The organism is Paenibacillus sp. MER TA 81-3, from assembly GCF_023713585.1.
GTDB classification, from domain to species: domain Bacteria; phylum Bacillota; class Bacilli; order Paenibacillales; family Paenibacillaceae; genus Paenibacillus_B; species Paenibacillus_B profundus.
In genome coordinates this window covers 115,343-173,013 of sequence record NZ_JAMAWB010000012.1, presented here as the reverse complement: position 1 = coordinate 173,013, position 57,671 = coordinate 115,343, and the positions used below count along the sequence as shown (strand labels likewise).

44 protein-coding genes and 2 pseudogenes (1 of these 46 cut by a window edge) are annotated in these 57,671 nt (G+C 45.5%); 14 read left to right on the top strand and 32 right to left on the bottom strand.

The window, feature by feature from the left end; translation table 11 throughout:
- Window positions 1–26: 26 nt before the first annotated feature.
- The 8 genes and pseudogenes from M3650_RS18745 to M3650_RS18710 form a co-directional block, all read right to left on the bottom strand.
- Window positions 27–206, bottom strand: a pseudogene (locus tag M3650_RS18745) (transposase); the annotation flags it as partial.
- Window positions 169–351: a transposase gene (locus M3650_RS18740; RefSeq protein WP_251576899.1), complete on the bottom strand. Its 183-nt coding sequence runs from the start codon at window positions 349–351 to the stop codon at window positions 169–171. The gene M3650_RS18740 and the pseudogene M3650_RS18745, both read right to left, overlap by 38 nt.
- Window positions 352–413: 62 nt before the next feature.
- Window positions 414–653 (bottom strand): PEP/pyruvate-binding domain-containing protein, encoded by a 240-nt coding sequence (locus M3650_RS18735; protein ID WP_251576898.1) that lies wholly within the window; start codon window positions 651–653, stop codon window positions 414–416.
- Window positions 654–939: 286 nt separating this feature from the next.
- Window positions 940–1,692, bottom strand: coding sequence for a CsxC family protein (locus tag M3650_RS18730; RefSeq protein ID WP_251576897.1), 753 nt, complete (start codon window positions 1,690–1,692; stop codon window positions 940–942).
- 419 nt (window positions 1,693–2,111) lie between these two features.
- Window positions 2,112–3,182 (bottom strand): chondroitinase-B domain-containing protein, encoded by a 1,071-nt coding sequence (locus tag M3650_RS18725; RefSeq protein ID WP_251576896.1) that lies wholly within the window; start codon window positions 3,180–3,182, stop codon window positions 2,112–2,114.
- Between the two features lie 201 nt (window positions 3,183–3,383).
- Window positions 3,384–4,187, bottom strand: a complete 804-nt coding sequence (locus tag M3650_RS18720; RefSeq protein ID WP_483311762.1) for a cytochrome c oxidase assembly protein — start codon at window positions 4,185–4,187, stop codon at window positions 3,384–3,386.
- The gene (locus M3650_RS18715; protein WP_251576895.1) at window positions 4,177–4,677 is read right to left on the bottom strand and encodes a DUF2243 domain-containing protein; all 501 of its coding nucleotides are present in this window, start codon (window positions 4,675–4,677) and stop codon (window positions 4,177–4,179) included. The genes M3650_RS18720 and M3650_RS18715 overlap by 11 nt, the downstream gene beginning before the upstream one ends.
- A 306-nt stretch (window positions 4,678–4,983) precedes the next feature.
- Window positions 4,984–7,512, bottom strand: coding sequence for a DUF4855 domain-containing protein (locus tag M3650_RS18710; RefSeq protein ID WP_251576894.1), 2,529 nt, complete (start codon window positions 7,510–7,512; stop codon window positions 4,984–4,986).
- Window positions 7,513–8,113: 601 nt separating this feature from the next.
- Between M3650_RS18710 and M3650_RS18705 the strand changes: the two genes are divergently transcribed.
- Window positions 8,114–8,269 carry a hypothetical protein gene (locus M3650_RS18705; RefSeq protein WP_251576893.1) on the top strand — a complete coding sequence of 52 codons (156 nt, stop codon included), beginning with the start codon at window positions 8,114–8,116 and terminating at the stop codon, window positions 8,267–8,269.
- 284 nt (window positions 8,270–8,553) lie between these two features.
- Here the strand turns inward: M3650_RS18705 and M3650_RS18700 are convergent, their stop codons facing one another.
- Together M3650_RS18700 and M3650_RS18695 are read right to left on the bottom strand one after the other, a co-directional pair.
- Entirely contained in the window at window positions 8,554–8,841 is a 288-nt protein-coding gene (locus tag M3650_RS18700) for a hypothetical protein (protein WP_251576892.1), read from the bottom strand.
- A complete protein-coding gene (locus M3650_RS18695) occupies window positions 8,841–9,140 on the bottom strand; it encodes a DUF2089 family protein (protein WP_251576891.1) in 300 nt (99 codons plus the stop codon). The genes M3650_RS18700 and M3650_RS18695 overlap by 1 nt, the downstream gene beginning before the upstream one ends.
- A gap of 387 nt (window positions 9,141–9,527) precedes the next feature.
- On the opposite strand from M3650_RS18695, the gene M3650_RS18690 reads away from it, so the two are divergent.
- The 4 genes from M3650_RS18690 (at window position 9,528) to M3650_RS18675 (ending at window position 14,645) form a co-directional block, all read left to right on the top strand.
- Window positions 9,528–10,595: a sulfate ABC transporter substrate-binding protein gene (locus tag M3650_RS18690; protein ID WP_251576890.1), complete on the top strand. Its 1,068-nt coding sequence runs from the start codon at window positions 9,528–9,530 to the stop codon at window positions 10,593–10,595.
- A gap of 32 nt (window positions 10,596–10,627) precedes the next feature.
- Window positions 10,628–11,491 carry a sulfate ABC transporter permease subunit CysT gene (gene cysT / locus M3650_RS18685; protein ID WP_251576889.1) on the top strand — a complete coding sequence of 288 codons (864 nt, stop codon included), beginning with the start codon at window positions 10,628–10,630 and terminating at the stop codon, window positions 11,489–11,491.
- Between the two features lie 77 nt (window positions 11,492–11,568).
- Complete coding sequence (gene cysW, locus M3650_RS18680) at window positions 11,569–12,453, top strand: sulfate ABC transporter permease subunit CysW (protein ID WP_251576888.1); 885 nt, start codon at window positions 11,569–11,571, stop codon at window positions 12,451–12,453.
- A gap of 374 nt (window positions 12,454–12,827) precedes the next feature.
- Window positions 12,828–14,645: a S41 family peptidase gene (locus M3650_RS18675; protein ID WP_251576887.1), complete on the top strand. Its 1,818-nt coding sequence runs from the start codon at window positions 12,828–12,830 to the stop codon at window positions 14,643–14,645.
- A 527-nt stretch (window positions 14,646–15,172) separates the two neighbouring features.
- On the opposite strand, the gene M3650_RS18670 is transcribed toward M3650_RS18675, so the two are convergent.
- Entirely contained in the window at window positions 15,173–17,239 is a 2,067-nt protein-coding gene (locus M3650_RS18670) for a serine hydrolase domain-containing protein (protein ID WP_251576886.1), read from the bottom strand.
- An 843-nt stretch (window positions 17,240–18,082) separates the two neighbouring features.
- Between M3650_RS18670 and M3650_RS18665 the strand changes: the two genes are divergently transcribed.
- Window positions 18,083–19,426, top strand: a complete 1,344-nt coding sequence (locus tag M3650_RS18665; protein ID WP_483311761.1) for a lytic polysaccharide monooxygenase — start codon at window positions 18,083–18,085, stop codon at window positions 19,424–19,426.
- A 517-nt stretch (window positions 19,427–19,943) separates the two neighbouring features.
- On the opposite strand, the gene M3650_RS18660 is transcribed toward M3650_RS18665, so the two are convergent.
- Entirely contained in the window at window positions 19,944–20,978 is a 1,035-nt protein-coding gene (locus M3650_RS18660; protein WP_251576885.1) for an LCP family protein, read from the bottom strand.
- Window positions 20,979–21,547: 569 nt separating this feature from the next.
- Entirely contained in the window at window positions 21,548–22,057 is a 510-nt protein-coding gene (locus M3650_RS18655) for an SRPBCC family protein (protein WP_251576884.1), read from the bottom strand.
- A gap of 362 nt (window positions 22,058–22,419) precedes the next feature.
- Between M3650_RS18655 and M3650_RS32000 the strand changes: the two genes are divergently transcribed.
- From M3650_RS32000 to M3650_RS18645, 3 genes are all read left to right on the top strand, one after another.
- The gene (locus M3650_RS32000; protein ID WP_285848535.1) at window positions 22,420–22,545 is read left to right on the top strand and encodes a hypothetical protein; all 126 of its coding nucleotides are present in this window, start codon (window positions 22,420–22,422) and stop codon (window positions 22,543–22,545) included.
- 14 nt (window positions 22,546–22,559) lie between these two features.
- Window positions 22,560–22,901: a hypothetical protein gene (locus M3650_RS18650; RefSeq protein ID WP_251576883.1), complete on the top strand. Its 342-nt coding sequence runs from the start codon at window positions 22,560–22,562 to the stop codon at window positions 22,899–22,901.
- Window positions 22,902–23,057: 156 nt separating this feature from the next.
- On the top strand, window positions 23,058–23,780 hold the full coding sequence (locus M3650_RS18645) for a CPBP family intramembrane glutamic endopeptidase (protein ID WP_251576882.1): 723 nt from the start codon (window positions 23,058–23,060) through the stop codon (window positions 23,778–23,780).
- 164 nt (window positions 23,781–23,944) lie between these two features.
- Here M3650_RS18645 and M3650_RS18640 read toward each other — a convergent pair whose 3' ends face one another.
- The 6 genes from M3650_RS18640 to M3650_RS18615 form a co-directional block, all read right to left on the bottom strand.
- Window positions 23,945–24,814: a cation diffusion facilitator family transporter gene (locus M3650_RS18640; protein WP_251576881.1), complete on the bottom strand. Its 870-nt coding sequence runs from the start codon at window positions 24,812–24,814 to the stop codon at window positions 23,945–23,947.
- A gap of 361 nt (window positions 24,815–25,175) precedes the next feature.
- Window positions 25,176–26,666 carry a serine hydrolase domain-containing protein gene (locus M3650_RS18635; protein WP_251576880.1) on the bottom strand — a complete coding sequence of 497 codons (1,491 nt, stop codon included), beginning with the start codon at window positions 26,664–26,666 and terminating at the stop codon, window positions 25,176–25,178.
- Between the two features lie 47 nt (window positions 26,667–26,713).
- Entirely contained in the window at window positions 26,714–28,081 is a 1,368-nt protein-coding gene (locus tag M3650_RS18630) for an FtsX-like permease family protein (protein ID WP_251576879.1), read from the bottom strand.
- A gap of 172 nt (window positions 28,082–28,253) precedes the next feature.
- Entirely contained in the window at window positions 28,254–29,357 is a 1,104-nt protein-coding gene (locus tag M3650_RS18625) for a sensor histidine kinase (protein ID WP_251576878.1), read from the bottom strand.
- Window positions 29,354–30,079 (bottom strand): response regulator transcription factor, encoded by a 726-nt coding sequence (locus M3650_RS18620; protein ID WP_251576877.1) that lies wholly within the window; start codon window positions 30,077–30,079, stop codon window positions 29,354–29,356. The genes M3650_RS18625 and M3650_RS18620 overlap by 4 nt, the downstream gene beginning before the upstream one ends.
- Before the next feature lie 323 nt (window positions 30,080–30,402).
- Window positions 30,403–30,921, bottom strand: a complete 519-nt coding sequence (locus tag M3650_RS18615) for an SMI1/KNR4 family protein (protein ID WP_251576876.1) — start codon at window positions 30,919–30,921, stop codon at window positions 30,403–30,405.
- Between the two features lie 39 nt (window positions 30,922–30,960).
- Between M3650_RS18615 and M3650_RS18610 the strand changes: the two genes are divergently transcribed.
- The 4 genes and pseudogenes from M3650_RS18610 to M3650_RS18595 all read left to right on the top strand — a co-directional run.
- Window positions 30,961–31,317 carry a DUF4303 domain-containing protein gene (locus tag M3650_RS18610; RefSeq protein WP_311295106.1) on the top strand — a complete coding sequence of 119 codons (357 nt, stop codon included), beginning with the start codon at window positions 30,961–30,963 and terminating at the stop codon, window positions 31,315–31,317.
- 523 nt (window positions 31,318–31,840) lie between these two features.
- Complete coding sequence (locus M3650_RS18605; protein WP_233699592.1) at window positions 31,841–32,191, top strand: hypothetical protein; 351 nt, start codon at window positions 31,841–31,843, stop codon at window positions 32,189–32,191.
- 17 nt (window positions 32,192–32,208) lie between these two features.
- Window positions 32,209–33,006 carry a GGDEF domain-containing protein gene (locus tag M3650_RS18600; RefSeq protein ID WP_251576875.1) on the top strand — a complete coding sequence of 266 codons (798 nt, stop codon included), beginning with the start codon at window positions 32,209–32,211 and terminating at the stop codon, window positions 33,004–33,006.
- Between the two features lie 476 nt (window positions 33,007–33,482).
- Window positions 33,483–33,798: pseudogene (locus tag M3650_RS18595) on the top strand (IS3 family transposase); the annotation flags it as partial.
- A 277-nt stretch (window positions 33,799–34,075) separates the two neighbouring features.
- Here M3650_RS18595 and M3650_RS18590 read toward each other — a convergent pair.
- The 8 genes from M3650_RS18590 to M3650_RS18555 all read right to left on the bottom strand — a co-directional run bounded on the left by M3650_RS18590 (window position 34,076) and on the right by M3650_RS18555 (window position 40,324).
- Window positions 34,076–34,579: a hypothetical protein gene (locus M3650_RS18590; protein WP_251576874.1), complete on the bottom strand. Its 504-nt coding sequence runs from the start codon at window positions 34,577–34,579 to the stop codon at window positions 34,076–34,078.
- 119 nt (window positions 34,580–34,698) lie between these two features.
- Window positions 34,699–34,980 carry a hypothetical protein gene (locus M3650_RS18585; protein ID WP_251576873.1) on the bottom strand — a complete coding sequence of 94 codons (282 nt, stop codon included), beginning with the start codon at window positions 34,978–34,980 and terminating at the stop codon, window positions 34,699–34,701.
- A 188-nt stretch (window positions 34,981–35,168) separates the two neighbouring features.
- Window positions 35,169–35,501, bottom strand: a complete 333-nt coding sequence (locus tag M3650_RS18580; protein ID WP_251576872.1) for a CPBP family glutamic-type intramembrane protease — start codon at window positions 35,499–35,501, stop codon at window positions 35,169–35,171.
- 123 nt (window positions 35,502–35,624) lie between these two features.
- The gene (locus tag M3650_RS18575) at window positions 35,625–35,765 is read right to left on the bottom strand and encodes an aspartyl-phosphate phosphatase Spo0E family protein (RefSeq protein WP_311295105.1); all 141 of its coding nucleotides are present in this window, start codon (window positions 35,763–35,765) and stop codon (window positions 35,625–35,627) included.
- 321 nt (window positions 35,766–36,086) lie between these two features.
- Window positions 36,087–37,379 carry a helix-turn-helix domain-containing protein gene (locus M3650_RS18570; protein WP_251576871.1) on the bottom strand — a complete coding sequence of 431 codons (1,293 nt, stop codon included), beginning with the start codon at window positions 37,377–37,379 and terminating at the stop codon, window positions 36,087–36,089.
- 165 nt (window positions 37,380–37,544) lie between these two features.
- Window positions 37,545–38,750: a cation:proton antiporter gene (locus tag M3650_RS18565; RefSeq protein WP_251576870.1), complete on the bottom strand. Its 1,206-nt coding sequence runs from the start codon at window positions 38,748–38,750 to the stop codon at window positions 37,545–37,547.
- A 1-nt stretch (window position 38,751) separates the two neighbouring features.
- Window positions 38,752–39,243 carry a cation:proton antiporter regulatory subunit gene (locus M3650_RS18560; RefSeq protein ID WP_019423094.1) on the bottom strand — a complete coding sequence of 164 codons (492 nt, stop codon included), beginning with the start codon at window positions 39,241–39,243 and terminating at the stop codon, window positions 38,752–38,754.
- A 184-nt stretch (window positions 39,244–39,427) separates the two neighbouring features.
- Complete coding sequence (locus M3650_RS18555) at window positions 39,428–40,324, bottom strand: LysR family transcriptional regulator (protein WP_251576869.1); 897 nt, start codon at window positions 40,322–40,324, stop codon at window positions 39,428–39,430.
- 148 nt (window positions 40,325–40,472) lie between these two features.
- Between M3650_RS18555 and M3650_RS18550 the strand changes: the two genes are divergently transcribed.
- Window positions 40,473–41,141, top strand: a complete 669-nt coding sequence (locus M3650_RS18550) for a DJ-1/PfpI family protein (protein WP_251576868.1) — start codon at window positions 40,473–40,475, stop codon at window positions 41,139–41,141.
- Between the two features lie 115 nt (window positions 41,142–41,256).
- Here M3650_RS18550 and M3650_RS32660 read toward each other — a convergent pair whose 3' ends face one another.
- The 5 genes from M3650_RS32660 to M3650_RS18530 all read right to left on the bottom strand — a co-directional run.
- The gene (locus M3650_RS32660; RefSeq protein ID WP_369011132.1) at window positions 41,257–41,463 is read right to left on the bottom strand and encodes an IS3 family transposase; all 207 of its coding nucleotides are present in this window, start codon (window positions 41,461–41,463) and stop codon (window positions 41,257–41,259) included.
- A 40-nt stretch (window positions 41,464–41,503) separates the two neighbouring features.
- Window positions 41,504–41,962, bottom strand: coding sequence for an IS3 family transposase (locus M3650_RS18545; RefSeq protein ID WP_251576867.1), 459 nt, complete (start codon window positions 41,960–41,962; stop codon window positions 41,504–41,506).
- 416 nt (window positions 41,963–42,378) lie between these two features.
- On the bottom strand, window positions 42,379–43,284 hold the full coding sequence (locus M3650_RS18540; protein WP_251576866.1) for a glycosyltransferase family 17 protein: 906 nt from the start codon (window positions 43,282–43,284) through the stop codon (window positions 42,379–42,381).
- Window positions 43,271–51,070, bottom strand: coding sequence for a non-ribosomal peptide synthetase (locus M3650_RS18535; protein WP_251576865.1), 7,800 nt, complete (start codon window positions 51,068–51,070; stop codon window positions 43,271–43,273). The genes M3650_RS18540 and M3650_RS18535 overlap by 14 nt, the downstream gene beginning before the upstream one ends.
- An 809-nt stretch (window positions 51,071–51,879) precedes the next feature.
- Window positions 51,880–57,671, bottom strand: the 3' portion of a protein-coding gene (locus M3650_RS18530; RefSeq protein ID WP_251576864.1) for a non-ribosomal peptide synthetase. 280 nt of this gene lie beyond the right edge of the window; the window shows 5,792 of its 6,072 coding nt (coding positions 281–6,072); the start codon falls outside the window, past its right edge; it ends in the stop codon at window positions 51,880–51,882.

Below are 57,671 nucleotides of genomic sequence, written 5' to 3'. Positions count from 1 at the left end.
AAAGACGGGGGTGTGATCTTGCCCCCGTCGATCATGTTCGTCGTATAGATAAGCTTGCGGATCTCTGTCGGGTACTTGGAAAACGTAGCGAGCTCGTCCCAGTTGGCGCGCCACGAACCGACGATGAGCGGATACTTGGCGCCCCATGTCTCTTCGAATCGATCCAGCTCAAGCAATGCCATTTCCTCTGTCGCAGCCTTGTAGATAGGGATGATCTTGAATCTCCCGTGTACTGACGCCCTTGGCGTAGAGCGCGATAATCTGGTCCTGGATGCCGATGATGCTCGTCTGATTCTTCCTCACCACGATGGGCTCGAACGCTCTGAGTTGCTCCTTTGTCCATAACCCCATGTGCGCTCCCAACCTTTCTGTTACTTTCATTTTAGTAGATTTGAGAGTTTACACAAAGTATTTTACAGACTCGGTAAATCTTCAGCATGATTTCTTAATAATTCGTCCAACTTACTGCCTATAACCGTTTGGTCGATCTGCCGTTTATAAGCTTGAGCCGACACGCTAAATGCCCGTGGAATCGGAAAGCCCGCCTGGAACATTTCCCCAAGATTAGCCCCTTTTCTACCTACAAGCGAAATATCTTCTTTGCCCGTGTGATCGAGCCATAGCACCAGATCATTTTTAAATGATTCGTTCATAAATACTAACCTCCTAGCACTCTCCTTGTTGCAGGAAATCACTTTTAATTATTTTATTTATTAAGTACTTAGTAAGTAAAATATAGTCCTAGTCATTTATGCTGTCAACAAACGAATATGAAACTCAAAATATCCATCGCAAGCTCCACTTCGTATGAAGCACTATACGTTGTAAGGAATCCCCTCCTATTTGAACCATTATTACGAGCGGTAAGCGGGTGAACTGGTATGCCTCAAACGTTAAGAAAGCTGCCGAGAATTTCTCGGCAGCTAAGCTGTATTGGCGCTACTTACAATCTTTTTTGTGGTCTTTGTGGTCTTTGCAATCATCTTCATCTTTATGGCCCCATGGCAATGGAACTTGCTGCTTTTGCAATACTTTTACGGTTACGTTCATAACGATTTTTTCGCGCAGTTTGCGGAACGTCTTCTCTCTACGAGGCAGATCATCATCGAAGTCGAAGTCTTCGCCAAGGTCGAGTTCATGGAATCTGACCTTTACCAGTTCGCAGAAAGGCTGCTCGTTAAAGAATACTTCGTGACTGAACAATGTTTTATCAAGTCGAGGCGACATTTCGTCTTTACCCAAGAACTCGAACTCTTCTACTCTTTCGGAGGTAAGCTCTGGCTTCACTTTGCCGAATTTGATTTCGGTGACGCATTGGAAAGGAACGTGCACAGTCGTATGAAGAATTCTTCCGCAAACAGCAGTAGCCGTAGGAGATCTGTCAGCCGTGGCATATTCAATATTTTTGCGGATGAATCCTCTGAGGTACAATTTGGCTCTGGTCACCCATTTGCCATGGAAATCGGTAGGAACCAATTTGCACTGTTCCAAAAACACTTTCTTCTTGATACGTTTAATTTCCAAGGCAGGTTCATCTAAGCTAATCAGGGCCTCCACGTTGACTTGAACTTCGCGCTCAGCCAATACTACTGGAACTTTAATCGTGGGCCAATGCGGATCGTGTTTTTCGTTATCGCATTCAGCCAGTGTAGTTGATTCGACAACGCGGCAATCTCGATCATTACAAGACATGTTTCATTCCTCCTCATAAAAGCTGCTTAATCATGGTGTTCCAGTATTATACTATTACGGGAGGGTAGATTTGCGTTGGCGCTTGTCTAAATATCAGCCTCTTTTCAGAGTTTGGGCCATCCTAGGCAGAACGCTTAATGTCTTAATTCGGGAGATTGAAAGAGGCAACACTTCCGCCAACGTGCATACCGTGCAGCATCGGTGAAATTCGGGGATAAATCCGGCATTAATTTGAAAAGAAAATGATACCGTTGCAGTCTTGCCGAAGTAAACGCCCAGACTTTATTGTCTGGGCGGATAATGAATAGCTTATAGATTTAATTTCTATTGTTCAGTTAGTACAGCTATTAAGTATAAATAACATGGTTTCCATAGCTTTGAAGGAGCAATGCTCCCTGTCGATATTGGATTGGATATTCTTAGTATGCTGCAATGTTTCCTTTGTACATATTGCCCGCCGGGATTCTCGTATTTTGCGTCGCCGATGCGCTTGTGTTGTTGTAGCCTGCAATGACGTATACCGCAGGGTCATCCAGATGTAATGTATTGTTGATGAATCTATTATTGATTCCCCAGCCGGCGGCGATCTCATGAAGCTGAAAAGCGTCTACGATGTTGCTGTTGCTGTCCTGATACCCGATATTGTTACGGATAACGGCCTCGTTGCCCTTCACATCAATGAAGCTGTCGGCATAGTTTTTTCCGCTTATTCCCTCCCCATAGAACGTGCAATTCTCTACAACCGTGCCGAGCGTTCTTTCCTTAATATCGATATGCTCCGCTGTCACGTGAGGGCCAATGACCACATTGCGAATCGTATTGTAATGCGTGGCTTGGTTATAGCTGGCTCCTTCTGCGGAACCAACGTACACCCCTTCGCCATACCCTGGCGATATTCTTCCGGTATGATGGATATTCGAGTTTTGTATGGTGCTATAAGAGCTGCCGTCCCGGAAATGAACGCCCTCAGAGCCGATGTTATATACTTCTACATTCGTAATGAGCGTATGGTTCGAATGATCCAGTATGATGCCTTTCTGGGCGTTCGTAAATTGGAGATCGCGAATCATCCAGTAGTCGCCGCGCACGCGCAGGCTAAATCCTGAGCCTGTGGAATGGCCCGCTAACACGGCCGGATTAGCAGGGTCCTGACTTTGGATGATAATCGGCTGCTCCGCTGTTCCATTCACGTCCGAGGAGAAGCTGCCCTTGTAAGTGCCGGGCGCAAGCACAATTTTATTTCCTGGCATCACGTTCTTCAGAGCGCTGGAAAGGCAGGAAGCCGTGCTGCAAGAAATCGCATTCGGGTCTGTTTGCGTAGCGGAATCAGGCTCTAGATCCGTCCCTTGCAATAATGCCGCAGACTGCTCCCCCGCGGAAGCGCCGTTGGCATTCCCTCCAAACGGAACGAAGCTGATAACTAACAGGAAGACGAACCAAAGCCCCGCCGATTTTTTCAGCGTGGTTGCAAAGTGTTTAGGATTGCTCAATTGCCATCTCCCCTCTTCTTGTCATTTTCATTTAAGCTTGGGTATTGTCGGGTAAGCACTCTCAACCATATTTATAGTTTACTTGAAGGGTATATGCGTAGAAATACCTACTACCGGATATACGTGGATATTTTGTTAAACGTATACTGATTTTTGAAAGTGAACTTCTATCGATCATGAACCATACACTAGTTTACTCGTTTACCCGGCATCTCCGAACTGACGCATGGCCAACGATGAGCGAGGCCGGGCGACTCTGAACCATTGATAGCAAAGTATAAAGATCAGAACCAGGTCGATGGCGTCGCCGCCGTAGTACATGAGGATCCCGCCAATTTCCGCCTCTGCGGCGGGAACGCCAGCAGGTGGCTGAGCATAGATGCGCTTGGATAAGATACCGTGGCCAGCTAAGGCCATTACCAGCACAATTGCACGGTAGACGAAGCTTGACCGATGCGGTGCCGGGTCAATATAAATCATGGACACAGTAAACAGGTAACCCGAAAGAAATACGTGTACGTGCACAAAAGCGTGAAGAAGGATATTATGGTGCATTGCAGCGTACAAGCCAGTCGTATAGAGTATCCAGAGTCCTCCCACATTAAGGATGGAAGCGGCAATCGGATCGCTAACTATACGAACAGGCAAACTCTTAAGCAAGCGTGAAAGGCGCCGTGCTGCATTCACACTGAGTGTTCGCAGGAGGAGAGTGACAGGTGCAGCTAGCACCATAAGAAGCGGGGCAAGCATCCCTAGGAGCAAATGTGTGACCATGTGTGCTGTGAAATCCATGCGGGCATCATTCGCTAAGGGACCGATGATCGCGGCGGCAGCGCAGAGAACTCCAATAATCCAGAGGGTGCTGCGGCGCAACGGCCATGGTTTGTGGCGGCGACTGGTCAAGACCGCAGCAACCATATAACTAACGATTAACAGCATGAATAGAAATGCCAATGTAAGTTCGAAGGGAAGTCCGCCCCCTTGATTAATGTGCTCACCTTTCATTTGAGTCGCCCCTTCCCGCCAGTTCTGATCGGGTTCGAATGAGCAGGATGATGCCGATTGCAATCATTGCAGCGGCAGTTAAGTTCCATATCAGATCGTATGGAAGAATATCTACATTATAGCGAATCTGGTGTATCTGCATGAGCTTGTGTTGGATTATGCCATCGTATAGCTGGAATGCGCCTCCCCCGAGCAATACGCCTCCCCACCATCTTGTAAGCCACAATGCATCTCGGCGCCGAAGGTCTGCGAACATGAACGAAGAGCCAATTGTCGCAAACCAGCTAAAAGCGTGAAACAGTCCGTCTGAGACTAATCCTATATCGGTCGTGGACTTGTCATAAAAATGATGCCAATGAAGTAGTTGATGAAAAACAGTTTCATCAATAAAGGCGACTAGACCAAGGCCAAATAGGAAGCCTGTCCATAGATTGCGAGCGGAATAGGTATACCGGGCTGAATAGTGTGAGTGATCGGTTTCAGCAGTCATGGCTCCTCCTTCATGCATATGCGTTGCTATCCGCATTTGAACGTTATATAGTGTTCCTTCCCCCAGTTTCCCCCAGATTAACTTGCTGCAAACCGGAGCGCATCTGTTAAAATCCAGATTGAGATAGCATAATTTCGGAGCATGAGCAGAGGAATTGAAAAAGATGAGGTGTTCAGCCCGACTGAATCTGAACTGCAGAGAAGCGCTGAGGAATACGCCTCATATATATAAAGAGACGTTTTAGAGAAGATAGAAATAACAGTGGGCCGCAGGATGATCTGCGGCCCACACATTATTCAAGCACATTTACTTGAGCATGATTCTGGCGACTGCGGCGAGATCCTGAATGTCGATTTTACCGTCTCTATTGACATCCATATGCTTCACTTCCTCCCAATCCGGACTTTGTTTGGTTTTACCGTAATGGGCGGCTACGATGCCCAGATCGCCGACAGTAACTTTACCGTCCCCATTGTAATCGCCCGGTATCTTTACCGTTATCTGAATCGTCTTAGAGGAAGGTGTCGCTTGCGTTTCAGTTCCTTGCTCATCTCCCAGCACAGCGCTAGAGATTGAAATGACGCCTGTAGTTGACTGGGCATCCTTTTTCGCTTTAAAGGTAAACTCCACCAGCTCCGCATTTCCGGTGACCGCATGCCCGGCACCTTGGCTGGCCATTATCACACGAAGCTTGCCGGCCGTTTTCTTGTCAATTTCGACAAGGCTGATTCTGTCCATGACGGACTTCGCTGACACAAACTCCATGAAAGCGGAATCATAATCGAGTCTGATGTCCTGTCCATATACAGCCTGCGTGACACCTGTCAGACCGTACGTAACGGTAAACTTCTCCCCTGACGGGACGGAGCTGGCACCCGCTAAGACCGTCTGAACCCCCACCGGCATGGAACCGATCGTCACCGTTATCTTGGCGATATTGGAATCAGCCTTACCGTTATTCGCCTTGAACGTGAACGTATCCGTGCCCGTCTGCCCCGCATTCGGCGTATAGGTGAAGGCGCCGGTCGAAGCATCCGTTATTTCCGCCTTGCCTTTTGCGCCGTTCTCCACAATACTGTACGCCAGCGCATCCCCGTCAGCGCCGCTTGCTGCCAGCTTACCGCTGATTGGTGTATCCGCTGCCGTGCTGAATGCAGCATCCGCCGCTACTGGAGCCTTATTATCCGTAGTACTTCCTTTTGCAAATTGGTAGAGCTTATCATATACTTCCCGGATCTCTGGATCTTTGCTTGCTGCCGCATCATGCAATATAGTGCCGCTGCCTTTATAATACGCTTTATAAGCATGATCCTTAAAACCAAACTGTTCCCCGGCATCGAGGTATTCCAAAAATCTCTTGCGGAACACCTTGTCTTTCAACATCCGGTCGTCAAATTCGAGCTCTACGCCCATACCGTACCGCTTCGCAATATTTGCCGCATCCTTGAGCCGATCCATATTCAGCTCTTCAAAGTAATAGTTCGGTTGGAAGGCAGACGAGTCGAATCCGACATCTTTCCACATAAAGCTTTTATAACTCAGGAAGTGAGGGATCCAGAATGCCTTCAGTCCCTGATCGTGTACGAGACCGTTGACGAACCGAAGGAACTCCGGTCCCGACTTGCTCGTGCTTACTTGCTCATCCAGCCAATACAGGCCGACAAGCTCAAGATTGGAGTAGCTGCTCGTGTTCCAACGCTGCATAACCTCTTGAATCCACCAGCGGACGGCTTTTTGCCTATTGGCCATAGCCGCTTCTTCGCCGACTTCGCCAGCGTTAAAGTTCTCCGAGACCCCATCGCCATCCACATCACCAAAATTCGATAAATGCTCCCCCGGATTCGGTATCATCATGACGACCTTTACTTTATGTTCGGGCTGCCCCAGCTTCTCGCCAACTTCCTTGGTCGCCTCATTCACCTGATACATATCACCCTGATCGTCGAACGTCTTATCAAGATACCATTTCCATTCCGACAGGTTCGCTTCTCCATTGCCAAAATCATGTCCTTGCGGAGTCTGCAAACCAAGCATCAAGACGCCGTCAAAGAACCAGTCGGCTAGTTTTCCTTCCTTATTGACATAGCCAATCTCAGGAATCAAATTGTCCTTCGCCAGCTTCGGGACGTCAGAATAATAGCCGTTGTATATGAGCGACAAGTTGCGTATTCCTGCTGTGGGCTCTCCCGGCTGCAAATAATGGAACGTTTCGGAAGGCACCGACTTCGCGCCCTCTGCTTTGCCATCGGCTCCCCAGACCTCAATTTCATCGATGAAAGACCATGCTCTCGGGTGCATGGAGAACGTTACTTTGACATAACGGGCATAAGCCATCACCGCATCAGAGCCGGCTGTTGGAATTCCATCCTTGCTTCCGTCCCACACATAGTACTGGTCAACCGGCGGTCCATCTACCCACAAATGCTCAGTCGCTCTATGAGCTATCGTACCCCAATGCTCCTTATCGTCGGAGACGTACACCGATACGGTCAGCGGGAAGAGAATAGCCGAAGAAGGCCAATCTTGCAGAAAATGTGCTTTTACACTAGAGATAGATTTGCGCTCACCGAGATCGAGCACGATTTCACGAGTCGTCTTGTGCAAACTCCCGACCCATGCCGGATCCAGAACGTTCAAGCCGCCAATCTTTCCATCCGTAAGCTTATTCCCGGGATCTGGATAACTGGATTCCGGCGCCTCCGACCATTCATAGCTAGCCTCCTTGGCAAGATTGCGAAGTTCCGGTTGATTCTCAGCCGCATGCGCATTGGGAATCGCAGTCAACATCATCACCATGCAAACGGTTAGGGATATCCATCTTTTCATCAAGTTCATCTTTTTCCCTCCTGAGTCTGGTTTACAACCTCCGTAAAATTATTAATTCCCTCCTTAGCTATGATTTCGTTGCAAATGAATGATGAAATGCCTCCTTTCAACGATTTCGCCGCAATGATTGATTAAGCTTGAAGAAAGCGTCTTCAATGTAACATTAAGAGAGCTGTTCCTCGATTCAAAGAGACAATTCATGACTTTTAGATACTTTTGTTTACCTTATCCCATTCCCCCCACAAAAAACTGCCCCATTCAAGTAGGAAATCTACTCTAGAGACAGCTTTCTTCATTCTCTTTATGTGCCAGCCCATACATCTTCAGCTGATAGTTCGTATCTTCTTTGGCATAGAGTTCAAAGCCCGGGGCGGTTGGCATATGGCCTTTTGGTTTACCGCTCTATTGGGAATCGTTTCTCTAATCGCAAGCTCGGCAACCATCCCTAGAGGGCTAAAGGGAACGCGGAGTTCATTACAAAAACAAATCGGATTGCTAGCCAATACGCGTATAATCATCGCATTCTTTATTCCGGCGTTAAGTATTGGAGCGACATATACCGTATATAGGACTGATTAGCATTTCATTCATTGCGCTAGTCGTGTATACGATGAACTCCACTATGCAATTGTATTTCATTGATTTAGCCGATAAATATTTTCCGTCTGCCAAAGATTTGGCTTCATCCTTAATTCCCGTATCTGTAATGTGGGAATCGCGATTGGATCGGCGCTGGGCGGATTTGTCACGACGAACATGGAACTAATCGATGTTTCCTGGGTTGGGGGGATCGTAACGATCGCTGCATCATTGCTGACCTATATCAGCTATCGTTTAGACCATAAAGCCTTGCGTCCGCATGAAAAGGAAGTTTTGTTAATCAGGAGGTAAATTAGATTCCGACTATATAAATGATAACCCGCCGCTCCACACCTCGCGGGTTATTCTCCCTTCAGCACTTAAGCTTCAGGATTTCAGGAAAGATTCCTGAAATGTCAGCTTAAAACCACTCTGACTCGATTAGACTTCTGTAATTTGATGTATATTGGATTACATATCATGCAACGCGATTTTGTCCAACTCTTTCTTTCTTTTGACTTTTACGGATTCTCTTCCTTTAACCCATGCGAGTAATAAAATCGCCGTACCGCCAAGCGCTGCCAAAATCATTGAGACTTCTTTACCTTCGTTAAATACTCCTGATAACTGCCCATATACAAAAAACGAAATATAAATCGCTGGCAAGATAGCTCCCCAATATGCGTTATGTCTTCTGGACAGGTAATATTGAATTCCTAGTATGGCTAGTGCACCTAAGAATTGAATCACATGAAGCATCAATTATCATCTCTTTCCTTTTTATATTTATCGATAATTATTTTTGCCACTTCTAAGCTAATTCGTTCATCAATTACTAAATTTTTAATCATATTAACGAACTCTACTTCGTCTTCTTTGCTATGCAGTTCAATTTTTTTTATTAGCCTATCCAACTTAGCCCTGACCGTTGGATAAGAAACGTCATACAGTTGGGACATATTCTTTAGAGAACCCGAATTGATAATAAACTTCCTTATAAATTCAAGGGACTCCTTATCCAAAGCTAAAATCCAAGACGGGATTTCTTCACGCTCCATTAACTCCCCTCCTTTTTTAATTATATTAATCTAAATATTAATTTTATTCAAGTTTATTTTAATTATATTCATTATTTGTCTTCATACATCGTATTAACAGGCATTTTGGAATAAACTGGCTTATTATTCGTCGGAACAGACTAATATAGAACGCTTTCAAACAGCGGACAGCCTTATCTTTTTACGACTTTGGAAACAAGTTGCAATGCCGTAAATCTTCGTTGACTTCCGCCCAAAAGTGCTGATAACATACATGCATATCACGCAATAACCAAGTTGTCCTATCGGATTTAACACAAGCAGGCGCGAGGAAATACTATGCTGCGTTTGCCGCACGGAGCGTCTCCGCTTGGAACCGGAGCGCTGCGAAGAGAGGAGTCATGCAAGATGAGCAGTCGTCAATACCGTAAAAAGATTATTCTATGGGTATTCATCGCAGCCATGAGCCTGACCGCCGCCTGCGGAGGCGGGGCAACCGGAACGAAGACGGGCGGACCAAGCGGTACAGCCGCCGTCGGGACTGAGCCTGTCGTGCTCCAAAACGTATCCTACGATCCGACGCGCGAGCTGTACGCGGATTACAACAAGGCGTTTGCGGCTTATTGGCAGGGGAAGACGGGACAGTCCGTGACCGTGAAGCAGTCCCATGGCGGCAGCGGCAAGCAGGCGCGTTCCGTCATCGACGGGCTGCAGGCGGATGTCGTCACGCTGGCCTTGGCCTACGACATCGATGCCATTCAACAGGCGGGACTTATCAAGGAAGGCTGGCAGACGCGCTTGAAGGACAACAGCGCACCTTACTACTCCACCATCGTCTTCCTCGTGCGGAAGGGCAATCCGAAAGGCATACGCGATTGGAACGACCTCGTGCAGCCGGGCGTCCAGGTCATCACCCCGAATCCGAAGACCTCCGGCGGAGCGCGCTGGAATTACCTCGCCGCCTGGGGGTATGCGCTCGCGGCGAGCGGCGGCGATGAGGAGCAAGCGAAGGAATGGCTGCGCGGCCTCTACCGCAACGTGCCCGTTCTCGATTCCGGGGCGCGCGGAGCAACGACCACCTTCGTGGAACGCGGCATTGGCGACGTGCTTATCTCCTGGGAGAACGAAGCATTCTTGGCGGCGAATGAGCTTGGCAAGGATGAGTCCGAGATCGTTGTGCCGACCGTGAGCATCTTAGCGGAGCCGCCGGTGGCCGTCGTGGATGGATCCGTCGATAAGCGGGGAACGCGCAAGGTGGCGGAAGCTTACCTTGAGTATTTGTATACAGAAGAAGGGCAAGAGATAGCCGCCAAGCATTATTATCGGCCGCGGCTCGAGAAGGTTGCCGAGAAGTACGGGCAGCGCTTCCCGCAAGTGAAGCTGTTGACCATCCAAGATCAGTTTGGCGGCTGGGCCAAGGCGCACAAGAAGCATTTTGCCGATGGCGCTTTGTTCGACGAGATCTATAGACGTTGAATCTTCGAAAAAAAAGGAGGCTGCAATGCCCGATGACTACCACACCAACCCCAAAGCGGGCGCCGCATAAGGGCAAGTCGTATGCGGTCCTCCCGGGATTCCGCATCACGCTCGGGTTTACGATCGGCTATCTGTCGCTGCTCGTGCTCATCCCGCTGTCCGCCGTCGTTCTGAAGTCGCTTGAATTGAGCTGGGGCGGCTTCTGGGCAACCGTCTTCGATGCCCGCGTGCTTGCAGCATACCGCATCAGCTTCGCGACGGCGTTAGCGGCCGGACTGATTAATGTCGTATTCGGCTTTATTGTCGCTTGGGTGCTGGTGCGGTATTCGTTCCCCGGCAAGCGGCTGCTGGACGGCATCATCGACCTGCCGTTTGCGCTGCCGACCGCGGTGGCGGGCATCGCTCTTACGTCGATCTACGCCGAGAACGGCTGGATAGGCCGCTGGCTGTACGCCATCGGCATCCCGAGCGCATATTCCGCAGCCGGCATTGCGATCGCCCTGACATTCATCGGCCTTCCATTCGTCGTGCGCACGGTGCAGCCAGTGCTGGAGTCTTGGGAGACGGACGTCGAGGAAGCCGCCGCCACGCTCGGCGCGAAGCGGTTGACCGTCTTCCGCCGCATTATCGTGCCACAGGTGCTCCCGTCGCTCTTGACGGGATTCGCGCTAGCCTTCGCACGCGGCATCGGTGAATACGGCTCGGTCGTCTTCATCTCCGGCAATATGCCATATAAGACGGAAATTGCGCCGCTGCTCATCATGACCAAGCTGGAGCAATACGATTACGCGGGCGCCACTGCCGTTGCGCTCGTTATGCTCATTCTCTCCTTCCTGCTGCAGCTGCTCATCAATGCGCTGCAATGGAAGGCTGCACGCCGCATGACATCGCCATGAACCGTATGACGGAGCCATCGGGATCTGACTGCTGTTGTCCGTCAACCGTTACTATCAACAATAAGGAGGATTGACGCATGGCCGGTTCTCATTCCTATCCCGGACCCACTTCCCCGCCAGCCCGCGGGACGGCCCGCAAGCTTGCACCGCGCGCCGGCTGCACGACCGAATCGCCGCTCGCCCGCCGGCTGCTCATCGCCGTTGCGCTCGGCTTCATCGGGCTCGTCCTGCTGCTCCCGCTCGCGGCCGTATTCGTGCAGGCGTTCAAGCGGGGCGCGGACGTCTACTTCGCGGCGCTGACCGATCCGGACGCTCTATCGGCTATCCGGCTGACGCTGTTCACGGCGCTTATCGTCGTGCCGCTGAATACGATATTCGGTATAGCCGCCGCGTGGTGTCTGACCAAGTTCGCCTTCCGCGGCAAGCAATGGCTCATTACGCTCATCGACCTGCCCTTCTCCGTTTCACCGGTCATTTCGGGCTTCCTCTTCATTCTGCTGTTCGGCGCGCACGGTTGGTTCGGTCCGTGGCTGTCGGCGCACGATGTGCAGATCGTGTTCGCCCTCCCCGGCATCGTGCTAGCCACGCTGTTCGTAACATTCCCATTCGTGGCGCGGGAGCTCATCCCGCTCATGCAATCCCAGGGCACGCTTGAAGAAGAAGCGGCTGCCACGCTCGGCGCCAAGGGCTGGAAGATGTTCCGGCACATCACGCTGCCGAATATCAAATGGGGGCTCCTGTACGGCATCGTCATCTGCAACGCCCGCGCCATGGGCGAATTCGGCGCCGTATCGGTCGTCTCCGGCCATATCCGCGGCGAGACGAATACCCTGCCCTTGCATGTGGAAATCCTCTACAACGAATACCAGTTCTCCGCCGCGTTCGCCGCAGCCTCGCTGTTGGTCGCCGTTGCGCTGCTCACCCTCACGGCGAAGCAGTGGCTCGAGCGGAAGCGTCTCTGAACAGGGATCGCCCTTTCTCCTTAAGCGGTTTAGGCGGCAGCGACCGCCGCACAGCAAGGACTGAGGGCGATCCTTTTAAGCGCGGACAGGCTTCTTCATGGGATAAAGACGGGCAAGCGCATCGCCAGCGTAACGCTGCCCGCCCTCGTACCATCGCGTCGGCGCAGGCCATGAAAAATAAAAACCACTTGTCACTAATAAGCCCCTAATTATGAAACATTTCGTAATATGTGGAGACAAGATGAATAGATAGTCCAGCTTACTCACTAGACTTAAGTCTAACAATAGACTAAACCATAGACGATTCTTTGAAAGAATATACCTCGTTATAATTGGAAAAGTATACTATAAGATTATATGAGGAGAAATTACAGATGAAGAAGATTAGTCTTTTATTCGTAGCAGCAATCATTTTTCTAATGTCAGCGGTACCTGCTTTTGCGAAAGAAAAGGAGAAGACCGCTAATCAAGAGCTTGTAAACGTTCGAGCGTTTGCAAAGCTGTATGGATATGTAAGGTTTTTTCACCCGAGCGATGAGAATGAGAAAATCAACTGGAATCGATTTGCCATTCATGGCGTGAGCAAAGTAAAAACTGCAAAAACGAAGGACGAATTAACAACAACGTTACGCGAGCTTTTTTACCCGATTGCTCCGACGATGCGCCTCACGAAACAAGACGACGCAACCCAGATCAGCCCGCCTAAACAAGCCAAAAATTTGACTGCTTGGCTTCACATTGGCGTCGGATTGAACAATCCTGGATACAAGAGTTTACGGATACAATCTGACGATGCTAGCAAGATTAAATTTATACTCGGTGGAATAAAGTTCACGGATCGAGTTTTGCAGGCAGGAGAAACGGTTGTCAAACAGATTTCTCCGGATGTATATGCACACATCCCGCTGGTTTTATACCGGGACGACAAGGGAACGATCGGCTCAACACAGGAATCGACACGTGCATTGAAGCAGCTTCAACAGCAGCTTGCGCGAATCGATTTAACAAAAGCTCCCATAGATGATGAAAATGTCCGCTTAGCAAACATTGTTATAACTTGGAATGTCCTTCAGCATTTTTACCCTTATTTCGATGTAGTCAAGGTCGATTGGGAGCAAACGTTAACGAACACATTGCAGCAAAGCTTGAAAGACAGCACGGCAGATCAATTTTTTCAAACATTGAGACAGATGTTAGAGAAAACTCAAGATGGGCATAGCTTAGTTAAACATATAAGTCAGACACGTGAACAGGCATACCTCCCCTTTACCGTCCAATGGATTGAAGAGCAAGTTGTGATTTCAAATGTAAAAGAAGGCATCGATCTGAAGCCGGGGGATATCATCGTAAATATTGATGGGAATAGCGCCACAGCTTATTTTAAACAACTGGAAAAATATATTTCTGGCACAATGCAGTTTAAACGTTGGACAGCTGCCCAACAATTTGTGGCTGGGAAGATCGCAAAGGAAGCAAAACTGACTGTTCAACGTGGAGAAAGCAAATTTGACATTTCTATTCCTTACTCGGACAAAGATAAAATGGTCGATGAATTTATTCGCCCTATCTCCATTGATAAAGTCGCAGACGAAATATATTACGTCAATACAGCACAGGTAACACCTGAGATGTTTAAGGAGAAGCTAAACGAGCTGACAAATGCAAAAGGAGTTATATTCGATTTAAGAGGCTATCCTACTCAGAACGAAGTTATTCACTTCGAAATGTTGTCTAATTTAACCGATAGGCAGATTACATCAGCAAAATTCGATAAACCTATATTTCTATACCCGGATCACGATCAAAAAAACGACTCTTACATCAACGTGCAATCGACGATCGAACCTTTGCCACCAAAACTCAAAGGGGAAATTGTGTTTCTTACATATGGCGGCTCCTATAGCTTATTAGAAGCGGTAATGGGTGTCGTTGAACATTATCGATTAGGAGAAATTGTCGGAGAAACGACGGCAGGCGTAAATGGGAACATTAACAATATTGATTTACCGGGTGGCATTGATGTTAAATGGACGGGAATGAAAGTATTGAAACATGACGGCAGCCAGCACCATCTCGTTGGCATTCAGCCTACCGTACCGGTGGAGCGAACGATTAAGGAGGTTCGTGAAGGGCGCGATGTATATATGGAAAAGGCAATCGAAATCATTAAAGCCAGAGCACACCTAAACTAATCATGATTGACACCACGTCTTTAACTCCATGGCATCGCCTCCTTTAAAGGAGGCGAGACGCCCAGCAGTCTATCGATATCCGTGAACTCATCGGAATGGAAATCGGATTATAGACTCATTAAAACGAAAGTCATCCTCTCTGATCCTTCAAAGAGGGTGACTTTCTTGGCTTCTCTCTTAATCATTGGAACTATGCGAATCATTTTCGAATTCGACTCTCAGACCTGATTGTATTTTCCAAATAAGAATGTTCAGGTTCATGTATACGTTCTGTTATTCAGATACACAAATAAAGAGAATAAGAGCTTAAAAAAACGATTTTATTTCTTAATCCTTTTTTTTAGCTCTTACTTGAACCCTCCACTGTAGATATAAGGTGTACAGTTAAATTTAACCCCTTATCGATAAAGCAAGGAACGGTGTAACACTGACACCGCTCCTTGCTTTTACTGTTTTCTTAAATTAGAACTTGACCTTTGACACTAGACTACAGACCGAATATTCGGTCTGTTTGAGGACAAAATGAATTATTCAGGAGGTTGAGTCAGAGCATTGAACAAGAGACAAGCTTCTTCTTTGCGGGTGAGAACATCGGTAGAACGGAAGTCAATGGTTCCATCTGAAAGTTCTCTAATATCAGGTCCATAGAATTTGAGCCTTGCCATTAATTGTACAGCTTTAAGGGCCCACGAATCCGTTTTACCGGCAATTTTAACTTTTTCATTCCCTTTCTCGGAATATTTGGATGAGATGACACGCCAGAGGATAAGCGCTGCTTCTTGACGAGTAATCTCCTTGTCGGATTCGAATGCATAATCCTTAGTACCCACAACGAATCCGAGTTCTTTCCCGGCCTGAATATAGGGTCCGTTCGGATCGTTCACAGCATCCTTGAATTGAATTGGATTTTTACTTTCAGACACCCCGGACATGGTAAGCAGATTGCGTATATACTCCCCTCTCGTTACTCCCTGCTCCGGCAGGAAAGCTTGGGAAGCGTCGTCATCGTACAATCCGACTGATTGCAGGCCAATGATATAACGGGCATACGGATGGTTGGAATCCACATCCTTGAATCCTTTTCCCACTTCCGCCTTGATGGAATAGTCCCCTGTCGATTCGCTCAGTTTCATATAGACACGGCCGTTCGGATCTTTTTGGAATGCGGTGAACATTCTGTTATCACTAATATACAATCCGGGCGCAACCTGTTTCATCGTTTGTTTCCGTTGCAAAGCATTATATGCGGACAACTTCCCGTCTGCCGAGATTGAAACCGTGCTAACCAATCCTTTGGCTCTTAAATTAATATATAGACCGGAATAATCCTGCTCGGAAGCAGCCGGGACGGTGTGCTGGAGAACGGCTGGCTTCCCGTATTCAGGGAAAAAGGAGTCCATGAATGCAGTATATAAGGAATGTTGAAGTTGGCTCGCTTGATTGCAAACGAAAAAGACGCCTAAACGCTGTTCTGGAATGAACCAAATGTAGGCGCTGGAATCAAACAACCCCCCCTCTTTGGTGATCACCCTATCGCTGCTCCCTGCTCCAGGCAGTGGCACCGCAGCTTCAAAACCGTAAGTCGTATCGGGAAGCAGCGGATGTATGGCCGAACGATAGATGCTCATTTCCTTTACGGAATTAGTGGAGAGGATACGTCCTTTCTTGCTGGCGTTTTCATCTAAGAAAGCAAGCATGAATTTCCCTATGTCTTCCGGAGTCGACAACATGCCTCCGTCTGGCATTACCGTTGGTGACATGGCGTATATAGGTACAGGGTTCCCGCTCCCATCATATCCTGCCGCGAGCCGGTCCTTTACATTTCCCTTTAGCAAAAATCCGCTTGAATTCATTCCAAGCCCCTTGAATAAGTTTTTATCCATATACTCTTCAAACGGCATTCCGCTTACGCGTTCTACAATATATCCCTGAAGCATGGAGGCGAAGTTATCATACATATAGCTAGTTCCTGGCTCCCGGACGACGGGAGGCATCGTTTCGCGGATATAATCCTTTAAAGAGACGACCTTGTCCAAATCATAATACACATCTTCGTCTCTTACCTCGCGATTCTCAAAGCCAGTCGTATGCGTTAATAAATGTTCTATGGTTACAGGTGTAGAAAAGGGGTTGCTCAGCGGTAAGTCTCCGATATAGCTGCGGATATCCTGCTTAAGATCAACAGTTCCTTGTTCAACGAGCTGCATTAACGCCACTGCTGTAAACGACTTCGAGACCGAGGCTAATCGGAATACCGTCTTTTGTACATCGACGGGTGTCTTCTTGTCTTTATCAGAGTACCCATAGCCTTTCTGAATTACCACCTTACCGTCTTTCACTACGACTACGGCTGCTCCGGCATACTGTGCTTTACTCTTGGGACTAGCAAAAAAACGGTCAAAAAACGCTTCGGCCTCGTGAGTGTTTAAAGCCAGCTTGGAAGCAAGAGAAGACACTGGCGCGGAGCTGAGAGCGGCGTTCACTGGCTGAGTATGCGCCACTAAGGGAGATGCCAGCATCGCGGCACCAAGAGTTACCTTTGTTATTTTGTTGATAAGTAAGGAATTCCTTTTCTTTTCCGGTAATTTACTCATTTTTCATCTAACTCCTTTTTTCCTTGTATCTTTGTCATGTTATGAACCTTTCAGTTCCATAGTCGCTGTCATTGGGAAATGAAGCGTTCCATTTGATTGTTAGGAACTTACTGTGGAATAATCACCTCTCCCCTTATAACAAACCGAATGTTCGGTCTATTATAATCCAAAAAAAATAGGATTCTTTGATTTTCAGTTGACCTAAGAACTATCCTTCTAATTCCTTTTAAACAAACAGAACGTTCGGTCTGTGAATAATATACCATATTCCTTATTCAGTAAGCAACTAATCTCCCCCCTCAGTGGAGTGAATTCAAGCGCCTTTGCGTGTTGGCACTCCCCCTTCGTCATTAAGTGTTTGGCTTTAATATTAATATAAATATTTACAAATGCCCGCGTAAAGGAGAAAACGTGTGAAAATGAAATGGAATTTCGTCTGTATGGGCTTTCCTTACTCCAAGAGTCGTTTTGAGTTAAAGCGCATTAATGTTTATAATAATTGAGACTACTGTTTACTTATTTTCCGCTTATTCAACAATGAACATACCCATTCCATAACCCAACGCCTGCCGCAATCTATCCCGATCTTAATATATGCACTAATATTCTCCCCAAGTGATTACACTCGATGCATTAGAGTTTAAGCGTGTATATATTCATGCTGATCCCAGAGCATTCCCCTTTTTGTCCGGTATAAGCTCAAAAATTGAGTTTATATACCATTTGTCATCTCAAATGGATAGCTAATCAAAATCGTAAAGAAGGAAGGTGGGATGAAGCCGTTAGCTGGATGCAAGCAAAGAAGGGAATACCTTGTCAAATCAAACCTAAAGGAGGAAAATGATGTTGGCATACAATCGTTTATCGATTCAACTCATGCAGAAGCTGTTAATCGCAAGTGGGGTGATGCTGGCTCTCATGTTCGTGATGTTGGTCTTCTCCAGCAAAGCTTATGCCCACGGCTACATTGATTCGCCAAGCAGCCGCGCGGACTTATGCGCCAAAAGGGTTAATAAGAATTGCGGCTCCATTATTTACGAACCTCAAAGCTTGGAAGCATATAAAGGCTTCCCTGCTGCCGGACCGGCAGACGGAAAGATCGCAAGCGCCAACGGGGCTTTCCCAGAGCTCGACCAGCAATCGTCAACCCGTTGGAGCAAGGTTAACATTTCTCCTGGTACGACAACTTTCCATTGGACGATCGAAGCCAACCATGCGACAACGAGCTGGAAGTATTACATCACGAAGCAGGATTGGAATCCTAATGCGCCGCTAACCCGCGATTCGTTCGTTCTGACTCCGTTTTGCAACGTAGACTACAAAGGAAAGCAGCCGCCTCACTCCTACTCGGATACTTGCAATGTGCCAAGCCGGACTGGATATCAGGTCATTTTGGCGGTATGGGAGATTGCAGATACTGCGAATGCCTTCTACAACGTCATCGACGTTGACTTCGGCGGCGGCTCTCCTGTGGACACTATCCCGCCTACGGCTCCAACCAACCTAGCTGTATCGAACATCACAGCCACAAGCGCATCCTTGACTTGGAACGCTTCGACCGATAATATCGGTGTAACCGGTTACAAAATTTACAAGGGCTCAACCCTGGCAGCTACCACGAATGGCACCACACTAACTTACAATCTCACCGGACTGACGGCTAATACTTCTTATACTTATACGGTTCGCGCGGTGGATGCTGCCAACAATATATCCGCCAACAGCAATCCCGTCACATTCACGACCCAAGCGCCACAGCCTGATGTCGTACCGCCAACTGCACCAACATATTTATCTTCTTCCAACATAACAGATGCAAGTGTAAAGCTATCATGGGGCGCTTCTACAGATAACGTTGGCGTTGCAGGCTATCGCATCTATAACGGCACTGTGCTTGTGGCCACAACAAGCGGATTGACTTACAATGTGAGCGAATTAACGCCGAATACCTCGTATACATTTACAGTGATTGCTTTTGACGCAGCTGGCAACGTATCGCCTAGCAGCAATGCCGTAAGCGTAAAGACAGCCCCAGCCCCAACCGTTGCTCCTTGGGCTCCTAATACATCTTACACGGCTGGAGCGCTCGTCACATATGACGGACAGACGTATGAAGCGCGTGTAGCACATACGTCACTTGTTGGCTGGGAGCCGCCTAATGTTCCTGCCTTATGGCTGCTGAAGTAAAGATAGCTGATAACGGATAGAAATTACATCAGTTGGCATTGTTTTCCATATAGCAGATGGTGTGTGGAAATATCACTAATGCCGATTATGGGGATTTAGAGCGAAAAAGCAAGGAACGGGTGTAATGCTGACACCGCTCCTTGCTTTTCTTTTTTCATAAATTAGAACAATGAGAATTTTCATTTACGTCAAAGTGGTCAAGACTCTCATCTGGTGAGCAGCGGAATCACGGCACCGCCAACGCCGCCGGATTAAATATGAATGCTGGTCGTTGTGTGTTGGCTATACGGCTATATTCTTCTCAACCAGCACTTGACACAAAGTTCTCCTTTTTGAAAATGCTTAATAATCTAATGAGGGAAACTTTGTGTCGTTCATTAGAGAAAAGTTCTCTTTCCATCTGAATCTTTGATTAAATGAAACGAATCAAACAATCTCCTCTGTGTATTTCGTTCCTATAAATTCATCAAAGGACGATTAAAGTCAGCCGCATCGATGCAGCTGACTTTGTGCGGTGTTATTCTGCTTCCATCTTACGAGGAACCATTAAGGCTGACGGCTGTGTATTCGGGTCCATCCAATTCGTAATCAGACTCTTCGTGTAAGTCAGATCCTCTTCATTCGGAAGGTAGTACCAAATGCCATCATCCATACGTTCACCTTCACCAAGCAGCATGTAGCTGCTAATCGTTGGAGCCGAGTCCATTTGGAACATTTGCTTGGCAAGATCAATAATATAACGCGGCTTCATGTCCGTCTTAAAGTTCTTGCCCATAATATCCATCAACATGGGGATCTTTGCAATCTGATCGAGCTCGAGCACGCGATCCTTAAACGCTTCTAAAAAGATACGATTGCGTTCTGTGCGATTAAAATCGGAATCCTCGCGGTAACGCACAAAATACAAGGCTTCTTGACCGCTATAGATCGGCTTGTTGGCTTCGACTCGAAATTTCTCATGTGCCGCTCCTTTATTGACGATATCCTCTTTAATCGGCAGTTTTACACCGCCCACTGCGTCAACCACATCTTTAAACCCTTCAAAGTTAATCGTCGCATAGTGATTAATCTCATGTTCAAGCAGCTTGCCGACGGTATCCATACTCATCTTAGGTCCGCCGATCACTTTGTCCTTTACACTGCCGAAAGCAAATGCATGGTTAATCTTATCCGTTGTGCCATGCCCTACAATCTCGGTGTATGTGTCGCGCGGTATTGAAACTAAGAGCACCTTGTTGTCCTTCGGGCGGATAATTGAAAATATGATGGTGTCCGAGCGTCCGATCTCATCTTCGTCGCGTTGGTCAACACCTAGGAGAAGAACAGAGAACGGCATTGTAATTTCCCGGTCCACTCCCGGCTTGCCGTCAATCGGTTTATACGAATCAGACAGCTTGTTTTCTACTGTGTCAGATAAAAATATATCAAATGCAAACATAGCTAATTGCTTCTGGAAGATAAAGCCGCTGAGTCCGAGAATAAGGACAACGCCTAGTATGATCCACCATTTTTTAGAGGTGTTTTTACTTTTTTTCGTTTTTCGTTTTTTCATTTTTCCCACTTCTTCCTCTGAGATTATTGAATCCATCCCTTTGATATCCCAATAAAAACATAATGAACACGATGCCGAACCCTTATCAGTGGTTTTCGACGATCGCCAAACAAAAAAGCTCTCCTATCAGAGAGCTTGCGGATATCACCTGTGCAATTGGATAGGCAACCCGCTTTTTTTCCTGCGCCCAAGGTCCATTCCAGAATGATATCAGAGACACCATTCTTGTTAACATCCGCAATCCCCACGTAATCTAAGCTGTAACCGAGGCCTTTCGTATCCCAGGCGATCCGCCATTCTTCATCCTGCTCCTCGCTTTCATCGTTCTGTTGTCTATTTTATATGGCAGCAAAAAATAAGAGGTTATGAAAAAGTTAAAGTTCCTTCGCTACAACTATTTAGAGAAAAGAAGGTCGATTTCCTTATTCTAAGGAATATCGACCTTCTCTACTGAATTAATATATTTTACAATTTACTCTAAAGCCTTTATCCATCAACGTGGACTTATCTTCAAACAGCTAATGAACGGTGGTTCCATTCATCCGTCTTACCGTCTATTCGTATTGGTTTCATACCTTAGACAGGTAATCAGCGAGCTGTTCGAAGGTACCGGCAAATCCCTGCTGTATGTTATCTCGCATTGCTTCAAAGGTGTTGCGCTCCTCCTCCGTCGCATTTGTCGGGCCTCCCTGTATAGTCAACTTCGTCTTGCCTTCATGCTCGGCAAAAGTCAACGTATTTAGAATTTCCAGAGGCCATGTGGGGCTAAACGGAGCCCGAACCGTACTGCCCTCCTCGTCAGAAAAGGAATTGGTAAAGACGAGTCTCTCCGGCGGAACAATGTCGCGATACACAAACTTGCCCCACATTTGATGGCCGTCAGGGGATTTCTGACTGTAGTGAAAAATGCCATCCGGACAGAGCTCTAGCTTTGAGACATTCATCTTGAAGCCTTTTGGGCCCCACCAGTGTTCCAAGTGATCAGGCTCGGTCCACGCTTTGAACACAAGCTCACGTGGCGCATCGAACATGCGCGTGATAACCAACTCTTTTTCGTTAGTATCATTGTGCTCTATCATGTCAATTCCTCCAATTTAATTTCGTTCTATTTATATGACTTTAAAATATCCAAAACGATTTTTTACATACATTTTTTCTGTCAAGTTTACAATCTCATTTACGCAGGCCTTGTTCAATTTAACAAAAAGTTCCTCACCGCTTTGATTTTGGATCGTGCCCACGCTATAGATAGTAACAGATGAAGATAAGATGAACTTAAGAATAGCTTACAAATTAATGAATGATATTTACAATAGAAGTGGTTATGCCTATATTATTTGATAAAGCGTGTTCCACCTTTTACCTGCTCTATTACGTGAATAGAGATGGAAGAAAGGAAGTGGAGCTCGTAATAATAAATCAAGTAATGGAGGAATAACGATTGAAGTCATTTGAAATTTTGCTATTATCCCTATGTTCAGCAGCGCTCACAGTCCAAAAGCAGATTAAGGAATTAGTGGGTACGGACATCGACCTCGAAGTGGACAGCGTTACAAAACGGACTTAGATGGAATAAAATGATTGGATGGGCGATTGAATTCACTGACACCGTCGGTTGAGGTAGGGGCGAAAACGGGCAAACTGACCAGCATTGAGATGAATACAACAGACATTTCTGCCAAAGATAACAAAGCCTATGACAATATGAAACTGAATAAAATCAAAGAGACGGTAGCCCCCATTGCGCAGAAAGTAATGGGTATTGATTTAAAAGGCTACGAGGTGAAACAAAATAAAGAGTATGATATTAGAAACCAATTTATCTTTACCAAAAAAGGGAGTCCGACCTTGAGTGCACGGGTTGACGTCAAAGGAAAATGCTACAGTCTAGCAGTCACTTCAGTTGATGGCAAAGCAGAGTAATAAAAATATAAGGTTTCCGCCTTGTCTCTTTTTACTTGGCAGAAGCATAGTCATAATTTAGTTAGTATAATTTTATTGCTGTTTCCTTCTACATCTGATGACAAAAGGCGTATGAGAAACAGAGTCATAGTATAATCTTTAGGGCGGGGAAAAAGGATGTACATTCATCAACAAAGAAAAGAACTATTTGTATTTACGATGTACGCGGTTGTGTATATTTTCATTGTTGCAATATTTTCTCTCGTTATAAAGCACAATCCTCTCCCCATTTTTGGAGCTAAGGGATTTACGGAAGATGGATGGTATGTTTTTTTTATTAAACTCGTTTTTTTATTTTTGGTGCCCTTATACATGTATAGAAGATTCGGTTATTCCATTCGGAGCATCTTTCATCTGCAAGAACCGAAGAGATGGATTCTTGTGTTTAGCTGCTTTATGGTTGGTATTCTATTAAATAGTGGGTATTTCGGCGAGATATTTAGCGTTATGGCAACGGGTGGCGAATTCATTTGGATAAAACTATTGCTTGGTTTACTTCTCCCCTTAGTTCAGGCTGCTTTACCTGAGGAGATTTTTTATAGATATATACTACAGACCCGTTTGGAAAAAGCAATAGGAGCATTTGCAGGTATTGTCCTGTCTGCTATTCTGTTTTCATTATTCCATTTGCCCTCTCGTTATCTTCTTGCAAGTGGAGTTGAAGGAATAGCAGGAGACCTATCTTCCATTCTACTAGGCACAATTCTCCCTGCTTTTGTTATCGGTATTATATTAGGATATTTGTGGTATAAATTCAGGAATATATGGATTTTGATAGCCCTTCATTATGGAATTGATATTTTACCATCCGGTGCTTCATTTTTGAATATTTTGCATTAGCTTGCCCATGAAAAAATACATTGAAGCAGTTGAAAGCACCCTTCATTATTCATTATCACTTACCTTTTCTTTGGAATATACGCATGTAAAAACTTTATTGGTAGTACACTTGTGAACCAAAACGAAGGGGGCAAATGAGAAAGTTCGCTATGTACATCGTCTCTTTATTTTGTTGTTCTCTCTTGTTCTGGTTCAACATGTATTAATACTTGTGCGCGTTTGAATAGAGCTGTTATTGAATGTTCAATATCATCACATAATCGATGCGCTTTTTCGATATTCATGGAAGATGGGACAACCATATGGAAATCCACATACTCTTGCGGTCCTGATCTTCGAGTTCGAAAATCATGAATTTCAATAAACTGTTCACGATATTGATGGATGACGTTCAATATCTGATCCATTTCTTCGTCAGTCAAACTTGCGTCCAACAACGGGGGAAACGATTCTCTCATCAATTTATACGCTTCTCTCATAATGTACATGGCTAACATAATCCCGATGATTGGATCTAATAGCTCCCAGCCAGTAATACTGACTAACAATAAACTGAATCCCACACCTAAAGAAGTATATACATCCGTTAATAGGTGCAATGCATTTGATTTCATGGCTACTGAATGATTCTCTTCTGCTGCTTTCCCGACTTTTCTGGATACCAAATAATTAATAATTGCCCCTACAAACATGACTAATATACCCAGATGTGGGAAGTTAATCGGTGTCGGATTGATTATTTTTTGAACACACTCATAAATAATCCAAATCCCTGCCACAAAGATTAGTAACGTTTCAATTGTCCCCGATATATTTTCGATCTTGCCATGTCCGTATGGATGATTCTCATCTGCAGAACGGCCAGACATTCGAACTGAGAAAAAAGCGATTAGAGAGGCCACTAAATCTAAAGAAGAATGGATAGCTTCAGATAAAACAGCCACTGATCCAGTAATGACGCCGACAAATAATTTGGATATCACAATAAACGTGTTGCTAAGAACTGATAATAATGCGGTTTTAGAGGAGGTCATCGATAATTGCCGCCCTTTCCAAATATTTGTTTGATCATATCAAATAGTATATATTTGGGTCTAGAGCAACCTTTTTGCTTCAATTCAATCAACTTAGGTCACAGTCTAAAGTGTTGCCATGGATCAAAAAGTACATGCCCGTTTCTGCAACCAAAGCATTCAAGCGAGTTGAGGTTAAAACATACAGCGAAACCTGAAGGAAGGCGATACGCTCTATTTCAAGCATGTCGAATTGTATGGCTCGAAGAAAAGCGAGTTAACTCATCGGTTGAAGTGAGGGAGAGGCTAATTGGACTTCCTTACATAAATGGGCCCCTGGATTTGTACCGTAATAAACCGCGACATGTCCAGGGGTTTCTCTTTACCTTGTTTTTGCAGTCAACGATAGCATGGTGCCGTACCCGAACAAGCTGATGAACACGGAAATAAGACTGTATACGGCTAACATAATCGTCGGCGGAGACCATACTGCTATAAATGCCCACGGCGTTCCACCGAGCAGTATGCGCGGCAGCGTCAGAATCAATACGATGCCAGCTGCAGACATGATCAGAAGCAATGCAAATCCAATGAGCCGTCTGCCAAGCAATGCAGTCCAACTGCGCTGCTGCCGTGCAAGCTTTCTAATCACCCTTCCCGTCAAAAATAAAAACAATGCGATCAGACCACCTGCAATAAGGATAATCGCCGACGCTACTTTATCCAACCTTTGCATTCTATCGATTTGATAGGGGGCGCCAACATCCGCTCCCTTCCATAATTCCATAACTTCCTGGGTAATGGCGGATGCGGCATCGCTCATCATGTTCGCCATCACTGCTACCCCAAGCTGATCATTGCGCTGCATCCTAATAAAAGATGAAAATGTCGGATTTGCCCCAGCATGAAGAATCACATTTCCGTCTTGTCCCGCAATGATCCATCCACTGGCATAGTAATTGTTGTCACCAAGAGGCGCCACGGACTGATCGGGGACGTGCGAGTCCTGAATCAGTTTCTTATCGTTCGTTCCATAGCCTAATTGCGTGTTCATCCACTTCGCTATATCATTGGCGTTGCTTATGATATAACCTGCTGGTGTATTGCCGCGATAGACAGGCGGTGTGTACGCTCTGGGTTTCATGAACCCGAGTCTATAGCCGGTTGCCATCTCGCTGGACGGGTTGTGCTGAAGACCGGCGAACGAATCTTTCATTCCAATCGGCTCCAGAATCTGCTGCTTCATATAAGCCTCAAAGGACTGCTTCGTCACCTTCTCGATCACAAGTCCCAAAACATCGTAATTGATCGTCGCATATTCGAAAGCGCGGCCCGGTTCACGATTCAACTGCTGGCTCAACAAAGTCCGCACGGTTAACTCCAGCGCATTGCCAGCATCGCTGGCTGGTATATATCCAATCGATCCGGCAGGTATTCCACTTGTATGATACAGCAAATCATTGAGGGTTATCGTTGCGGGTTTTCCCTTATAAGCAAGTTCCAGCCATGGTATATATTTTTTAACATCATCCGTCCGTTTTACCAATCCGTCCTTTTCTAACTGCAGGATGGCCAGCCCTGTAAAAGCTTTCGTCGTTGAACCTATTTCAAATAAAGTATTGCCGGTCACTGGTTTCTCCGCATCCAGATCCGCGTAGCCGAAGCCTTTTTGCAGCACCGTTCTCCCCTTTTCCACAATGACCAATGACAGGCCCGGGATTTGGCTGCGAATCCTCTCCGCTTCGACATACTCCTCTATCCGATGTATTTTTTGCTCTAACGTCTGCCCGTTTCCGGTAGTACCGGCACGATCGCCCGCTTGCGCATAAGCTGCCATTCCATTTGCCGCCAACACGCATACAAGCAAGAGCATGCAAGCAGTGATTAAAGTGTATCTTCTTGGATATTTCCTTGAAATTCTCATGTTACTCTCCTCTTTCTTTGCCTATCAATTCCGCGCAGCAGGCTATTCACATAATCGTGGCAGGTAATTAGAAAGTAAATCGTTTGCATAAGCAAATAAACGCCGATTACGATGAACGAATAGCTCCAATTGGACAGCATCATGAGCTTATCCAGCACTTTCATCGCGATTAGGGCATGGACGATACCGACAATGCATGGCACGAAAAATAAGATACTCATTTGCATAACAACGATGTGTTGAATTTCATCCTCTGTCAGGCCAATTCGGGACAACGCTTCGCACTGCGCCCGATCCTCCCGCAGCTCTGTGAACAGCTTAAAATAAATGAGGCTGCCCGCTGCAATGAAGAAGAGCAAACTAATGAACATGCCAATAAACATCGTCAAGGCCATCAAGCTCTGCGCATCTTCGTATTGCGTCTTATAACCGTCAAACACTGCTCGTCCCATCATATAAACGGCTCCCGAAGCCGTCACAATAACTGCGCTCAGCATGGAGACAATAAAAAGCATTCTGGCGTTATTCTTCATCTTATAACTAAGCTGGGCGACGATAATCAGATTCGTTCTTCTGTAGTACAGGCGATGATTGCTCTGAACGAAGCGCAGCAGCATGATGCTGAACTGCGTGAACAACAGATAGGTGCCAATCGTCACCGTCACCATAACAGACGGTGCCAACAGAACGAAGTTCGCGCCGTTCATGATTAATGCCATGCCATAAGCGGCGCCCAAGCAAATGACCGCAAGCATGGCAAGCCACCGCGAGAAGACGGGAGGGCTTCCCGGTTCCTTGGAGGCCTTGAGCATATCCATGATGCCGGCACGCCCTACCCTCCATGCCGTCCATGCGGATATTGCCCCGAACAAGAGAAAGAAGCCTCCTGCCGTGAGCCACAGCGCCTTCAACGGAACGGCAAATGCGATAGGTTCGTTCATATGAAGCAGCACTTCAAGCGCCATATAGAACAGCTTGCTGAACGCAATCCCCAGACCAATGCCTGCCCCAATGGACAACAACGCAATCGCCCCATTTTCATAAAGGATTAGTGTTCGGAGCTGCATGCGGCTCATCCCGAATAGCGAGAGCAGGCCGAATTCCTGCTGTCTCGTTTTCAGAAAAGCCGAATTGGAATAGAGCACAAATAAAAACGAGAAAATGACAATAATATATTGGCAGAACATCATCCCTTGCGTAATTTTTCCAGCTGCCACCATATGACCGTTCGCCACGTCGGGATGAATCAAAAATGCGGTGTAGATGTAAAAAATCATGACAGAAAAAACGCTGCTCATAAAAAAAGCGCTGTACGATCGCAAGTTGCCGCGAATGTTGCTGAACGCCAGCGTGCGAAGCGTCATCGGCATTCCCTCCCGGCATCCATGCCAATCCTATATGCCCGCGGTACAATCATAATTTGGTCCCCCCTGTGTCCATTATTTATCAATCTCAACAACGCAAGTATAGATCAGGGTGAACATCGAACCCATCGATTTTCATGACAACAGGCTGCCTGCAAATCTTACAAAATTGTCATTTTGCCCGCTTGTCCATATCCGCCTTGCTGCCGAGAATATGAATGCCGCCCGGATTAAAAGTGACCGTCATCGTTGTGCCCGCACCCAGCTCCGATTCGGCCGACAAAACGTGCCCCAGCCGGTTGCATATTTGCTTTGCCAAATATAACCCCATTCCCGTCGATTCCCCCGCAGTTCGTCCATTCTCTCCGGTGAAGAACGGATCGAAGATGCGCGGCATTTCGTAGGGTGCGATTCCGTATCCCTCGTCCGTCACGCTCAGCTTGCCGCTGCCGTCTCCATTCGGCTCAACGCGGAAAACAAGCTTCTTTGCGCCCGGTTTGCTTTTACTATATTTAATCGCATTGCTGACGAACTGATTCAGAACGACTCTCATCCACTTCTCATCCGTTTCCGCCCAAGCTTCACCCTCCATCTGCGGAAAGATGGAATGACGGATACAGAGACGCTTGTGAGCATTGATCACGGAACGAATCAAGTCGTGTATGGGTATGCTCCGAATATGAAGATCCATCTCGAATTTGTCGAGACGCGCTGTATACAGCAGCATCTCCAAGCTTCGTGTCATACGGTCAGCCTCATCCTGCATGCTGACCATGAACCGCTTCTGCTCGTCCTTGGTCAGGGGAAGCTGCTGCAGCGCTTCCTGCACGAGCATATCGATAACCGACACAGGTGTTTTCATCTGATGAACCCATTGCAGCACGAAATGATTATGCAGCTCCTGCTGGCGGCGATACGTTCCGAGCTCGTTGAGATATGCGCTATGCTGCTGCTCCAATACACGCGCGACAAGCTGCTGCTCCATCGTCACGATGGACTGAACGGTTGTGGTGGCGTGCAAGTCGCCGGTCATTTCGATCGTATGCTTCAATTCCTTGTAATAAGCTTTCTGGCGAATATACTCGATGACCAGCCACAGACAGGTAAATAACAGCGCAAGCACTACAAAATAGATTATCGTGCCCGTATTTATCATTTGCGGGTAATGTGCATGCTCCAACAACATCAATCCAGCTCCGAGTCCGATAATGATTCCGCATAGAATCAGATAGGAGAGCCGATCACGCAAAAATAAAATAGCCGGGGAGCCCTTCATGCATTCGGCTCCTCTCTGTCTGCATCGAGGATCAGCTTATATCCCATACCTCGAACCGTCGCAATCGCCTTGGGGAGTCCGAGCTCTTCCAGCTTCTTGCGAAGCCTCGTCACATTCACGGTCAACGTATTATCATCAACGAACTGCACATCGTCCCACAGCGCTTCCAGAAGCTGATCCCGAGAGACCGTCTTGCCTTGGTGGTTCAGGAAGCATTCAGCCAATAGCTGTTCGTTCTTTGTCAGTTCGATCTTCTGTTGATGCCATGTCAGCTCATTACGGCTGAGATTCAGCCGTAAGCCATGCACGTTCAGTTCAATCTCAGGCGTTGAAGCCAGTCCAGTCGCAACGGCGTAATCGCCATATACTCTTCTTAGCACGCTTTTTACCTTGGCGGTTAACAGATCCAACGGAATCGGCTTGGTAATGTAATCATCGCCGCCATTCTCAATCGCCATCACCTGATCCATCTCTCCCTCCCGCGCCGATATGAAGATAATCGGCATGCTGGAGCATGACCGGATCTGCCTGCACCAATAGTAGCCGTCGAAATACGGCAAGTTAATATCAAGCAGCACCAAATGCGGCTCATAGGCCTTCAGTTCTGTCATCAGATCGCGAAATTGCGAGGCGCATGAAGCCTCGAATCCGTACTTCTTCATCGTTCTTTTTAGCACTGCGGCTATATTCTCGTCGTCTTCCACAATAAAAATGCGATACATGCTCTTCCTCCTAAACGCTTAGCTGCGCAAATCCATAGATTCCTCGAATGAAAGTGGCACAAAACCCTCTCCTTGTTCAGTGAAAAGCCATTTATAAAATAATCAGCCCTCACTGAATTGACTTTTTTCATTATACACTACAGGTTTACGACTCGGTTTTACCGCCTTCGTGGATGGTCTCCTCAGATAAGGGCATACAAAAAAGAACCCCGCAGTGGCGGGGCTCTTGTCCTGGTTACTCAATATATGTAGATATCTCTACTAATTATTTTAGTATCATAACCTATTTCCGCTCCGATGCTGATAAGCATCTTATCACAGTATCATCGTTCTCCCATCACATACTCCGTATAAGCTTCCATCTCAGCCTCTGTACTCTCACCTAACAGTGTGTAATGCAGCTCACACATTTCATTTTCGTCACGACCACAGCTTATGATCTGCCCAACCTTGCCGTGAACACCCGGAGTTAGATCGAGCGCAATATAATTGCCTGACCCATCAGCAGCGAACGGAATCCAGCCGGGGCTCCAAGTTACTTCTTGAATATATTCTTTCTGGTAAGAGATCGTATCGAATTCATATTCCTCTGCAATCTCTAATTGACCTTTCATCTCATACAGTATATCTTGCAGGGACATCCAGTAGAAACCAAGCATCAATAGATGCTCTCCTGACTTCTCACCATTGTGCAGAGCATATAACATCTTGAAGCTCTCAGGCAGTATGTATCCCGCAACTGTTTCGATTGGTTTGAAGTCCTCCTCATATGCTCCATCAGCCATGAATTCTAGAGGTACTCGCTTCGATAGTTCTGACAAAAATTGCTCTGTATTCAACACCGTTGTTCACTCCTATTGATGAATAAATGTTACAGATGAATACTTTCAGTTGTTATAATTGTACAGGATCGAGTTTCTAAAAGTCTGCATGCCTTCGATCACATTTGCACCAAATTAAGAGATTACCTGTTCACACTTGAGGATGAAGAGAATGAAAATCAGGATGTACGGTTTTTGAATTTTAGAGACACACTATTTAAAACAGGTATGGATGCCTTGGAAGTACTAACTCACTCCAACTTTTTTACTGAAGTTTTGGATAGAAGAATTATTGTTTTATTTACTGTAATGGACAACGAGTTTGAAAACGATCATTACTTGCAGATTGTAAAACGATTGAACAACGAAGATACAGTGAACGAATATGCGAAATGGCTGGAAGAATGGTGTGATTGATATCTCATACAACGTCTAAAATGTATAGTCCGTATTTATGGACGGTGTTATGTATGTTTGAGCACTCAAAATTAAAGAACTTTTTTGTCATGTTACGTATCACAAATGCAGGTGTGCTTCGATATCGTCTACGGTATAGTTCATGATGCCTATCGGTTCGAACAGCACAATTCGAAGTAGACGTTTTCCGTTCCGGTGAACCACTCCGTTTTCTACGAAGGCATTTTTTCAGCAAAAGTTCGATTATATGAACACATGTTCGGAAGGAGTTGGTCGTTATTTGGCGAATATTCGGGTATTAAGAAGGATTGTGTCGTAACTAACGGGATTCTGTAGGAAGAGTAGCATATTTTATGTAGGTCTTCAGTCAGACCTCAGGAGTGTTCACTGGTAGCTGGGTTTCCCAAATTTATTGCTTCCAAGCTCAAAGCTGCTCCCAATCGGGGCGGCTTATTATTTCCTTTTCTACCAAAGGAAGTCCCGACGATGTGCAGTCTCACCCGAACATGAAGGAGAAATCAAAGTGCAGGATAATTTTTTCTATTCCAGAAAAGCAACGCTCTCTTTAAAAATCTCTGAATTTGAAATTCCGCCAATGCAGGATTTATTAATCATCGGGAAAAAAGCGCCGATTGGTCCGGAAGCGGTAAAGCGAATGGCACAGGCACTCTCACCGGAACAATTTTCAATCATTAAGTTGGAGCATGCCAAGATTGAAGCGATATTAATTCGAGATTCTCTTCTCCAAATGTTGGATGAACGCGTGTTGATGCAAATCATTCTGGAAGAAGCGGATCGGTCGATCAGCGACAACATGGTTCTTCGTTCCGAGTTGAAAATATCGATATCCGTTCAGCGGGAGGTGGAGTTGTAATGAAGGTGGCAGATTTCATGTCAACCCCGGTTTATACAGTTTCATCAGAACGAAGTGTCCAGCACGTTTCCGACATGATGAATGAACTTAAAATCGGCTCGCTGATCGTCATAGAATATGGAAAAATGGTAGGAATCATTACGTCTCGGGATATCCGTTCTTCCCATCCCAATCGGATTGTGGCGGACGCTATGACCCCTAACCCGGTCAGCATTTTGCCTGACGATTTTGCTTGGGATGCTTTGGTAACAATGGAACAACATCATATTGAACGCCTGCCTGTCATCCATGAAGAGCAAGTCGTCGGAATCGTGACCCGAGAAACGCTTCAAATCAAACTGAATCAAATCGTAGATCCGTTAACTGGTTTGTACCGCGCACCCTATATCCAACAAATCGGTGAGGATTTGCTGAATCAACGCCAAAGCTTCCATCTGCTCTTTATCGATCTCGATAACTACGGCGAAATTAACAAATTGTACGGACATCCAGTAGGGGACGATATTCTTATCGAGTATTCCAATCGCCTGCGGGCGGCAACAGATGAAAGGGATTATCTATGTAGATATGCGGGAGATGAATTTGTTGTAATTACATGCCGCAATGAGAACGATGCGACGCGTTTAGGGCATGCGATATCCCAACCCACCACCATTCTAAACGTTAAGGTATCCGCATCGGTCGGAATTGCAAACGACAATCTCATTTCTGACTTTTTTACGCAATCTTTTCGAGAGCTAATAAGCAAGGCAAGCCTTTTATCAACTGCCCTGAAACAGAGTTCCCCATATGATACGGTCTTTATTGATTCATAGAATCAGTTGATGTAGCTGATTCCCAAATGCTCCTTCGCCTGGTCATAGCTTCACTCCATATTGTATACCCCGATGATGCAAGTCGATGATCGAGTTGGTGCGGTGAAACTGGTAAGACGGCCGGTTATATTGCCGGTTCAAGTATATTGTAGTGCTAAGGGGGTATGCCGCCACCTCCGTCAGAATTTGCTTGTTCAACATGAATGCCCGTTAGCTTAGCAAAACAGGGCAGTGCCGCGATGGCTTGCCCTGTTATCATTGATTGAACTATTGTTTCCCGTTAATTGAACCATTCAGTTTTGTTGAATTTCTCGTGTTCAAGGGCTCCGTAAAGGCGTTTGTAATAACATCGCGTAGAAGTAGGCGATTATTTCTCTGGTTATTCAAACAGAATTTCTCTTCTGTGTCTTTAAAGCATCCCTATCACCTTCCATAAATTCACTCCATGATGATCAATCAAGCAGCGTAACCGGGCCAACGAGTTGAAGCGTGAGTTCCGCCAGGAAGTTGCCAAGAAAGTAGTGGTAAGTGATCTAACCTATGTGAAGATCAAAAATAGATGGCACTACATTTGTGTCTTTGTTGATCTCTTTAACCGCGAACTAATTGGTTTCAGTACAGGTCGAAACAAAGACTCCGGGCTTGTGGCTCGGGCATTTGCCTCCATTACAGGTGATCTGCGTGATATCCAACTTTGCGTTCAATATTAGCCGCTCACTCAGCATGAAGGGCTGCCCGTATGACAATGCCGTTGCTGAAGCCACGTTCAAAATTATAAAAACCGAATTAATGATTGACCTTTGATAGTCTAGAGCAGCTTACTCTTGTCAGCACATAGATCGGGGTTCGATTCCCCGTAGAACCGCCAGATCACATTCCTCCTGTTGACCATCCGAAAGGGTGGTCTTTTTCCGTCCAATACATTGAAGCTAAAGAAGTAGAAGAGCCAAAACAAGGAGAATGCTGCAATAAAGAAAATAAAGAAATTTGCTGCCCAACGCAAATAGTCGTTTTTAAAAAGAGGATGCTATGCCCACAATGGAGCAACATTAGCATCCTCAACAAATTACTAGCTCACTTTGAATCTTGCTGTTTCTTCGAAGTTCTTTCTGTAGTATTTTGTGTTTTCTATGGTTTCGCCCAATGAATAACCAATACCAAGCAGGGCTTCCACACTAACATTTAAAGATGAATTGTATCCCTTTGTAGTTGCTACAACAGAAGTTCCACTTGCTCTTAAAACCAGATTATGCTCGTCCTCAAGTACAGGATTCACAAAATCCTTTTCGATTGTATAACCCCCTGACGTTGCTGCCTTCAAATACGCAGTGTCTTTGTATACCTCTACAATTCTTCGGCCAGCAGCACCACCAAACATGATTCTTTCTTGTTTGGTGTCTACACCATATTCGGCCTTTACGCCTTTGCCCAAGTCAATTGTTTTAGACATTCTCGAATAATAGAATGTTTGGTCAGCGAATGACTGATTTTTTTGTTCCTCTTCTTTTCGTACTTGTTCAATAGTCCGGTTTGTCGCTTTAGCTAAATCTGCGTAGAACTCTTCCTTAGTCAATGTTTCTATTTTGTATTCTTCTTTCCGTGACGGCGGTCTGACGATTCAACATTTTTCGTATCTTCCGTTACGGCGGCTTTCACGAATCCGATTGTCTTTTGCTCATTTTCATTTATCGTTCAGGTTATGATGTTACATACAAACACAAGCACGATGACGACCAATCCAAAAGAGATAATACCTGCAACCTTAGCAGGGTGAGTTAGTTTGTAGCTGTTAAACGGAGTTATTCGATTTACAATGAACCCAAACAAAAAGGTACCTAGTAATAGGATAAGACCACTTAAAATCATATTATCCATTGAATTAGCAAAACCCCAGACATGATCAATAAACAGAACCCATAGATAACCTAAAAAGGCATGTATAAAGATTGAAAGCGCCCATTCTTTATTTTTCATAAACATCCCGTGCCCCTCGGCCTCCTCATAGTAAGTTCCGTCCTGACATTCCCAATCGCCAGGCGTCACTGTATCTCAAATATAAACAAAACAGGCACACAGAAATGACAATTGGTACCAGCCAATATTTTCTCTCGGAATAAGATTGATATTGCTCGTTGGAGTGGTGACGCGCCCGCTCAATCTTATCAATCTTCCGCAGCAGGAACCAGCAAATATACAGCGCGGGGATGGACGCTGCTCCTAGTAGACCACAGCTCCACCAGCCGATATGGATTGTTGTGAAAGAGGGCGAACAAGGCGGAGCTCATCGCCGCGGCGAACCATTTCCCCTTTTGTTCGTATCCGGTCAATAGCACCCCTCTGAACAACAGTTCCTCACATATCGGCGGAATTACGCCAATCGCTACAATGAGCAAAGCTAGAGATATGATGTCGGTTGCGATCGGATAAATCGATACCTGATACGTTCTCCCAAGAGCTGCTGATACGATTTCGGTCGCTTGATGAATAAACAACATGAAAATCTGACTGATCTATCTATTGATGATATAAAGAGCATCTTCATAAGTAATAATATACCATGTATGGAGTTATTTAGCAAGATCATAGATTCATAAAATTTTCACTTGATTTCTTAAAAATTATCTTGTCTTTGCCTCACTCCTTCTCTGAAACTCAAAAAGATACATGTCTAGCTCTTGGCTCAATCTAACAACAGTTGCGTCTGTAAAGCTCTTTTTTTCATTGGCTGCTTTTATTAATTGGTGTCGGATACTTTCGATTCTTTCAAGTAAATAATCATGTTTTACATAGCAAAAATAAAATAGTTCTATTGTTGGAACACCCTTTCGTATTTTATCAGCTTAAATGGTGGGCACCCACTCTTTACAATTATTATACTATGAGTCGTATAAATCCCATTAAATTGAATTACAGGAAACGAAGGGACCGGAGGGAACAAAAATAACAAAAAAAAAGAGTACCTAATCGGTACTCTTACCATGGATGAATGCCTTCATTATTTCCCAAAAACGCTACGCTCGAAGTTACCACAACGACTGCCGAAAAAACGATACTGCTGTATAGCTTTGCTATGAAGCGCTTCACACCAATCCCTCCAATTTATTTTCTTTAGCTGCACTGCGTTCATAATACGCCTTCAGTTTTTCCAGTGTGGGTACGGCCATGGCAGTGCTTTGTTGCAGATGGCTGCACACGATTTGGTTGATGCATTCTTTTTCCTGAACCGTATCATTCACTCTTGAGAAATGAAACGCGCCTTCTAGGTATTCGTTTACTCCCTTATCGAGTTCGCCCACGATAACAAAGTATGCAGCTCGATGATAATAATATTCAGCTAACTGTGAAATGGTGATAGGATTATTAGTGCTGATGGACTCCGTGTATATAGGGTAGGCAATCAACTGTCTGGCCTCATCTAATCGGTTTTCTTGCAAATAGATTTGTATTAACTGATTGCTTGCCGGTAGAGTGGCATCCTGGGTACACGTTTTTAGAAATGATGTAAGTTTTGCGACAGCGCCATCGGTGCTCCCCTTTTTCGCATCGAGCGCTGCCTCCATTAGTACGGAGTTAGCCCTGATGTGAGGGTAGTCATATTGAATATAGAGGCGTGAGTAGTATTCCGACTTATCGTAGTCCTCAATGCGAAAATAAGAATCTCGCAATATCCCGAGCGCATTGATGTAATACCAGTTATTCGGAGCCGCTTCCCCAAGAACACGGAGACAGAGATCAATGCTTTGCGGGTACAAGAATAAATTGAATGCATGTACAGCCAATTTGTAATACAAAGTGATTCTCTCTTCACTGGTTAAAAAATCAACGAATTGAACGATATGTTTACCACTGTCGTAAACGTCCCGGAGCCGGGAAAAGTCGTCTCGCTCGATAAGATACACCTGGAATAACCCCTTAGACAAAAAAGGCATGATTCCATGGTCGCGAGAATAGTCAATGATGACTCGATACAGGGCTAATTTAATCTCCTTATTTTCCACACTGTCCGTGAAGTCATAGAGCCGTTCAACCAAGGCATGACTATCGTCACTAGGCGATTCCAAAAATTTCCTACCTACTTTTTTCACCAGATCAGCATTACCCGAATGCTGAATCACGTCATGCAATACGAAAAGGAGGGTGTCTGCCCTTTTGTCAACGGTTATGTGCAGTTCGACCAAAGTCTCTAGGGGTATTTCCAAGGTGTCTACAAGCGGACGGATGGTCATATATTCCGGCCTTTTAACGTCCCCGTTTTCGATTTTTGATATCGTACCTTTATGTAAGCCTGTCAATTCAGCTAATTGCGATAAAGTCATGTCCCTATTCTGTCTGTAGCGTTGTATTAATTCCCCAATGGACAATACTTGTGCCACCCTATACGCACCTTCTCCCTATTTCAATAATTGACCACCTATATTTTACCATGTCTGATGCGAAATATAAACATTTATCAACAAATTAACCATTTTGCGCAAAGGTTATGCAAAATAAAAAAGGACAGATACCTTAAAAGGTATTCCGTCCTTTGTGCAATCTGCTCATAGTTTGCCTGTACGGCGATCAAGCCTTAGCAGCTTGTTGGCGTATTTGTATATCGTCTTGGACTCTTTGGTGAGCAGTGGACCCAAGATGGCCAGAATCAAGACATACAACGCCGCAAACGGTTGAATGATCTGAAGCAGACCGCCGGCAAGCCCGATATTTGCCATGATGATAGAGAACTCTCCGCGCGATACAATGGTCAGGCCGATGTTGGTGGATGCTTTGGGGGACAGCCCAGCGTACCTGCCTGCAAGCAGTCCGGCGGAATAATTGCCGAACAGGGTAATAAGAACGGCACCCAAGGCAAGCCAGACGGCGCCTCCGAGTGTAAACGGATCGATTGTGAGGCCAAAACTGAAGAAAAATAAGGCGCCAAAGAAATCCCGGAACGGTATTATAAAGTGCTCGATCCGTTTTAGGTGTTCCGTTTCCGCAAGCACCAGACCAACAAGCAGCGCTCCGATTGCCTCTGCGACATGAATCGTCTCCGAGAATCCCGCTGTGACGAACAGAAAGCCGAAAATGACAAGCAGAAACAACTCATTGGAGCGCATATTCAACACCCGGTTAAGGAGTGGAACCGCCTTTCGGCCGATAATGAGAAAGGCGAGCATAAAACCGAGCGCGTATAGGGCAGATAGCAGGACGCCGCCAAGCGAAGTGGAGCCGCTTAGTACAAGGCCGGACAGAATGGAAATGTATACGGCAAGGAAAACATCCTCGAACATAATGATCCCGAGGATCATCTCCGTCTCCGGATTGGCCGTTCGTTTCAAGTCAACCAGAACCTTGGCCGCAATGGCACTGGATGAGATCGTTGTGATGCCGGCCATGACAAGCGTTTCCTCGATTGGGAATCCCAGGGCCAAAGGATAAATAACGCCAAGGGTAAAATTGATGACAATGTAAATTGTGCCGCCGACGGCGATCGAACGTCCGGATTTGATCAGTCTCCCGATGGAAAATTCTAGTCCCAGATAGAACAGCAAGAACAGGACACCCAGTCGACCGAGAAATTCGATGAACGGCGCGCTCTCGATAAAACGGAAATCAAATACACCGATCTTGGGCGCATGCGGTCCGACTGCCATGCCGATCAAGATGTAGAAAGGGATTACGGAAAATCTAAGCTTGGTTGAAAAAATGCCTACAACGGCTATGAGCAGTACCGCAAGTCCGATTTCGAGAACGAGATGATCCATACTACTCCCCCCCGGTTAAGAGCAATCTTTTCAATGCACTGATGTGGGGGCGTTCCCCGGCTACGACTAGGATGGAATCTGGTTTAAGCACATAATCGGGTCCCGGATTGATGCTTTTACTATCTTTTTCAACCACGGCAATGATCGTGGTTTCCGTGCTCTGCCGAACATCCAATTCACCAATGGTCCTGCCGATGCACTTCGCAGCTGGATTTATTTTGTACCATTCAATCGTAAGGTCTTCCAATACGACTTCGGCGGTCTCCAGTGCCTTAGGTTTATAGGTCATGCCGCCGACAATGGCCGCGATTTGACGTGACTCGTCGTCATCCAGCGTTACCATTGAGATGCTGTCGTCCGAGTCTTCATATTCGAAGTGATACATCTCTCTTCGACCGTCGTCATGCACGATGATGACGAGCTTGTCTCCTCCACGTGTCGTAACCTGATATTTGTGGCCGATACCCGGCAAGTCAATTTCTCTAATATTCATGGATGTATTCTCCCTTAAACCGTAAATAGGCATGCGACAATAGCCAGTAATGTGTTTGACAAAGTTTTACCAGATTATTGGCTGCTTATACACAGAGAGCATGAAATTAGTTGATCGGGATAAGCAACAAGCGTCTCAGACAAGGCGTCAATTAGCAGCATCGTCAATACGGCCACGATTATGCTTACATTGGCGGAGTTAATCTCTTTATCAATTCCGATTTAAACAATTTTGCAGGATAACTTAATTCTCTATTTTTATGAAGAATTAACCCATGCATGGAATAGCTATCCGGACTGATGGGGAGCACTTTAAAATGGCCTTCGTCGAGTTCTTTTTTTACACCGATTTCTGGGACCAACGCAAAACCAATTCCACATGTAACGGATTCCTTAATCATTTCAAGACTCGGAAGTTCAAGCGCATCCTTTACATAAATCCCGGCCTCCTGCAACACTTTGCTAGCATGTGTATGGTACAAGCAAATGGTTCCGAAGCTGATCATTACTTCTCTGCTTAATCGATTCAGACCTTCAGTCTCTACTTCCTTCATCAAGGCATTTGATGCGATAAATATTAACTTTTCTTCAACCAATGGATAAAATAAAATGTCATTGCGCTGCGGATCACGCGGCACGATTCCAAAATCTATCGCATGTTCAAGCACTTGATTTAATATATCTTGATGGAAGCCTGATTCAACCCGCAATTTCACTTCTGGGTATTCCGCAACAAAATGCTTCATAATTGAAGAGATTCGTGTCAAAAAGAAGGATTCTTGCATACGAAGGTAAACCGTGCCTCGGGGTTGTTCTATCTCATTCATAGCTTCTTCGATAGAAGCCCCCAAATGAACAAATTGATACGCAAATTTCACGAGTTTTTCACCAGCATCTGTAGGTTTTACGCCCCGTGACAATCGATGGAACAATTTCTGCTTGCACGCTTGCTCCAAAAACTGGATATGCGTTGTCACTGTGGATTGAACATACCCCAGTTTATCCGCGGCCCGGCTAAAACTTTTCTCTTCCATCACTGCAATAAAGGTTTTAAAGAATCTTCCTTCCAATAGCTCAATCACAAGAACTTCCCCCTCCTGATATCATGAAATGAAATAGATCGTATCGCTTTATATCATAACTACGATATCTGATACCATGCTATCATAATTTATGTAATAACGTAAGAAATAGATTCGAAAATTCGATATCAAAGCAGGAGGAATTTTTATGAGTAAAAAGCAAGGTTTTAGACTGGGAATCTATATTTTCAAAGATGCTGAAATCATTGATTATGCAGCGCCTCACGGAGTATTCTCTGTCGCACGGAGGTTGGATCCTGAACTGGATGCATTTCTTGTCGCTGATTCTTTAAGACCAGTCCAGACACAAGCTGGGTTCACTGTGCATCCCAATTACAGCTTCAATGAAATGCCGGATATGGATGCATTTCTGATTCCTGGAGGTTTCGGAACTCGCCAGGAAACATATAATAAACGATTGCATCAGTTTATTGTATCTCTGCCGGAAACAACTTTACTAACCAGCGTTTGCACGGGATCTTGGATATATGGACAAATGGGGCTTTTGGATGGTCTTCCCGCTACTAGCAGGAAAGAACCGGATCGGCTGGAAGCATCCAATATGGGAAAGGTGCCGATAGATCGCCTTGCCGAAATCGCACCCGCTTGTACGATCAGCAGAGCCCGAATTGTTGATACCGGCAGAATGATTACTGGAGCCGGTATCGCATCCGGCATGGAAATGGGGTTCCATTTGTTGAGACGTGCCGGTTATGATGACACCTTCATCGCGGATGTAGCTAGGGTGATGGAGTATTCAGCAGCGTACAACATTTACAAAGATGATATAGAGTATTTCACTCAAGTTGGAAAATAAAAGAGACAAGAGCCGTCCGAGATGTGAAGTGCTCCCTGTCAAGTAGACAGTGTAAAAAACAAAAATCGTTGGTTTATTTTCCTCAGCTCGGTTTAACAGAGCTGAGGTTTTTTCATTATGCAGCTCGTCGGTATTCGTTAGGTGACAAGCCACCCAAACACTCTGTATAGCGGTAGTTGTTATAATAGCGAATGTATTCGTTAACATCTTTGAGGACATCTTCATAGGTATCATACTTTGTAAGATAATAGCTTTCTGATTTGTAAGTGCCCCAAAAACGTTCAATAGGTTGGTTGTCCAAGCAGCGGCTCACACGAGACATGCTTTTCATAAATCCGTATTTTATATGGAGTCGATTATACTCATGAGACGTGTACTGGAAGCCTCTGTCGCTTTGGAGAAGTGGGGTTACACCGGGATTCTTCTGTAAACCTTCTGTACACCGAGTGGGCATCAAAATTACGGTTCATTACATTTTCAGCTACATGGATCTCAGGGGCTTTCACGTAGTGCGGCCGCTTCTTGCGAATGATTGCTTTGAGTCCAAGAGCACGCATAATTCGGTAATAACGCTTTTTGTTGTACTTCTTTTTGAGCTTTCGGTTTAATTGAGTGCGCATTTGGCGATAGCCAAGTATTCCTTTTCGCTTGTCATAGCGAAGCTTCACTTCTTTGGCTAGCCTATAATTCTCAAGTTCTCTGGCGGATGGCGTCCATTTTAACCACTTGTAATAGGCAGATCGAGCAACCCCTGCTAACGTACACAACTTTATAATTGCGTAACCTTTTTCTTTGTTCAGTTCTTGAATCGCTTGATACAAGTCTACTTGTCGAACGAGGGTTTGGATTTGATTTGTGCTCTAAGCATCGCTGTACGACATGTAATTTCGTTTCAAAAGAAATTGAACTTCTTTTAGACATAGAAAAACTCCCATCACTGTAGCAGTAGAAGCTTTTGTTTTTCCTACTGTCTACTATGATGGGAGCATATCAGATGAAGGATGGCTCTTGACTCTTTATTAACCCGTCTGTTGGTACCTAAAAGTTACCCAGTTGTGGCAGTCTATCGACTTCCAGTCTGTTATAGAGACCTCTCATACTCACCTAACTAAGGATAGGCACCCATGAAAGTTTAGGATTTGATCCTAAGTAATCGTTTGTCCAAGCAATCGGGTCGGCTGTATTGTCCCGATTTCCCGGATTAGATCTAACAGCTTAATCTACCCACAATTGCTTATTACCTCAATAACTCGATTGTATCGCCGGTATACCAAACATCCTCCGTTTGTACTTCGTCAAGTGAAGCGAGAAACGGTTTGTCATTATCAACATACAACTCTGTGTCTAGATAATACAGCTTTTTATCATGCAAGCATTGATTAATATAATCTGCACTGACGATACTCTTATCCTTAACATTGGCTGCAAATGCTTGCATCTTGGGAACTGCGTTTTTTTGATATTCGAGCCACGAATGATGGAATCCGGCAGGCTCATCTAGACAATAAATATCATTAAACAACGCTTCGGCTATGCCTTTTTTTCTTAAATAATCAGATAAAAAAGGCATGCTTTTAAAATACTTTCCAGTCATTGCATAGACCCGATAACTCCACTCAGGAGCACCATGATTGGAATGGCAAAATAGATTCAGGAAAAATACGGAGTAGTACATTTTTATGGTTATGATCTGCCTTCTCTTCACTTCCGATACAATGCGGTCTGCCATGCGGCTGTCTATAATCTCATCAAAATCAGCCAGAATAATAATATCTTGATCCTCGACTCGTTCTCTCAATATGGACGAACACATATTCCGTTGAGCAGCTTCATTATGGAACGCGCTGTTATAGCTAAGCAACCGCCAATACCAACGGTCAAATTGATCTATTTTACAGGAATCCGGATGAAAGTAAAGCTGATGTTTTTTCGGCCGGAGAAATAAGCTGTCAGTCTCAACCTGATGACAGATTACTTTTTTACTAATATAGTCCGAATTAAAATAATAAGGCTTATCCATATAACTGAAAGTTTTATTCGCTTCAATAACATGGAGCTCGTCAACCCAATGAGCATTTTCTCGAATCTTAATATCTGCAATGCGGTTTTCGTTAAAAAAAGGGCAGAATTCATATATTTTCATTGGCGCCCCCCCCTTTCGGATCTAGAAGCAAATTAGGCTGCGGAGTCAAGTCAACATGCATAGCAGGCCGAAGGCTGCGGTGTAATCGTTGAGAAAACAGGTGAGCCAGTTTCTCTATCGTCCGGTTTTTATAATGCAGCGAACTGAAATAACAGGTCAGAAGTAATTTGTCACGCTTCATCGTTGCCGTCAAGTTCAGCAAATAGGCAGAAAAATTATCCTTTGAATTTGTATCTCCATAAGGTATGGACACTGTTTGATAAAAGTCATCGTATAACATGTCTGTTTCCTGGGATAAGTAATGGAAAAGCATATGGGAAGCATCGTGCAGAGGTTTTTGATTCTCCTGTATCATATGCCTCATTACCAAGTAATCTAATCCATTCATTGGAATACTCTGCAATATCTGATTGACGTGCGTTATGAGATCACCTTCTCTTCCCTGCTTAAAATTGTCTAGACGCGAATGAATACGCACCGGATAAGCTCCGGCGAAAAAGCCAATTGTATTCAGTATGGGCGGCCCTGCCGAGAAGGATTCCCGTTGGTGAGACATCAGATGCAATAGTAAATCGGACTGACCTTTCAAGTCGTAGCATGCACCTGCAAGTGCTGCAAGCATTAGTGCAAACGGCGTCGTTTGCAACTTGACGGCAGTCTCACGCAATGATCGAATCTCTTCCTCTCCAGTCAACAATTCATGAGTGAATGTAAGCATATCATGGTGAACAGGATGCCGTTCCGCCTGCTTATCGACCTGCAACGACCTCGCATCCTTCAATACTGAACTCCAATGTTTTTTTGCTACAGTGCTAATGCCCTTAGCTGCATATTGTTCTAATGCCACACACCAATCCCTATAGCTGCCTGCTGTTTCCTCCTCCCCGTCTGCGGGCGGTCTGCCGCCTAACATGAGGAGCCGTTTTAAATCATCCAGGAAGAGGTTCATGGATAATCCGTCAAAAATCAAATGATGAAACAGAACAAGCAATATCTGCTGCTCGTTGTGGCCGTAACGGTCAAACAAAACCACTCTCCATAGGGGACCTTTCTCAATGTCGAATCCATACTGGAGTTTAGAGCAGTAATCCGTTATAAAGGCATCGTGGCTTGAAGAGTCGGATTCATCACTGACATCAATCCAGATTAATATCTGTTCAAGATTATCCCCCTGCGTATGTTGATACCATTCTTTATCATTTAGCTTTGCAAAGACTAAGCGTAAGGCTTCATGTTTGTAGATCAGCACATCAAGTGCCTGATTCAGCGCTTCTCTGGTTACTCGGTCCTTCAACAGCGCTATATATGGAACGTTAAACATATTGCGATTAACCAATTCTCTTTTAAAGAAACGTCTCTGTACGGCGGACAACGGAAAGCCATTAAACGGATATGGATGTTCTGCCGCCAAATACGTATACTCCTGCAAAGCTTCAGCGTCGGCCCGAGTTGACGTCTCATTTAGGATTAGGGCTAAATTACGGATGGTTCGTCTGCTTAGAATCTGATTCGCTGTAATTGCGAATCCCTTCTTTTGCATATAGTTAGCTATACGAAGCGCATGAAGTGAGTGTCCCCCCAAAACGTGAAAATCCTCATTTACGCCTATTGAGTTATACCCCAGCACATCGCTCCAAACTTCGCCAAGCAGCTCTTCCAGCTCATTTGCCGGTCTCATGCTGATTGTGGATGGAGTAACTCTGTTTTCCGGCAACGGAAGTCGCTTTCGGTCGATTTTTCCGTTAATCGTTAAAGGAAACCATTCAAGATGAACAAATCGGGATGGTATCATATACGAAGGAACATGCTCAGCCATAAAAACATACAATTCCTCCTCCCTATAAGCATGACGGGATCTATAATAAGCAACCAGTTGCTTGTCCCCTGCTTGTTCACGCACAACAACCAGACATTCCTTGATACGAGGAAACCGGCTTAGCTGCGACGCGACTTCTCCGGGCTCAATCCGAAACCCACGGATTTTCACCTGATGGTCAACGCGTCCTATAAACTCTATATTACCGTCTTTCAACCATCTGACCTTGTCCCCTGTGCGATACAATATCGTATTTCTATCGTATCGCCGATCTTCTATACTAGCGTACGGGTTGGGTATGAACCTGCTCTGTGTTAATTCGTTCTGTGCCCAATAGCCTCGTGCAATCCCATCACCTCCTACATATAATTCTCCTGCTGCCCCTATAGGCTGAACAGATCCCCGCTGATCCAGCACATAACAAGTGGAATTACTGATTGGCCTGCCGATAGGAATACTTGTTTCAAAGGCGCGTTGGACAGGGTAACTTGTTGAAAACGTGGTATTCTCTGTTGGACCATATTGATTCATAATGGACATTTTCGGGAAAGCGATCCTGATTTGGTTGATATGATGCGGTGAAACGACATCTCCGCCCACCAGAAGCCACTTGATACCAGCAAAAGAATTCGCATTAAGATCAATCCACTGATTGCATAAAGATGAGGTGAGTGAAATGGTGTTAATTTTCCATTCTTTTAATCTCCGCTCCAGCAAATCGATGTTCAAAAGCTCCTCTCCGGGCACGATGTACAGGGTACCTCCGTTGAGCAAAGTTCCCCAAAGCTCAAATGTTGAATTATCAAATACGGGAGAGCCCGTGTACAGCAGTCTTATTCCACGAACAAAAGGAAAATAACTGTTATTCTTGACCAGACGAATAACGCTTCGGTGCTCTATCATCACCCCTTTTGGCTTTCCTGTTGAACCAGAGGTAAACATAACATAGGCCAATGAGCTGCGGAGAGATACTGAATCGAAAGACTTCCTCTGCTCCAATTGGGGAGCATCGTCCAGACGGATGATGTTCAGAGTGAGTCCCTTGGTAATATTCGATAACGTATCCTGTAAATCCGATGATGTAATGAGTATATCCAACTGTGCTTCGCGTACCGTTTCAAGCACTCTCTCTGCCGGAAATTCCGGGTCAATCGGAACGTATGCACATCCCGCTTCAAGGATACCTAATAAGGCAATGACAAGTTCAGAAGACCGAGGCAAAAATACGCCGACAAGTTTCTCTCGTCCCGCACCATGCTCCCATAGCAGGTTTGCCACGTTCCGCGATAATTGCTTTAATTCACCATACGATATGTTTCGGTCGCTAGTGATGACTGCGGGATGATCAGACTGAGCTCTGACTTGTTCATCAAACAATTCGTTAATAGAGCTGCTCCGGGGATAATCTGTGAACGTATCATTCCAGTCGTACACTATGGTCTGATATTCCTCATTAGATAAACAACGAATGTCTCCAATCGCACATTCCGGATGTTCCAATATGAACTGGATAATATTAAAAGTGTGCTCGGCCATTCGTTCAACAGACTCAGCATTTAACCGTTCAGCATCATATATGAACTTTATTGCAATTTTTTCTTCCGTATCTGAAATAGCAATAGTAAGCGGATAATTGGTTTTCTCGTATTCCGCCATATCTGACATTGTCAACTCGGCTGAGGGCTGCCTGTAATCATTCAGATAATTTTCGAAGGCCACGATGCTGTGAAAAATAGTGCTTTCCTGAAGCGAACTCCAGCTTTTAAGGTCATTCAAACTGACATGGCAGTAATCATTTATACTTTGCAGCGTACGATGAAGCTGCCTTAAATATTCGGTGATGCTCTGATCCGTATTCCAGCGCATAATGATCGGGAGCGTGTTAATCAATGGACCAGTAATGCGATCTCCATTGGCAAGATCAGATCCTCGTCCAGAGACAACCATACCAAATACAGTCACGTCTGAATTATGATATATCTGCAACACTTTACCCCAAGCAAACTGGAGCAAAGTATTAAGTGTGATCTGGTTCTGCTGAACGAAATCTGCCAATTGTCGCACGATTGATGAAGGAATGAATTGTGTGTATGACTCTTGTACCCTGATTGGCACATGGACATTGGAATGAGCGCTCTTCATATCCATAGGAACAGGTGTTGATTCCGTTAAACCGGCCATATAAGCCTTCCAGAAGGCTTCTCCCTCTCTCTTATCCTTGCTTAACATCCATTTCAAATAAGAATTCAGGGACAGCGTACGGCTCGGCTGAAGTTCCGCAGGATCTGTGCTGCAGTAAATATCGTGAACACGATTTAGCAGCAACGGCAAAGTCCAGCCGTCTAACAAAATATGATGATAACTCCAAATGATTATATGCTCTGCCGAACTTAACCGAAATGTTGCAAATCGGTACGGTGGCAAGAGGAGATCGAATTGCCTGCTCCGGTCATTCGTTAACCACTCGTTTATCTGCTCTTGCTGTCTGTCTGGAGATAGATCCTCCAGATTTAGCTCAGCCCAGTACGGAACGGTACGATGCATGACGCATTGCACTGGATTATCCAGCTCATCCCATGCATAGCCAATCCGCAAGCAATCATTTTCCTCTATAACTCTGCTCCATGCTTCCCGGTATCTCCTTAGATTCAGCTGACCCCGGTATTTCCAACTTACCTGCACAAAGTATTGATCGGATGCTGGATGTTCAAGATAATGAAACAGCAGCCCTTCCTGAAGCGGAGTAAGGGGCAGGATCTGCTCTAATCCAAATTTCGAATGATACGTGTCTACTATTTTATCGATTGAGTGCGAGGTCAGTGATACCATTGGAAAATCACTAGGTGTATACCGTTCTTTTTCTTGCCGGCTGCAATGCTCAATAATATCAATCAGATGGGAAACATAATGATTCAGAAGCTTTTGCATCTCTGCTTGACCATAATAATTTTGCTCGTATTTCATAAATAATTGCAGTTGTCCGTCAACGACTGAACAATTTAGCTCCAAAAGACTTGTTCCGTGATTAAACTTTGAGATGTTATCCTGCGCGACCTCACGTGTGAATTTGATCCATCCCTCTTCTCCATTCGGCGTATCTCTATGGCTGAATTGTCCTAAGTAGTTAAATACAGCCTGCGGTTCAGGCTTATTAAGAGCATCCCGGACCGACTGATCCGAATGACAGTACCTGAGCGCCCCATACGAAATGCCTCGATGAGGAACGTTGCGAAGCTGTTCTTTGATGGATATAATGATTTCCCCTATAGAGATATTGCCTGGCACTTCAATACAGACGGGAAACATTGAAGTAAACCAACCAATGGTTCTTGATAAATCCATATCAGATACAAGGTGCTCCCGCCCGTGGCCCTCCAGCCGGAATATTACCGTTTCCTGTTTCATCCAACCATTCAGAGTCAGCGCCCATGCGCTAAGAAGCAAATCATTGATCTGGGTATGATAAGCATGTGAGCAGCGTTGCAACAACAGCTGTGTATTTTCTGGGGAGAGCGCAGCTGTAAGCTCGGAATATTCTTGGCTGCCTATAGGAACCGGAGTGCAATCCAGCGGTAACGGGGAATAACGGTCTTGGACATCCAACCAATACTTCAGGTGCCCCATAGTCTCTTCCTTTTGTGCATATTCCTCCAATATGGCCTGCCACTTTATGTAGCTGCTCGGAACCGTCATCGGCTCAATATCATGATACAAGTCATCCAAGTCTTGAAGTAGGATTCTCCAAGACACCCCGTCCACTACAAGATGATGAATCGTAATAAACAGACGTTCCTTCCCATCCGGATATCCCTTAATCAGCCCTGCATGCATCATCCTTCCGGACTCATAGTTCAGCTGTCGGTGCCACTCCTCGCAGATTGCTGAAATCTCTTCGTCTGCTCCCGTCTGTCCACAAATCGTATATTCATCAATCTGAATTGGAGAGATTTCCGTACAGTAGCGCTGTTTATAAGGCCTTTGACTTACGATAAATTCGGTCGTTAACTCCGGATGCAATTGAATTAGCCGGTTAAGAGCACTTTCCAGCTTAGGCAGGGAACAATAGCTCAGCAGAAATAATTGAGACTGGTTAAAATAGTGCGGTTCTTCAAATTTTTGTTCAAAAAACCAATGCTGGATGGGAGACAAGCCAAAGTCACCCGTCGGCTCATTAGTCAAGGCATCTTTATGCTCTTTTTCCAAGGCAAGCACGGCCTCAGATAATCCCTGTATCGTCGGATTATCTGCCACTAATCTGGGAGTGAGTATAATACCTTCCTCTCTTGCCAAAGAGACCATGTGAATAGATAAGATTGAATCTCCCCCGACAGTATTGAAATGATCGTTCAGCCCGATATCATTCCGCTTCAAAAGAGAACGCCAGATACGGAGCAGTCTTTTTGCCGGTTCAAATTCAGCCTGCGCATTCTCTGACATGTGCCTTGGAGTCGAGCTTGGCAGGGGTAATGCTGCTCGATCTATTTTCCCGCTGTTGTTTAATGGAAACATATTCATATAAACAAAATGCGAGGGTATCATATATACGGGCAGTATGCTTAAGAGTTGCTCCGACAGTCTCCTCTGCTCCAGCTCCTGTTCACCTGTATAGTAAGCGATAAGCTTTTGATAATCCCCGTCCTGCCACGCGCTTACTACACATTGATCAATACCGGAGCATTGGCGAAGCTGATGCTCGATTTCACCAGGCTCAATCCGAAACCCTCTGATCTTTACTTGATCGTCACTGCGGCCAATAAACTCCAGTTCCCCGGAATCATTCCATTTTACAGTATCACCTGTCTTGTAAAGTCGTATTGGATGCGGTTTCCCACCCGCTTTAATGTTCAATTCCTGCACAACAAAACGTTCTCTGGTCTGCTGCTCACGGTTTAGATAGCCCCTAGCAAGACCGATGCCCCCTACCCACAGTTCGCCAGGAACACCGACAGGAACAGGATTGCCGAAGCGATTCAGCACAAACAATTGCTTGTTATCCACCGGTTTGCCGATCGTAATTTTTTGGCCGGGACGGCATTCTCCGGCAGAGCACATTACCGTTACTTCCGTAGGACCATATGCGTTTAGGAAGAGCCTGTTCTGTGCCCAGTAATCCACGATATCCGGCGTGCAATCCTCACCACCCGAAACGATGGTTCTAACTTGTGGCAGCTCCCGCTTTTTCATCGTGCTTATGACGGATGGAGTCAGCATGGTAATATGAATATTTTTGTCCTCCAGAATATCGGAAATATCAGCATACGGCGGCAACTCTTCCCCTGATAGCACTACAAGCGTCCCGCCCACTGTTAACGTGCCGATCCACTCGTAGACCGAGGCATCAAAACTGGCGGAAGCGAACTGCAGTACTCTTGCACCTGGAGAAATACCGAATTTTTCAATAACATAAGGCCTTAAAGAAACAAGTCCAGCGTGCTCAATAAGAGCGCCTTTCGGTTTTCCGGTAGAACCGGATGTATACAGCACATAAGCCAAATCATTAGGGTGTGATTGAATATCCAAATTTCCTGCAGGTTCAAACGGATTCACGGGCATTTCATCTACGCAGATAATTGAATCCGCATCTGCTCCTAACTGCTTCAGCTTATCTGCCAGCCTGCTTTGTGTAAGAATGAATTTTGCCCTCGTATCGGACAGAATAGAACGAATCCGTTCTTCGGGATAGGCAGGATCAATCGGCACATAAGCTCCTCTAGCTTTCAAGACTGCTAACAAGGATGGCATGACGTCGGCGCTTCTCTCCATTACAATGGCAACCAGCGTTTCAGGGGCAAGCTCAATGCTTTCCTTCATTTGGCAGGCGTTCAGGATTGCCCGGCCAATCCGGTTTGCTCTCTCGTTTAACTGAGTATAAGTGAGTCTTTGCCGCCCGAATTCCAATGCTACGGCTTCAGGCGTCCTGACGACCTGCTCCTCGAACAGATGATGTATGCATTTATCGGCTGCATACACCTTTTCCGACGCATTCCATCGCACCAGAATTTGATTGGCCTCCTCGGCGGCCAACAAAGGATGAAGCAGCACAGGCTTCTTCGGGAAATTCAACACATTGGTTACTAATATGCTGAAATGTCCGATACATCTGTGCATTTCATCGTTTCCCAATCGATTGCGGTCATATTGGATAGCGCACTCCAATGAGCCATGGTTGTAGCGGTATCGGAGCACTAGTTCCATGGGATGGTAAGCGGACAATCCTGTATATTCGTCCATATCCGAGGGGATTAAGTGTTCTTCTCCTGATACGTTAATGGCACCAATGTTATAGTAATCGGTACCCTCTTCAGCCTGGCAGCTGCCCTCATTTTGTTTTTTCCATGCTTTACCCCAGGATCTGTCCTCCTCTCTTCCATTGTCCAGACCTAGCTTTATCTTGCCTGCCAGGCCAGGCATATCGTCATTCTCATGAATGCTTGCTATTAACGGGAAGCTGGACAACCAAAATGCTTGTTTCTCAGGTGAGTGATGTGGAGTATCCTGAGAGTACGGGCAATACAGCATAGGCACAGCATACTCATCTGCATATTGGGAGAGCAGCACCGCCCATATGGAAGTCATAAAGCTATGCATGCACAAACCATATTCTGTTATAAATCGCTCTATCTCTTTGACTTGCTTTTTCTCAAAATTAATAGGTATAAATGCATAACTGCTAATTCGGCTGCCGGTGCTTCGTGTTCCCGAGAATAGGGGGAAATAGCCTTTATGATTCTCTATCGCTTGAGACAACGTGGTCCTCGATATCATATTCAACATTTTCTCTACCTCCCTTTATCAAGTATTGCTGCATACGCCGCTTCTCGAAACGCTTCTCTTACCTTCTCAACCTCGATGTCATAGCTGCAGCGTATGGAAAAGATGAATCCGCCTTTATACGATTGAGCGATGCAATTGAACAGTGTATAAATCGGCAGCAGGTTCAGTTCCTTAATGACGGTATCGTTATAGCCGCGTCCCGTTCTACTGTTGTTGCCCAAGTAGTTGAACATGAACATATCCAGTTGCTTATATTCTTCGCCAAAATAAACCAACTCTCTCGTGCGGGCCCAGCCGCTGCTGCACGATGGATGAAGCAGGAGATGCATGAAATTAATATTGTGGCGCTTCACCGTGTCAAGCTTACGATTTACGGACCGAAGCATCTCATCCTTGGGTAGCGTGGCGTTAATGAAAAGAGGTATAAAATCAATAAATTCTCCTACGACATTAAAATAAGTATTTGCTTCGTATGTTCTTCCGTCGTATAAAAACAGCAGCGGTAGACTATCCAGTCCCAGATAGGATTGCAATCCCTTCGTATACACTGAAAGGGCGAAGTCCAGAGAGTGCTCCTTCGTGGGGATATCCACCTCAAACATGTACGATTCATTGCTCCTTCTCTGCTTCAGCCGGTTCAGTATATCTTTTTTACTCTGATAATAGTCCTCAAGCTCATAAGCTAAAACCAGCTCACGCTCCGTAATTGCAGAAGGTCCCTTACTAATTTGCTGAATGTATGATGCATATGTTTGCGCTACTTCCCCGGGTTCAGACTTACTGTGAAGCAAGCTTCTGTAGTAAGAGGAAAATTGCCGTTCTGCAGCTTCAATGGTGACCCGATCGCATAAAATATGATGAAACTTCATAAGCACGCTATGTTCACGCAGATTGCGTCTAATGAGAATGACTTGATACATAATATGCTCTCCGCTATATCGGGGGCCTTGAATGAATTCTTCTATCATTTCCATAAAAGGGCCGTACGGGCTGCAATTCGAAAGATCAATCATAGTCAGCTTTGGACGATTGTGCGAATCGCAGAAGTATTCCTTCCATTCGGTCCACTGCCGGGTCTGAACAGGCACACTTCGCAATAATCCCTGGCTCTGAACGAATTTTGCGTATGCTTGGTCCAATAAATCATAATCAGCATACTCATCCAATATAAAATATCCAACACTGGGTGGTGTATCGAACGAAATTTGCATTTGTTGGATCGCGCTAAGAGGATATTTCTGTATCATTTGTCCCATCTGAACCCATTGATCGTTTAACTCATAATCGTGTCGGAGTTGTTGGCGAATAAGCATCGTCTCCTCATCTTTCATCGGTTTCAACCCCAGATCGTTCAGTAACACCTCTTCATCCATGATCCCGCTCGCATCCGATTCAATTTTTCGACACTGAGGAACGATGTAGTGAGGCGCCACTTCCTTTGCCACTTTCCCTTTCATGATCTGTAGTAAAGCTTCCACTTTCTCCGGATTGCATTCAAGTCCATAAAGAACGTGAATTTCTTTAATACCATACTGAAAATCATGAACTTTATAAGAAGCCCAATCATAAACTTCCCTTGTCTCATGATACAGCCACGCAACCAATTCTTCCTTTGTATGGATCAAGTCATGATGATTCTCTGCCTCGCCAGCCTGAATGTAAGCACTAAGCGCCTGAATGTTTTTATAATGGTAAATATCCGTTAACGTAACATAATATCCCGCCATCTCAAGCTTAAACATAAGGGACATCGCTTTGATCGAATGTCCGCCGAGCTCGAAAAAATCATCAAATATTCCTATTTGCGAAACTCCCAACACATCCTGCCAAATGGGCACAAGCTTCTCTTCTGTCGGTGTTTGAGGTGCGCCGTATTCCGTACTGATTTGCAGGGTGACATCTGGAGCAGGCAGTGCCTTCAAGTCAACCTTGCCGTTCGTATTCAGCGGCAAGCGGTCAAGCTGTACCATGAGAGCAGGAATCATATATTCCGGCAGAAGCCTGGACAGCGCGGTCTTGATTTGGATTATGGAAAGAGGCTCGTTTGGCACAATATACGCGCACAGCAGCCTTTGTCCACCTTCATCTTCCATTGCCATCACGAACGCTTCCTGAACTCCTTTCACCTGTAATAACTGTGCTTCTATCTCACCCGGTTCAATACGGAAGCCCCGGATTTTAACTTGCTCGTCAAGGCGTCCTTTGAATTCCAGAGTGCCGTCGCCACGCCAACGTGCCACATCTCCCGTCCGATAGCAGCGTTCAGCTGCCTTAAACGGACTTTTCACAAATCTCTCCTTCGTCAACTCCGGCCGATTCAAATACCCGCGCGCCACCCCGTCTCCACCAACGAGCAGCTCTCCCCATATTCCGACAGGCTGTAATTTCATCGAGCGGTTTACCACATATGCCGTCGAATTGCAGATGGGACGACCGATCGGAAGAGCTTGGGTTTGCTGCCCCTCAACGGGATATGTCGTGGAAAAAGTTGTGTTCTCCGTCGGACCATATCCATTAATAACGCGCAGCTTCGGATTATGCCGGAGCACACGGTTGATGTGCTGGAACGGCAGTACATCACCTCCGATGATCAGCGTGTCCATCCCTGCGAATAACAGGCTGTCCTGCTGCGACAGCTGGCTGAAGAGAGAAGTCGTCAGAAACATCGTATTAATATGGCAGGTGCGAATGATCTGTCTCAGCTTCACAGTGTCCAGAAGCACATCACGGCTCATCAATACCAATTGACCGCCATTCAGCAGCGCCCCCCAAATTTCGAAGGTTGACGCATCAAATACCATTGCTCCAGTCTGTAACATACATGTCGAATTATCCAGCTTAACGTAATTTGTATTTTTCACCAGACGAACGACACTGCGATGCTCAACCATGACGCCTTTCGGACGCCCGGATGTTCCTGAAGTATACATCACATAAGCGAGATTTCTGGATGTGGACAGCACTTCAAGATTCGAATTATCCATGTGGTATGCCTTCGGATCATTGAGATGAATAAGTATTCCTGTGTAATCGTTCTGTACTTTAAACCCGCTATTGGCCAGCAATACACTAACATCCGCATCTGCAAGGATAAAGCGGATACGTTCCTCAGGATAGTCAGGATCAATTGGCACAAAGGCGCCCCCAATCTTGAGAATGGCCAGTATTCCGGCAATTGTATCCGGGGAGCGATGCGCAATAATTGCAACCATCTGATTTGCTTTGACACCCTCAGACAGCAAAGTACGGGCCAGTCGGTTCGCTCTTTCGTTCAGCTGCCGATAGCTCCATCGTGCTCCTTCATATCGTATAGCCGTTTGCTCAGGCATGCGCGCTGCCTGCTCCTCAAACAAATGATGTATCGCTTGTTCATCCGGGTAATCCGCTGTAGTATCATTGAAACTCTCCAATATCTGAATCTCTTCTCTGGGAGTCAACAGGTTAACGGCTCCAAGCGTTATATCCGGCTCTTGCGCTACGCTATTAACAAGCTGGAGGAAGTGTTCCGCCATCCGTTCAATTGTATCTTTGCGAAAGAACGATGAGGCATACTCAAAGCTGCATCTGATGCTTCCCTCGATCTCAGCAGCCATGAGCGTTAAGTCAAATTCCGCCCCCGTGTGCTTTCTCGGGCAGAGGCTGAATCGCAAATCTGGAATGTTCAGCTCGGCTTGCACCGTGTCTTGCCACACAAGCATGGTGTCAAACAATCGATTTCGGCTTTGTGCGTTCATTGCTTTTGTCTTCTCAATCAACTCTTCAAGGGGATACTCCTGATTCTCATGGGCTGATAATGTTGCTGTTTTCACTTCCTGCACATATTCGAGAAACGGCTTATTTGCTGCCGGGTAAGTCCGAATTGCCAGGGTGTTAGCGAATACTCCGATGATATGCGTCATATCTGGGTGCTGTCTTCCCGCGATCGGACTGCCTACGATGATATCCTCCTGACCCGTATATCGATGCAGCATGTTCTTATAAGCTGCCAGCAGCACCATGTACAAAGTTGCACCAGTTTTCGCCGCTATATCTCTAAGCCCTTGACTTCTTAAGGGATCAATGGAAAATACGTGAACATCTCCCTCAAAGCTTCGATCAACCGAGTGCGGATGGTCAAGCGGTAAATCCAGCAACGGCAATTCCCCGCGGAACACCTCCAGCCAGTACGACTCCTGCTTTCTGAGACGCTCACTTTGTAAATTTTCCTTCTGCCATATCGCATAGTCCTTATATTGCACGCGAAGAGGCAGCAATTCCTCTCCCTCATACAGCCGTACAAATTCACGGACCAGAATATCTAGAGATATTTCGTCTGCAATGATACGATGTATATCAAACAGGAACTGATGACGATCTTCTCCTAATTCAACGAGTCTTACACGAAATAATGGCGCCTGAGACAGATTAAAGGCTCTAAAAAAATCATCAGTCACCGTCGGAACCACTTGTGTCTGAGAAACATACTCGACCTCGAGCCTCACAGATTCATGAATGCGTTGAACAAGCTCTCCATTTACCAGTTCCAAAGAAGTCCGCAACGTGTGGTGACGTGCAATGAGCGATTCAAGAGCAGTCTCGAACCGGACACGGTCCAATGGACCTTCAATCATCATATTATTATGTATGTTATAGCTTTGTTCACCACCAGGCAGCCGACTCAGCGTATACAGCCGTTTTTGTGCCGGAGTGGCGGGAAATGTAGATCTATCCCCGGCTTCGGGAATCACTGCATATGAAAGCGATTCCAGTTCTTTAGACCTTTCAAACAGCCGGTGATTGGCAATTGAGCGGGAGGGATGCTTGACGATATATTCAGCAGTCGTCATAAAATGAGCAATCATCTTGGAAATTTCATCGTCAGTATACAAGCTCGTACGATAGTCAATATGTATTTGCAGGCAGTTTTCAGTTTTATTTTCAAGAACATGGAATAGAATATCATTAACCTCATGACCGCAGAAATTCGTCTGAGTTTGTAATGGATTTCCTTCCAGATCCATCAAGGAGAGCTGGCTATATTCCATTACTATGCCAAAGAGCTCTCCAACCTTGGCCGGATGTAATTGTCTAATATCCTCAATCAACTGATTGAATGGATATTTTCGATGGTCGAGAAGCTTGGATTGTTCCTGAGATAGCCGTTGTAAAAAAAGAATGAGATTTTCGTGAGAGTATATCGGGACTCTAAGAGGTAATGTGTTGTCGAACATGCCCACCATTTCTTTTTCCTGCTTGGTAGTGCGGTTTCCATAATTGATTCCAATCACCATATCTTTTGCATGGGTAACCTTATGCAAATATACGTACAAAGCACCCAGAAAGAAGGTAAATATACTAATTCTGTTCTCTTGACAAAACACATTAATCTTTCGATAAAGGTCCTGGGGGACGACAGCATTTTTTCTTTCGCCGGCTGTGCTGGTGATTAGGGGATTATGCGGTTTCAGTTCTGTCAACTCCGGAAGGGTATCGAATTGCTCCAGCCAGTATGTCTTATCTTTTTGAAAGCTATCGGATTTTTCATATTCCTGCTCGTTAAAAATGTAATCCAGGTATGAAGGCTTCTGGTGAGAAGCTGAGAGTCTCCCATTCTTCATGTCCGTATAATGTTGAGCTATTTCATTAGCAAGGTTGGCCAAGCCAATTTCATCGGATATGATGCGGTGAACTTTAATATTGTAGCCATATTCATTATTACTAACCTTAAAAATAACAAATTCGCACAACACGGAATCGTACAATTCTAAAGGCACTCTGTTGTATGTCTTCAGCCATTGATCGGCATATGCGCGCCCAC

Excerpts from the sequence above, each read along its gene's own strand:
- M3650_RS18695 (WP_251576891.1), bottom strand. The coding sequence starts at position 9,140 with ATGGAGCGTGAAGAAATCCCGTCTTGGATTTTAGCTTTGGATAAGGAG.
- M3650_RS18560 (WP_019423094.1), bottom strand. The coding sequence starts at position 39,243 with ATGAATATTAGAGAAATTGACTTGCCGGGTATCGGCCACAAATATCAG.
- cysW (WP_251576888.1), top strand. The coding sequence starts at position 11,569 with ATGGCCGGTTCTCATTCCTATCCCGGACCCACTTCCCCGCCAGCCCGC.
- M3650_RS18540 (WP_251576866.1), bottom strand. The coding sequence starts at position 43,284 with ATGAAAATATATGAATTCTGCCCTTTTTTTAACGAAAACCGCATTGCA.
- M3650_RS18675 (WP_251576887.1), top strand. The coding sequence starts at position 12,828 with ATGAAGAAGATTAGTCTTTTATTCGTAGCAGCAATCATTTTTCTAATG.
- M3650_RS18700 (WP_251576892.1), bottom strand. The coding sequence starts at position 8,841 with ATGCTTCATGTGATTCAATTCTTAGGTGCACTAGCCATACTAGGAATT.
- M3650_RS18585 (WP_251576873.1), bottom strand. The coding sequence starts at position 34,980 with ATGAAAAATAAAGAATGGGCGCTTTCAATCTTTATACATGCCTTTTTA.
- M3650_RS18720 (WP_483311762.1), bottom strand. The coding sequence starts at position 4,187 with ATGAAAGGTGAGCACATTAATCAAGGGGGCGGACTTCCCTTCGAACTT.
- M3650_RS18630 (WP_251576879.1), bottom strand. The coding sequence starts at position 28,081 with ATGACGCTTCGCACGCTGGCGTTCAGCAACATTCGCGGCAACTTGCGA.
- M3650_RS18660 (WP_251576885.1), bottom strand. The coding sequence starts at position 20,978 with ATGAAAAAACGAAAAACGAAAAAAAGTAAAAACACCTCTAAAAAATGG.
- M3650_RS18580 (WP_251576872.1), bottom strand. The coding sequence starts at position 35,501 with ATGTTGTTTATTCATCAAGCGACCGAAATCGTATCAGCAGCTCTTGGG.
- M3650_RS18740 (WP_251576899.1), bottom strand. The coding sequence starts at position 351 with ATGGGGTTATGGACAAAGGAGCAACTCAGAGCGTTCGAGCCCATCGTG.
- M3650_RS18645 (WP_251576882.1), top strand. The coding sequence starts at position 23,058 with ATGTACATTCATCAACAAAGAAAAGAACTATTTGTATTTACGATGTAC.
- M3650_RS18705 (WP_251576893.1), top strand. The coding sequence starts at position 8,114 with ATGAACTCCACTATGCAATTGTATTTCATTGATTTAGCCGATAAATAT.
- M3650_RS18655 (WP_251576884.1), bottom strand. The coding sequence starts at position 22,057 with ATGATAGAGCACAATGATACTAACGAAAAAGAGTTGGTTATCACGCGC.
- M3650_RS18690 (WP_251576890.1), top strand. The coding sequence starts at position 9,528 with ATGAGCAGTCGTCAATACCGTAAAAAGATTATTCTATGGGTATTCATC.
- M3650_RS18640 (WP_251576881.1), bottom strand. The coding sequence starts at position 24,814 with ATGACCTCCTCTAAAACCGCATTATTATCAGTTCTTAGCAACACGTTT.
- M3650_RS18565 (WP_251576870.1), bottom strand. The coding sequence starts at position 38,750 with ATGGATCATCTCGTTCTCGAAATCGGACTTGCGGTACTGCTCATAGCC.
- M3650_RS18715 (WP_251576895.1), bottom strand. The coding sequence starts at position 4,677 with ATGACTGCTGAAACCGATCACTCACACTATTCAGCCCGGTATACCTAT.
- M3650_RS18670 (WP_251576886.1), bottom strand. The coding sequence starts at position 17,239 with ATGAGTAAATTACCGGAAAAGAAAAGGAATTCCTTACTTATCAACAAA.
- M3650_RS18665 (WP_483311761.1), top strand. The coding sequence starts at position 18,083 with ATGTTGGCATACAATCGTTTATCGATTCAACTCATGCAGAAGCTGTTA.
- M3650_RS18550 (WP_251576868.1), top strand. The coding sequence starts at position 40,473 with ATGAGTAAAAAGCAAGGTTTTAGACTGGGAATCTATATTTTCAAAGAT.
- M3650_RS18625 (WP_251576878.1), bottom strand. The coding sequence starts at position 29,357 with ATGAAGGGCTCCCCGGCTATTTTATTTTTGCGTGATCGGCTCTCCTAT.
- M3650_RS18620 (WP_251576877.1), bottom strand. The coding sequence starts at position 30,079 with ATGTATCGCATTTTTATTGTGGAAGACGACGAGAATATAGCCGCAGTG.
- cysT (WP_251576889.1), top strand. The coding sequence starts at position 10,628 with ATGACTACCACACCAACCCCAAAGCGGGCGCCGCATAAGGGCAAGTCG.
- M3650_RS18730 (WP_251576897.1), bottom strand. The coding sequence starts at position 1,692 with ATGTCTTGTAATGATCGAGATTGCCGCGTTGTCGAATCAACTACACTG.
- M3650_RS18600 (WP_251576875.1), top strand. The coding sequence starts at position 32,209 with ATGTCAACCCCGGTTTATACAGTTTCATCAGAACGAAGTGTCCAGCAC.
- M3650_RS18735 (WP_251576898.1), bottom strand. The coding sequence starts at position 653 with ATGAACGAATCATTTAAAAATGATCTGGTGCTATGGCTCGATCACACG.
- M3650_RS18710 (WP_251576894.1), bottom strand. The coding sequence starts at position 7,512 with ATGAACTTGATGAAAAGATGGATATCCCTAACCGTTTGCATGGTGATG.
- M3650_RS32660 (WP_369011132.1), bottom strand. The coding sequence starts at position 41,463 with ATGTCTCGTGTGAGCCGCTGCTTGGACAACCAACCTATTGAACGTTTT.
- M3650_RS18635 (WP_251576880.1), bottom strand. The coding sequence starts at position 26,666 with ATGCTCTTGCTTGTATGCGTGTTGGCGGCAAATGGAATGGCAGCTTAT.